The following is a 56,881-nucleotide window of genomic DNA, read 5'->3' as shown; positions in this document are numbered from 1 at the left end:
TCGCGACCTTGCCCGACATCATGACGTCGGTGCCGCGGCGGATGCCGTCGACCAGCGATTCACGGCAGCCATAGAGGTTGTCGAACTTCGACTTGGTGACCGAATCGTTGACGTTGATAGCCGGCCACAGCAGCGTGCCGGCCTTCTGCATGTCGTACAGGCGATGCACACCCGTGGTGGTCTCTTCCGAGACGCCGCGGATCGAGTCGGCGATCGCCTTGAAGTAACCCTTCGGCTTTTCCTTCAGCTGCTTCTTGAGCAGCGCGAAGAACACTTCCTCTTCTTCCGAACCCGGCTTGTCGAGAAACGCGGTGTCGCCCTGCTCGGCACGCAGGCCGAGATGGACGTACATGGTGGCGTCGCCGCCGTCATCGAGGATCAGATTGGGGTGACCGCCGCCGTGCCAGTCGAACAGCTTGGCGGTGTAGTCCCAGTAATCCTTCAGCGTCTCGCCCTTGATCGCGAACACCGGAATGCCGGCGGCGGCGATGGCGGCCGCGGCGTGGTCCTGCGTCGAATAGATGTTGCACGAGACCCAGCGGATGTCGGCGCCGAGCGCCTTCAGCGTCTCAATGAGCACGCCGGTCTGAATGGTCATGTGCAGCGAGCCAGCGATGCGCGCGCCCTTCAAGGGCTGCTTCGGGCCGTATTCCTCGCGCGTCGCCATCAGGCCGGGCATTTCGGTCTCGGCCAGCGAGAGTTCCTTACGGCCGAAGCCGGCAAGGCCGATGTCGGCGACGATGTAGTCGGTGAAGCCTGCGGGGGCTTTCGCGGTGGCGGTGGTCATGTTCAACAATCCTGGTGCATGAGGGGCGTGGTTGCGCGGAGCTGCACGCAAATTCGTGGCTGCTTCTTCTCCCTCCCCCTTGTGGGGAGGGTGGCGCATCGAGAGCGAAGCGAACCGATGCGTCGGGTGAGGGTGTCGGTCTTAGTGATCATAGGCGAAAGACCCCCACCCCGGCCTCCGCTTCGCTTGGCCGACCCTCCCCACAAGGGGGAGGGATTATTCCGGCCTGGGTCTTGAACTCATTACACCGCGCGCTTGAGCGCGTCGGCGAGGTCGGTCTTTTCCCACGAGAAGCCGCCGTCGGCGTCCGGGGTGCGGCCGAAGTGGCCGTAGGCGGACGTGCGCGCGTAGATCGGCTTGTTGAGATCGAGGTGCTTGCGGATGCCGCGCGGGGTGAGGTCCATCGCCTCCGACACGATCCGCTCCAGCGTATCTTCCGGAGCCTTGCCGGTGCCGTGGGTGTCGACATAGATCGACAGCGGGCGCGCCACACCGATGGCGTAAGCGAGCTGCAAGGTGCAGCGATCCGCCAGACCCGCCGCGACAATGTTCTTGGCGACGTAGCGCGCGGCATAGGCCGCCGAGCGGTCGACCTTGGTGGAGTCCTTGCCGGAGAATGCGCCGCCGCCGTGCGGAGCCGCGCCACCGTAGGTGTCGACGATGATCTTGCGGCCGGTGAGGCCCGCGTCGCCGTCGGGACCGCCGATGAAGAACTTGCCGGTCGGGTTGATGTGCCAGATGGTCTTGCCGTTGATCCAGCCTTCCGGCAGCGCCTTGCGCACGTAAGGCTCGACGCGCTCACGCACCTGGTTCGAGGTCATGTCCTCGACCAGATGCTGATGCGACACCACGATCTCGCGCACGCCGACCGGCTTGCCGTTTTCATACTGCACGGTGACCTGGCTCTTGGAGTCGGGACCGAGCACCTTTTCGGTGCCGTTGTGACGCGCTTCCGAAATCAGGCGCAGGATCTTGTGCGCGTAGAAAATCGGCGCCGGCATCAGCTCGGGCGTCTCGTTGGTGGCGTAACCGAACATGATGCCCTGGTCGCCCGCGCCCTCTTCCTTGTTGGTGCCGGGCTGAAGCGCGTCGACGCCCTGCGCGATGTCGGCCGACTGCGGATGCAGGAGGATTTCGATGTCGGCATTCTTCCAGTGGAAGCCGTCCTGCTCGTAGCCGATGTCCTTGATCGCGGCGCGCACGGTCGCCTCGATCTGATCGTTGGTGACGGTAGCCGGGCCGCGGGTTTCGCCCGCGATCACGACCTTGTTGGTGGTGGCGAGCGTTTCGCACGCGGCGCGGATCGCCCACGGATCGATGCCGGCCTTGGGGCCTTCACGGAAAAACAGATCGACGATCTCGTCCGAAATCCGGTCGCAAACCTTGTCCGGATGACCCTCAGAAACCGATTCACTCGTGAACAGATAAGACGCGCGCATCAACCAATCCCTTCCAGATGGGCCGCGGTCGGCCCGTTTGAATTTTCAGAACCATGGCTCAGAACCAGGGCTCCATCTTCACTTGACGTATTTTCATGACGCGAACGATCGCCGCTCCGCTTGAAAACACCATGAACTCTTTCAATCGCGACGCCGGGAGATGACGTAGGATTCGTCGTAGAACCAGAGACCGTTATGCTTGCGCAGCACGTCCCTGGTGGCGTCGAGATAACGGCCGCTTTGCGTGACTTCGTCCAGGCGGTCGTCTTCGACCTGAGCGACATACACCGCCGCATTCCATGCTGCAAAGGCCGTCGATGTCCCGATCGGCCCTGTGACTTCGTTGGGCAGCGCTTCCATGTCGTAACGGAAAATCGAGCGGTTATCCGCATAGGCATTGAAGTTCAGATCGCGCCCGGCCGATCCCAGCTCGTATTTCACGGCGCGCAGTAACTCATGGCGGCTGACCGCGAAAGGGTTTTCTCCGGGCCAGACCGACTGCACAATTTCCATCCCGGGATCGTGACCGTAGGAGTGAATCCCGATCAGCCGGCCGCCGGCGCGCAGCGCACGGGCCAATGGCGCAACAATCTTCTTGGCGCGGAAATTCAGCGACGATCGCGCCCGGTACGGCTGCGAGGCGATCACCAGATCGAAATTGGCCTCGACCCGCCCTGCCCGCGGGATCATGGCATCGAGCAGGAACCGGTGGTCCTCGCGGTAGATCACCAGTGCGATCGGCCGCTCATAGACCGGCATGCCGGAGCGCGTGCTGACAGCGGCGCGCCAGTTTTCTTCCAGAAACGGCTGCAAATCGGCGATTTGCGTCTCGAATTCGCCGGACGACGAGCCGCGCAGCGCGACCTCGCGCCAGATCATGGCCGCGGCGGCGGTCGGCGATTTCGGCGCCAGCCATGGGGCTTCTGCGTAGTTCATGTTGGTCAGAACGAACACGGTGGCCGGATGCTCGAACAGCCGATCCGGCACCTTTTGCAGGGTCAGCCGCACGTCCTCGAGGCTGATCTCCTTGCCGGCGATATAGAACGGCATGTTCGGAAAGCGGCTGTGCATCGCGCGCATCACCCGCGCCAGCACGGTCCCGTCGCCCACCCCTGCGTCGAAAACACGCAAGGCGGGCGGACGCGGATGGATGCTCCCCAACTCCAGCGTCACCCGGTCGGCGATCACCCGCTTTTCCGAGCAGGTGTGGACGAACAGCAGATACTTCTGCCGGTTCTCGAAAAACCGGAAATTGCCGGTGGGATCGCGCTTCTCGATCGGCGGTTCCGGCACGCTGACGACCGGCACGCCATCCCCAAGAAAAGCTCTAATCCGTTCCAGCGTGTCGACGGTAATGCGCTTGCCCTCGCGCAGCCGATGCACCAGCTTGCCGTCGTTCACCGCGCGGCGGCCAAACGTCGATTCCGCCATGCCCGCCTGACGGCAGTATTCGGAGATCTGAGCCAGTAGCTGGTCGTTTTTCATCAGACCGGTGGGCAGGGTTTGGGTGGGCCGGAATTTGTGGGCAGAATGAATTATGTGAAGTCTTCTACCATCTTCTGCCCACGATTGAAACCGACATTCCGGAAAATCACAGCCTTTAAATCAGCCCTATCCGCGCCCACCCGAACGAGGATACGTGTCCTCGCGGGATATGAGTCCCATCACTCCAGGGTCGGCATCCATGTTCGTGAAACTCGCTGCGTCCGCGCTTCTTTTCTGTGTGCTGGCCTTCGGCGTGGCGACCGCCGATCCCGCGACACCGACGGGCAAATGGCTTGCGGAAGACATCGACGGCGGCGGCGTCATCGACCGGCTGCAAACGACACTGGAGATTCGCGACGACGGCATCGTCAACGGCATAGGCGGCTGCAACCGCTATGCGGGCTCGGCAACGGTCAGCGGCAACACGATCAGGTTTCTGCCGATGGCGAGTACACGCATGGCGTGCTCAGCCGCCGTGATGAGGCAGGAAGCGAAATTCCACAGCACGCTGGAAAAAGTCAGGACGTGGCGCATCGATCAGGCGCAGCGGAAACTCCTGCTGCTCGACGGCCAGGGTTTCGAAATGATGCGCTTCAGCAGGATGGATTGAGTCTGGCGGCAGTCACCGTTGCTCCAGCCTCGCTTGCTCCAGCCTCGCTTACCAGAAGAGCGATCTCACTTTGGCCAGTGAATATCCGGTGCGCGATCCAGTCGCGACAGGCGGCGACGGCCAAGTTGCCTGCCAGCAGCGCGCAAACCTTGCCATCTGGCGGAACGGAAAACAAATCGCCCCAGCCATTAATGACACAAAGCTGTTTCGTGCCGCACGCCGAAGCCGGTTCGCATCCTTTTTATAGAAATCGTAGTCGATCAAGCCGCCCGGTGTTTTGCGAAATTGCGACATCTTGCTTCTCCATCTCTCTGGTCCGTCGTAGGATGACGCGCCTTACGGAATTGCGCTTTGAGACGGCATTGATTTTTCCTTGAGATTGGCTGTGCGAGCCGCCCCCAGTGAACCCCGCTATGCAGTTCAGATTTGGCAATTGTTCGCTCGATCCGGCGCGCCGCGAGTTGCGCCTCGGCGGCGCGGTCGTCACCGTCGAGCCGCAGGTCTTCGATCTGATCGAGTTTTTGGTGCGGCAGCGCGATCGCGTGGTCTCGCGCGACGCGCTTATCGAGAATGTCTGGAACGGACGGATCGTATCGGAATCGACGCTGGCGACCCGCATCAACGCCGCGCGCAGAGCCATCGGCGACGACGGCACGCGGCAGGCGCTCATCAAGACCATTCCCCGCAAGGGCGTCCGCTTTGTCGGCGATGTAGAGGAACAACAAACCGGCCGTCAGCCGGCGACAGGCACCCCTCAAAATCCGCCACCGCAGGACATCCGCTTTTGCCGGACATCGGACGGCATCAACCTGCCCGTCGCCAGCGTCGGCAGCGGGCCGGTGCTGGTGAAGCCGTCGAACTGGATCAATCATATCGAGTACGACTGGATCAGTCCTATTTTCTCGCCGCTTTTCACGCGGCTCGCAGCGCGCTTTCAGCTCACCCGTTACGACGGGCGTGGCACCGGTCTCGCCGACCGCGACGTGGCCGACATTTCCTTCGATGCATTTGTGCATGACCTAGAAACAGTCACCGCGACAATTGCCGGTCCCCCCTTTGCCTTGTTCGGCCTTTCTCAAGGCTGCGCGACGGCAATCTCTTATGCCGTCGCTCATCCAGAACGCGTCTCCCACCTCGTGCTCTACGGAGGATACGCGCAGGGCCGCAACCGGCGTGGCGATCCCGATGACGACAAGAAGGCGCAAGCCTTTGTCGCCATGATGCGGCAAGGCTGGGGCGAGGACGGCTCCGCCTTCATGCGGGCTTTCAGTTCGATCTATCTTCCCAGCGGCACGCCCGAACAGATCAAATGGTTTGCGGACATGCAGCGCGTCGCCTCCTCAGGAGAAAACGCGGTGCGCCTGCGGCAGGCTTGCGACGATATCGACGTAACCGACCTCCTGCCGAAGGTCACCGTCCCCACACTCGTCATTCATGCCCAGCACGACAATGTCGTACCGTTTGCGCAAGGGCGGCGGCTGGCGTCTTCGATTCCCGGCGCGCGGCTGGTGACGCTTGGTTCCGAGAACCACGTTCCGCTCTACGGCGAGCCGTCCTGGGAGATTATGGTCTCGGCGATCGAGGAATTTCTTCACACGAAGATCCCTGAAATCGCACCATCAGGCAAAACTGATACCTAAACCTCACAGGCGCAGCGGAAACTCCTGCTGCTCGACGGCCAGGGTTTCGAAATGATGCGCCTGAGCAAGATGGACTAGCGCAACAGATAGCGTTGCGCCGCCTCAACCAAAAGCTTCAGCTAAAATGCACGTCGCTGATGTCGATGGAGACCATCAGCGGATCGAGCGCGGCGCGGTGATCGGGACCGCGCGTATAAGCCCGCCGCTTTGACGGCAGCTTGAGCCCGTCGGCCTCGATATAATTGAAGACATGCTGGGCCGCGTCGAATCCGCCCGCGACATCGACATTGTAGTCGTGCCGCCGCAGCAGGAAATCCTCGCCGAAGAAGAAGTCCTGAATGTCGCTGTGGGTGGCGATCGATTTGGGAAAGCGCGCACGGACCGCGCGCCAGGTCTCCTTGCCTTCGCGCCATGGCTCAAGCTCCGAGACTTCGACGCCCTTCATTGCGAGGTGAAACGGCGTGGTCAGATAGGTCCACAGCGCGTAGCCGTTGAAGTAGGCGCGATGCAGCGGTCCCCATGGTGTCAGCTTCTCGTGTCCGTCGAACAGCGCCCGCGGATCGCGACGCTCGGCCACCACCCTTCCGTCGAGCTTTTCGATGGCAATGCGATCCGGCGTGAAGTGGGTGCGCTGGTCAGCGGCTCCGAACGGCGTGACCGACGCGAATTCCTGATGCAGCGAGACCGTCATGCGGCGCGGATTGGCGTCCTGCACCAGTCCCTTCATGCCCCAAAGTTCGCCGCCGGACACGATCGTCGCTTCGACCTTCTGAAATGAGTTCCAGCGGTCGATGCCGCCATGGGCGTCGATGATGTTGGTCAGCAGGTCTTTCATGGCTCGCTCCATCGTCAAAAAGGCAGGACCAAGGCATACGCGACAGGGAAGCCGGCCAAAATGACGTATTGGCCTCGAATTAGGCCATCGGAACCGGCGAAAACCTCCATCGCCCGCCTGTCTCGGCCCCGGCAAAAAATCTTTCGGGCGATGTCACATCCCGCCCTGGCTGCCTCGTCTTGATGGCGAAGGTGCGGAGAGTTCGAGGATAACGGCCGCGAACCCGCCGAAAGCCAAAGACTTCCATGCAGTTCCGTCATCGACCGCCGCAAGTCGCGGCCCAAACAGGAGGCCATCATGAAAATCGTCGTTATCGGAGGTTCCGGCCTGATCGGATCGCGAGTCGTCACCCAGCTGCGCCAGCGCGGCCACGAGGTTCTGGCCGCTTCGCCATCAACCGGCGTCAACACCGTCACCGGCGAGGGGCTGAAGGAAGCATTCGCCGGTACGGATGTCGTGGTCGACGTGGCGAACTCGCCCTCGTTCGAAGGCGCAGCAGCGCTGGCCTTCTTCGAAGCGGCGGGCCGCAATATCTTCGCGGCGGAGAAAGCCGCTGGCGTGAAACTTCACATTGCGCTGTCAGTCGTCGGCACCGAGCGTCTGCTCGAGTTCGGCTACTTCGGCGCCAAGCTGGCGCAGGAACGCGCCATCGAGAATTCAGGTGTGCCATACACCATCGTGCGCGCCACGCAGTTTTTCGAGTTCGTCGGCGGCATCGCACAGGAAGCGACGCAGGGACAGACCGTCCGTGTCTCACCCGCGAAGTTCCAGCCGATGGCGGCCGACGATGTCGCCGCCGCGGTTGCGGACGCGGCGCTCGCTCCGGCGAAGGGCATGGTCGAGGTCGCCGGACCGGAATCCTTCGCAATGGATCAGTTGATCCGGAAGTATCTGACCGCGAAGAACGACCGGAAGGAAGTAATCACCGATCCCGCCGCGCGCTATTTCGGAATCAAGCTCAACGATCGCTCGCTGACGCCGGACGCCGGCGCCCGTCTCGGTGCCATCACGTTCGACGAATGGCTGCGCCGCGATCAGACCACCGCGGCCGCGTAAGCCATACAGATTAAAAATGGAGACAATCATGATCCCGAGAATTGCAGCCCCGTTCAAGCTCGCCCCCGATGCCTACAAGGCGATGACAGCGCTGGAGACAGCCATTGTAGAAAGCGGCCTCGAACACAGCCTGATCGAACTGGTCAAGATGCGCGCCTCGCAGATCAACGGCTGCGCCTTCTGCATCCACATGCACGCAACCGATGCCCGGAAGGCTGGCGAAACCGAAATGCGCCTCTACATGTTGAACGCCTGGCGCGAATCCTCTCTCTACACGCCGCGCGAGCGTGCGGCGCTGGCCTGGACCGAAAGCCTGACACTGATTGCGGCAACCGGCGCGCCGGACAGGGATTATGAACTTGTGAAAGCTGAATTCAGCGATGCCGAACAGGTCAACCTCACCATGCTGATCGGCACGATCAATACGTGGAACCGGCTGGCCGTCGGCTTCCGGCTCGCGCATCCGAAGGAAAGTGGCCGTGTCGCTGCCTGACGACAGCACGCAGATTTTCGAGACGCACCGGCCCCGGCTGGTGCGTCTTGCCTATCGCATGCTCGGCTCGGTCGCGGAGGCCGAGGACGTGGTACAGGACGCGTGGCTGCGCTGGCAGCAGGCCGATCGCACGACGGTGGAAACGCCGGCGGCGTTCCTGTCGCGCATTGTGACGCGGCTGTGTCTCGACGTCATGAAATCCGCCCGCTCCCGCCGCGAAACCTATGTCGGTTCGTGGCTCCCGGAACCGATGATCGAGGAGCCGGATGAAATGGATCAGGACGATCTGACGCTGACGCTGATGCTCGCGCTGGAACGGCTGTCGCCGCTGGAGCGCGCGGCCTTCCTGCTGCACGATGTGTTCGGTGTCCCGCTGGATGAAGTCGCCGTGACTGTCGAGCGCGAGCCCGCCGCCGTTCGCCAGCTCGCCGCGCGGGCACGCAAGCATGTGCAGGAATCGCGCCCGCGTTATACCGTCGCGCGCGACGAAGGCAGCCGCATCGCCGAAGCGTTCTTCACCGCCTCGCGCAGCGGCGACACCAACGCCCTGCGCGCGATCCTTGCGCAGAACGTGGTGATCCGCTCCGACGGCGGCGGCAAGGTCCACGCATTTATCAATCCGATTCTGGGACTGGAGCGCGTGCTCCGCGCCTATCGGGGCCTTTCCCGCAAGCTCGCCAGCCGCCCCTCGCGCGATCTGTTCCGCCCGATGCAAATCAACGGCCTGCCGGGCTATGTCAGCTTTGAGCGCGACGACATATTCCAGACCACGGCATTCGCCATCGAGGATGGCAAGATCACCGAGATCTACATCACCCGCAATCCCGAAAAGCTGCGCCATATCGTGGAGGCGCTCGCCATACCGGCGGTGCGGCCTCACTAGCTTGCGCTATACTGGAGCCGTGGACCGACGGGCTTTTTTGAGGATCGCGTCATAGGCACGCTGCGTGATCCGGCCAGCAACGGCAACGATCGGCAGGCACACCATGACGAGATACCCGAGCTGGCCGGCGCCGCTGGCGGGAAACCACTCCTGTACGAGAATTTTCAGGATCGGCCGGTGCAGCAGATACATCCAGAAGCTCGCGACACCGAGATAATTGACGATGGCAACGGTCGTGAATGCGCCGCCGTATCGCTTCACAATCATGAATATCGCAACCGAGCCGAAGAGCGCCCAGGGCGCTGACATCAAATCGCGCTCGATGGCCGCAGCAGGACGCCCGATCGTCGGGATCAGCGACATCGCCGCAAGAATCACCAGACCCGCAAGCGCCAATGGCGATGTGATCAACGAGCGGCCACCAAGAAATATCCCGGCGGCAAAACAGGGGAAGTAGAGGATGATTCGCGGATCGATATGGCCTGTCAAAGCTTGATACAGCATCATGGCCAGGATCAACGACAGGCACAGCGCAAGAAAGCCGGCGACATTTGTTCGCAAGCGCACGAGCAGTGGCGCGATCACGTAAAACACGACGATCATGCTCACGAACCATAAGGTCGGCGGCGCCGGCGCCGCGAACATCGCAACCAGCGTAATGCCTTTGTAGAGATCGTAGGAACTGCCGATGTGCAACAGCAGGAACAGCGACGTCGCGATGAGGAACGGCGGATAGATCCGCCAGAAGCGGGCCTTGTAATACGCCACAGTGTCGAGCTGTCCGGACGGCGCGGGGTCTTTCCGAGCCGTGAGATAGCCCGATATGAAAACAAAAAGTCCGAGCGCCAAAACCGTCAGACGAAATGTCGTTTCGTCGTGATGATCGAAGCTCTTGTTCCGCGCGTAATCGAACAGATGCCAGAATCCGACGATATAGAGCATGCTGACGGCGCGCATCGCGTCGATAGGACCGTCGCGGAGAGGTTTGGGAAGCACCGTTCGATCAGTCAGCGCATCCGATAACTGACCGCGATTCATGAAACACTCCTGCCCAGACTCTTTAGCCGATTTATAGGATGATTCTGTTCCATGGACAGCACGGCACGGCGTCATCCCAGCTGTAGCTCGGACGAGCGGCGGCCTTCGGAAAATATCGCCCTGCCGACTGGCCCGGGCTTGCCAAGTTTCCGCTATGTGTAAGGATAGCGTTCGATACTGACCGATTATATTTTGTTCGTTGCACAATTGCCTGAAACGGAGACCTGTCTTGAGCGAGTCGCTTCATCCAAGCGCGCCCCACCATTTGCCACCTTTCATCACCGCGCCCGGTGACACCGACATCCTGATGGTGATTGTCGGGATCATTCTGCTCGCCTCCATTCTGTTCGTCGGCAACATCTACCTGCAAATCCATTCGCTGCCCGAGCGGATGGCGCATAAATCGCAGAAGCTGCAATTCGAGATCGTGGCCGTACTCTGCCTGCTCGCGCTGTTTACGCACAATCACCTGTTCTGGGTGATCGCGCTGCTTCTTGCCCTGGTCGATCTGCCCGATTTCAGTACGCCGCTGCGCAGCATCGCAGGCTCCGTCCAGAAAATGGCGGGCATTCCACCGGACCCCGATCCATCCGAACCTACCGAAATGACGACTCACACCGCTCCCGCCGATGCATCCAGCGCGGCGAAAGCCACCAGCAAGAGCGAGGAGCCGCGTCATGCTTGAACTGATCCTCTGCTCGCTTCTGACAGTCTTTCCCGATTATCTCTATCGCCGCTATGCGCAAGGCAAGCAGCTTGGCAAAGAGATCACGCTGTTCTCGGTCTGGTATGAGCTGCGATGGGGCATCACCGCGTGCGTGATGCTGACGGTCTCCCTGATCACCGTCATCTTCTATTTCCATCCATCGACCACCAGCGCGACGCTGTACTACCGCACCGTGCCGATCATTCCCGAGGCTGTCGGGCGCGTTGCGGAGGTTCATTTTGATCTCAGCGCTCCCGTCAAGAAGGGAGATGTCATCTTCAAGCTGGATAGCGCGAAGCAGGAGGCGGCGGTGAAGACCGCCCAGCGAAAAATCGCGGAAGTCGATGCCGCGCTGGTCGCCGCCCAGACGGATATCGTCAAGGCCGACGCCCAGATTCAGGAAGCGAAAAGTTCGCTTCAACAGGCCTCCGACGAACTCGACGTCAAACGCGAGTTGCAGAAGCGCAATCCGGGTATCGTCCCGCAGCGCGATATCGAAAAGCTCGAAGTGGTCATGGCGGGGCGACAGGGCACACTCGATGCTGTGACGGCCTCGAAGCAATCCGCGGTGATCCGCACGACAACGCTGTTGCCGGCGGAGCGGGCCAGCGCGGAAGCCGCGCTGGCCGAAGCACAGGTGGATATGGACAAAACCAGCATTCGCGCCGGCGTGAACGGGCGCGTCGAGCAATTTCTGTTGCGGCCGGGCGATGTCGTCAATCCGATGATCCGGTCAGCCGGCATCCTGATTCCCGAAGGCGCAGGACAGCGCGCGTTGTCGGCGGGGTTCGGACAGATCGAAGCACAGGTCATGAAGGCGGGCATGGTCGCCGAGGCCACCTGCATTTCAAAACCATGGACCATCATTCCGATGGTGATCACGAGCGTGCAGAATTACATCGCCGCCGGCCAGTTCCGCGGCGGGGAGCAATTGCTCGATGCACAACAGACACAGCGCCCGGGGACGATTCTCGTGTTCATGGAGCCGATCTACAAGGACGGCCTTGATGGTGTGACGCCCGGCAGCAGTTGCATCGCCAATGCCTACACCAGCAACCACGATGTGATCGCTGACAAGAGCACCAGCACGGGCAAGCGCATCTGGCTGCACGCGGTCGATACCGTCGGCATCGTGCATGCGATGCTGCTGCGGATTCAGGCGCTGCTGCTTCCGGTCAAGACGCTGGTGCTAAGCGGGCATTAGAACGCTTCACGATGTGCCCCCTCTCCCCACGGGAGAGGCGAAGTTAAACGATGCGCCGGTTGATTCAGTCTCGAACTGAAACGCGCTACCTGCCCCACACCTCGTTCGCGACATCGGCGACAAGGCGCAGCTTCGCCCATTGCTCATCCTCGGTCAGGACGTTGCCCTCTTCCTCGGAGGCGAAGCCGCATTGCGGCGAAAGCGCAAGCTGATCGAGCGGGACAAGTTTCGCCGCTTCCATCACGCGCCGCGTGATGTCACCTTTCGTCTCAAGCGCGCCGGTCTTCGATGTGACAAGGCCGAGTACGACGATCTTGCTGCCCTTCGGCAGGAAGCGCAGCGGCTCGAACCCGCCCGCACGCTCGGAATCGTATTCAAGGAAATAGCCGTCGTAATTGACGCGCGACAACAGCGTCTCCGCCACCGGCTCATAGCCGCCGGATGAAATCCAGGTCGAGCGGAAATTGCCGCGGCAAACATGCGTGGTGATCGTCATGTCGGCCGGGCGCTCGGCAATCGCGTAGTTGATGACGCGCGCATAGGCCGCCGGAAGCGCATCGGGGTCCTCGCCGCGCCCGCGCAGCTTCGCCCGCTGGTCCTCGGAACAGAGATAGCCCCATACCGTGTCGTCGAATTGCAGATAGCGGCAGCCCGCATCGTAGAACGCCTGCACCGCCTTGCGATATGTTTTGGCGAGATCGACGAAAAAGTCATCGATCTCCGGATAGGCTTCCTGCGAGATGGCGCCGCGGCCGCCGCGATAGTGCAGCAGCGACGGCGACGGGATCGTCATCTTCGGCACGACCCCGGCGAGATCGCACTTGTCCTTGAGCAGCTTGAAATGCCCGATCATCGGATGGCTGGCGGGAAAATCCAGCTTGCCGGTGACGCGGATGCTTTCGCCGCGCGTCGTCATCCCGTTGAACTGGATGCCGTCCGTCTTGTGAAGCTCGCAGCCGGCAAGGTTTCTCAGGAAATCGAAATGCCACCACGAGCGGCGAAACTCGCCGTCGGTGGCGAGCCGCAGGCCGCTCTGCTTCTGTTTCTGGACGATCTTGCCGATTTCGAGCGATTCAACGCGCTGCAATTCGGCGGCCGCAATCTCGCCCTTGGCGAAACGCGCGCGCGCATCCTTGACCCGTTGCGGCCGCAGCAGGCTGCCGACATGGTCAGCGCGAAACGGCGGTTTCGGCCTTTGCATCATGTTCTCCGGATCGACTCATGCGCTCACTTTTGCAGCGCTGACTACCACAATCGGGTTAGCGGGACCGAGCAACTTTTCCGCATTGCGGCCGGCGGCTTGCAGTCCAATAATACCGCGGGACCGCCGGCAGGAACGAAATCCGGGGGGAACGGTTGGTTTCGGAGGCATGGGAGGCGTCCGCATGACCAAAAACGACTTTTTCCGCATTCCTCACAACGCCTACGTCATTGTCGGCGACGGCCGCAAGGCGCTCTTTCTGCGTAACGATGGCGGCGGCGGCGCAATTCGCCTGAAAACCGAGCAGGTGCTTCTGAACGACAATCCGCCCACGCGCGACCAGGGCGCCGGTCAGCCGGGGCGCAGCTTTCAGAGCGTCGGAAACAACCGCAGTTCCGTCGAGCAGACCGACTGGCACGAGATCGGAGAGCAACGGTTTGCGCGAACCATTGCAGACGCACTGGAGGGTCTGGCGCGCGATCGCGATATCCCGGGCTTCGTGATCGCCGCGCCCCCGCGCACGCTGGCTGAACTGCGCCGCATGCTCGACGCCAACGTCAAAGCCCGCATCATAGCCGAAATCGACAAGGACCTTACCGGCCATCCGGTCGAGGACATCGAGCGGCGCCTCACGGCGGCGTAACGCGTGCTCCTCATCCTGAGGTGCGAGCGTCCGCGTCAGTCCGTGAACACCACGGTCTTGAGGCCATTGAGGATCACGCGGTCCTCGAGGTGATAGCGGATCGCGCGGGCGAGTACGCGGCGCTCGATGTCCGCGCCCTTGCGGACGAGATCTTCCGGCGCGTCGCGATGGCTGATGCGCTCGATGTCCTGCTCGATGATCGGGCCTTCATCCAGCGCGCTGGTGACGTAGTGCGCGGTCGCGCCGATCAGCTTGACGCCGCGTTCATGCGCCTGATGGTAGGGCTTGGCGCCCTTGAACCCCGGCAGGAACGAGTGATGGATGTTGATGCAGCGGCCGGACAGCTTGCCTGCGAAATCCTCCGACAGCACCTGCATGTAGCGCGCAAGCACCACGAGATCGGTCTTTGTGTCCTGGATGATTTTCCAGACCGCGCCTTCCTGCTCGTCCTTGGTCGCGCGCGTCACCGGCAGATGGTGAAACGGGATGCCTGAGAAATCGAGCCCGGCATAGGTTTCCAGCGGATGGTTGGAGACGATCGCGGTCGGGGTCATCGGCAGTTCGCCGCGCCGCCAGCGATAGAGAATGTCGGCAAGGCAGTGATCGAATTTCGACACCATCAGCAGCACCCGCTGCTGCACGGCGCGGTCGCGCAACTGCCAGACCATGTCGAACGGCTTCGCCATTACGCCAAACCCGGCCTGAAGCGTCGGCAGGTCCGCTTTCGCCGCCGGAGAATCGAAGCTCACCCGCATGAAAAACCTGCCGGTCTCGATGTCGCTGTATTGCTGCGCGTCGAGAATGTTCTGCCCGTTGGCGAACAGAAAGGTGGAGACCGCCGACACGATGCCGGGACGATCCGGGCAGGACAGGGTCAGAACGAATTGCTGTGCGGACATGGGGGATTTTTCAGACTGGACAAAAAAGGAGCGGATGGAACCGTCCTGTAACACCGTCATAGCCGTTCGCCAATTGCATCTCTCGCGGGTCGTCCCCGCGCAGGCGGGGACCCAGCCGCCGAGTTTGAGAACAGATCGCCGTCATCCTGAGGTGCGAGCGTTTGCGAGCCTCGAAGGATGATGGCGCGATCCGCATTTGTTCCACACATCCTTCGAGGCTCGCCGCAAACGATGCGGCTCGCACCTCAGGATGACGCGATATCAATCGGTCATGGGTCCCCGCCTGCGCGGGGACGACGATCATATATCGCGGCAAAACTGACTGGCACATGACGCCATGTGGCCGTAAATTCGAACCGTCCCATTCGCCACCCGATGAAAGGTCCATATGGCTGGCAGGCTTGAAGGTTATCGCATTCTCATTCTGGAAACGCGCGAGGAAGCGCAGTTTTCGCGGCTGCTTCAGGAACAGGGCGCCGACGTGCTGCAATGCCCGATGTTCACCATCCATGATGCGCCGGACCCTGCCCCGGTCGAGGCCTGGATCAGGCTGTTCATCGCCAGGCCGTTCGACGATCTGGTCCTGATGACCGGCGAAGGCCTGCGCCGCATGATGAAGGTCGCGCGGCGCATCGGCGTCGATCAGGATTTCATCGCGGCCATTGCGAAGGCGAAGAGATATGCGCGCGGCCCGAAGCCGGTACGTGCGCTGCGCGAGATCGGCCTGGAGGCGAATCTGCAAACCGAGACGCCGACATCGGAAGGCGTCGCAGCGATGCTTGCGCAGCAGGATCTGAAAGGCCACCGCGTCGGGCTTCAGCTTTATCCCGACAAGGACCACAGCAGGCTGATCGGCGCGATCGCCTCATGTGGCGCGAGCGTCGAAACCGTGCTGCCTTATGTTTATGACGGCGAGGCAGCGGACGGCAATATCGTCGCAGCCATTGGCGAGATGGTGGCGCGCCGCGTCGACGCCATCGCGCTGACGAGTTCGGGTCAGGTGCGGCGCCTGATCGACGTTGCGCGCGCGCATAACTGTGAAGACAAGCTGCGCGCCGGGTTGGCGCAGACGCCGGTGGCGTCGGTCGGTCCCGTGGTGTCGGATGAGCTGAAAGCGTATGGTCTGCACACCGACATCTATCCCGCCAACGACTCCTTTTTCATGAAGCCGCTGATCAGCGCGATGGCGCTTGAACTGAACAAGACACCGCCGCGGATGGCGAAGATTTGAGGCGGGCTTTCACGCATGAAGCCCCACCCATTCGATGTCGTCCCCGCGCAGGCGGGGACCCATAATCACCAGCTTTGAGAGTAAAGCCGTCATCCTGAGGTGCGAGTACTTGCGAGCCTCGAAGGAGGGCGGCGTAGTCCGTATTTCGCTCCACGCATCCTTCGAGGCTCACCGCAAGATGCGGTTCGCGCCTCAGGATGACGCGACATTAGCGGGCGATGCCTATGGGTCCCCGCTTTCGCGGGGACGACGCGGTGGCGATTGCACGATGGGACCAGATCAGGCACCCTGCAAAAAACAAAGCCAATAAAAGACAGGGATCAAATGTCCGCACTTCCCCTTTCCAATCTCCGCATCATTGAACTCGGATCGGGCGACACGCTCGGCTATTGCGGCAAGCTGTTTGCCGATTTCGGCGCGGAGGTCATCAAGATCGAACCGCGGGGCGGCGATCCCGGGCGCCGCATTCCGCCGTTGGCCGACGCGGGCGATGGCAAGCGCGAGAGCCTCGCCTTCGCGTGGCTCAACACCAACAAGACAAGCATCATCGCCGATCCTGAGAACACAGCGGACGCGAACACGATTCTCGAACTGCTCGCCAGCGCCGATCTGCTGCTCGACGCGCGGCATCCCGACGAGATCAAGGCGTCGCAGATCTCGCACGACCGTCTGCGCAAGGCCGATCCCGGCCTTGCGATCACCGCGATCTCGTGGTTCGGCGAACACGGCCCCTATCGCAACTATCTCGCCACCGACTCGGTGTGCCGCAGCCTCGCAGGCCTCGTGAAACTTGTCGGCCCCATTGAAGGCCCGCCGGTGCTGCCGCGCGACGGACAGATCGGCGTGGTCGGCGGGCTGACCGCGTTCATTCCAAGCCTCGCCGGTCTTTATGGACACGAGCACGGCGCGCGCCGCTTTGCCGTCAATAATCTTGAGGCAATGCTGCACATCAGCGAGTTCGACACCGGGCTTGCGCTGGAAGCCGGCTTCACCCGTCCGCGCCCCGGCATCAACCGGTTCGGCCGCGGCTATCCAAGCGGCAATTTCCAGACCAAACACGGCTGGCTCGGCGTTACCGTGGTCACCCCCGCACAGTGGGGCGCATTCTGCACCATGCTCGACATGCCCGAGCTTGGCGCCGATCCGAAGTATTCGGCGACCATCGGCCGTTTCATGCATGCGGATGAGCTGAAAGCGATCATCACACCGGCGCTTTTGAAGAAAACCGCGCTGGAATGGTTCGAGATGGGCATCGAGCTTCGGCTTCCGCTCGCCGTCGTGCCCGATATGAAGGAATTGCTCGAACAGGATGTGTATCGCGTGCGCGGCGCGTTCGGGCCGGTGGAGATCGGCACGGCTTCGTTCGAAGGGCCGGTGCTGCCGCAATATCTGACGCGCTCAAAGCCGAAACCGAACGGACGCGCGCCGCTGGCCGGTGCGGACGATGCGAAGGCTCTGCCCGCGCGCAAACGCAAGGTAACGCGCGCGGCAACCGCGACCGATGCGCTGCCGCTGAAAGGCCTGCGCATCATCGATCTCACCATGGGCTGGGCCGGACCGACCGCGACACGCCAGATGGGCGATCTCGGCGCGGACATCATTAAAGTGGAGTCCTGCCAGTATCCCGACTGGTTCCGCGGCACCGACACGCGGCCGCCGTATCATGAAGAACGGACCTACGAGAAGACCTACTGGTTCCAGATGAACAACCGCAACAAGCGCGGCATCACGCTGGATCTCACCACCGAAGCAGGTCTCACGTTGCTCAAGCGTCTGATGAAGGACGCCGATGCGGTGATCGACAACTACGCCGCCGACGTGATGCCGCGCCTCGGCCTTGGTGTCGAAGACGTTCTCAAGATCAATCCGCGCCTCGTGGTCGTGACGATGCCCGCCTTCGGCATGACCGGGAAATGGAGCGGCGTGCGCGCCTATGGCTCGACACTCGAACAGGCGTCGGGACTTCCATCGGTCACCGGCGGCCCGGACGATCCGCCGGTGATGCTGCATGCGGCGATCGGCGATCCGATCGGCGGCCTGAACGCCGCCGCCGCGCTGCTGCTCGGCTTCATGCACCAGCGCAATACCGGCCAGGGTCAGCATATCGACCTCAGCCAGGTGGAATGCATGCTGCCGATGGTGGCGCCTTCGATCCTCGAACAATCAGCCACCGGCAACACAAGCCCGCGGATCGGCAACCGCCATCCACAATATGTCCCGAACGGATGTTTTCCCACCCTCGGCATCGACCAGTGGATCACGATCGCGGTGCGCAGCGATGACGAGTGGCGCGCGCTGTGCAGCGTGATGCGGCGCGCGGATCTCGCGGCCAATTCCGAACTCGCCACCGCCGACGGACGGCGTCAGCATGAGGATTCCATCGAGGTCGCGATCCGGCACTGGCTCGCCGATGTGCGCCCCGACATCGCGATGGTGACATTGCAGAAGGCAGGCATTCCCGCAGGCATCGCCAAGCTGCCGCAGGACCTCGCCAACGATCCTCATCTGCTCAAGACCGGACACTGGCAGCCGAGCGACCGGCCCTTCATGGGGCCGCATCTGTTGCCGTCGGTCGCCTATCGCGAGGGCGACAGCGAACTGCCCTATGCGATCACACATCTCGCGCCGACGCTCGGGCAGCACAACGAGGAGGTGCTGCGCGAGGTGCTTGGATTGAGCGATGCCGAGATCGCCGAACTTGCACGCAACGAGATCATAGGCACCGAAGCGACGTTGCCGAAACCGAGGAAGAAAAAGACCGACGGCAAGACCGCGAGCGCGGCGAGCTAGGTCAAGATCATACGAGCAAGGCGCTCTACTCTCTATCGTCCTGCCCGGCCCTGTGCCGGGCATCCACGTCTTCCTTTATCGTAAACACCAAGGCGTGGATGGCCGGGACAAGCCCGGCCATGACGGAACATTCCGTTCGGCAATCCTTGCAAGCGAAGCGAAGCAATCCATCCTCAATAAAATGGATTGCTTCGTCGCTTACGCTCCTCGCAACGACGAACGGATCCGTTCAACTCCCCATGAACTGCATCACCACTTCGCGGCTGTGCGGCCGAGCGCGGTGTTCGATCAGATAGATCGCCTGCCAGGTGCCGAGCGCCAGCGCGCCGTCGAGAACCGGGATTTGCAGGCTGCTGCACGTCAACATGGTTCGGATATGCGCCGGCATGTCGTCCGGTCCTTCAACGGTGTGACGCCAGCCGCCATCGGTGGGCGCGAGCCGCCGCAGCGATGTAAGCAGATCCGCCAGCACATCGGGATCGGCATTCTCCTGAATGGTCAGAGATGCGGACGTATGCCGGATGAACAGAGTGACGGCTCCCGTCCTGCCGCCGGTCTGCTTCAGAAACCGCGCAACTTCGTTCGTGATGTCGATGAAGCCCTCGCCCCTGGTCGGCACGGTGAGGACCGCGCTGGCGATGGTCTCGACGCCGGTTGAAAGAACGGGTGTCTGCTTCATGTCTGTTTTCTTCGCTTCATAGATGTTCAAAGCCGCGCAAGTGTCGCCCCGTCGAAGTCGCCTCCGTAATATTTCCGGAGCGCGGCAACGAAGTCTGCATTGTCGGCAGCGGCCTTGGCGAACAGCGTCATCGACGACTTGAATTTCATGTCGTCGGGCGCTCCCAAAATCGTGTGAATGTCCTTGCCTGCGACTGCATTCACCAGCCGCACGCACTCAAGAAGCCGCGCACCGAGCACCGGGTGCTCCAGATACGCCACCGCCTCAGCGCGCGAACCGATGGCGTATCGCTGCGCCATCGCGCTGTGCCCGAGGCCTTCGATCTGCGGAAAAATGAACCATATCCAATGGCTCTGTTTTCGCCCCGCGCGTAGCTCCGACACCACGCGCGGATAGACCGGCTGCTGGGCCTCGACAAATCGCTGAAGATCGTAGGTGTTACTCATCGCCGGCCATGCAGGACAGATAAGCAGCCAGCGAGCGATGTCATCGGCCGCCCCGTTTCGCTCTGCGAAAGAAGGCCGTCCCGGTCTGAGCGGACTATGGAGACCGCTCGTTCAAGTAGGCCCGGTAGGCGAGTTTCATGCCGTCCTCGAGCGAGGTCGAGGCCTGCCATCCGAGCCTGGCGAGCTTGCCAACATCGAGCAGCTTGCGCGGTGTCCCGTCCGGTTTTGACGTGTCGAACACGATCTCACCGGTGTAGCCAACGGTCCGGGCAACGACGCGCGCAAAGTCGGCAATGGAAATATCCTCGCCGGAGCCGACATTGATAAGACCGCCGTCGGAATAGTTTTTCATCAGGTGGATCGACGCATCGGCCATGTCATCGACATAGAGAAACTCGCGCCGCGGGGTGCCCGTGCCCCACACCACGACTTCAGGCGCACCAGATTCCCTGGCTTCGTGAAAGCGGCGAATCAGCGCGGCGACAACGTGGCTGTATTCGGGATGATAGTTATCGCCGGGACCGTAAAGATTGGTGGGCATGATACTGATGAAGTCGCTGCCGTACTGATCGCGGTAGGCCTCCGCCATCTTGACGCCGGCGATCTTGGCGATCGCGTAGGGTTCGTTGGTCGGCTCGAGCGTACCCGTCAGCAGCGAATCCTCGCGGAGCGGCTGCGGCGCCAGTTTCGGATAGATACAGGAAGATCCGAGAAACAGCAGCTTTTCGACACCCTGCACATGAGCGGCATGGATGACGTTGGTCGCGATCAACAGATTCTCGTAGATGAATTCCGCGCGCAGGGTGTTATTTGCGACAATACCGCCGACCTTCGCCGCGGCATGAAATACAACCTGTGGACGCATCGCCGCAAACCAGCGGTTGGTCGCCGTCTGATCCAGCAGATCGAGTTCGCTGCGGGAAACGGTGAGGATCTCGACGTTTTCGCGTGCAAGCCGGCGCACCAGGGCGCCGCCGACCATCCCCCGATGGCCTGCCACAAAAACGCGCTTGCCTTTCAGATCAAACGGCAGGGCAGCCATCGGCAACCCCAAACCGCGACCCGGCGGGCCGCAACTCTTTCATCAACACTGGCATACAAAATCCCCGTCCCCGAAAATCACCAAAGAGCAGTTCGGTGAAAAATACAACTCTCACCGAGCGCAATCGTGCGCATGTTGGCCGTGGCCGCCGGACGAACGGTTCGAGGGCCCTATCACGTTCGCGCCGGGATCGGCAAATTAAGCATTCTCCATCCTGCCCAAGACCGGGGCTTGCGGCCTGCGGGCCCTTGGACCACAATCCGCCGCACGAAATGGCCGCGGACGGCACAAGATCAAAATCTCGAGATCAAGATCTTTAGATTAATCTTGGCCGCCCAATCAAAACAGGCCGTTCTCAAAGAGAATTTAGGGAGATGAAAATGCGTAAATTAATCATGGCTGCGGCCGTCATGCTTCCCATGCTGGGCGGCGCGGCAATGGCGCAGGACACTTTGAAGATTGCCTATATCGATCCGCTGTCCGGCGGCGGCGCCAGCGTCGGCGAAATCGGCCTGAAGACCTTCCAGTTCCTCGCCGACGAAGTGAACGCCAAGGGCGGCATCGGCGGCAAGAAGGTCGAGATCGTCCCGTTCGATAACAAGGTCAACCCGCAGGAAAGCCTGATCCAGGCGCAGAAGGCGATCGATTCCGGCATTCGCTACCTCACCCAGGGTAACGGTTCGTCGGTGGCGGGCGCGCTGATCGACTTCGTCAACAAGTACAACGAACGCAACCCCGGCAAGGAAGTGCTGTACTTCAACTATGCCGCGGTCGATCCGAGCTTCACGAACGACAAGTGCAGCTACTGGCACTTCCGCTGGGATGCGAACTCCGACATCAAGATGGAAGCGCTGACCAACTACATGAAGACCCAGCCGTCGGTGAAGAAGATCTACCTGATCAATCAGGACTACTCGTTCGGCGAATCGGTCCGCACCGCGGCCCTCGCGATGCTCAAGGCCAAGCGTCCCGACATCCAGATCGTCGGTGACGAAAAGCATCCGCTGCTGAAGATCCAGGACTTCTCGCCCTACATCGCGAAGATCAAGGCATCGGGAGCGGACAGCGTCATCACCGGCAACTGGGGCCAGGACTTCGCCTTGCTGCTGAAGGCGGCGGCAGACTCCGGCCTGAAGGTGAACTGGTACACTTACTATGCGGGCGGCACGGGCGGCCCGACCGCGATCAAGCAGGGCAACCTGAACGACCAGGTGTTCCAGATCGCGGAAGGCTACGCCAACATCGACCACAAATCGTCGATGGCGTTCGAAAAGGCGCTGCGCGACAAGTACGGCTTCAGCCTGTTCTATCCGCGCGCCGTCAACCAGATGCGGATGTTCGCGCTCGCGGCTGAAAAGGCCAAGTCGGTTGACCCCGTCAAGGTCGCCGCAGCCCTCGAAGGCATGAAGTTTGATGTCTTCAACGGCGGCGACGGCACCATGCGCAAGGACGATCACCAGTTCTTCCAGCCGATGTACATCGCGCAGTTCGGCGAACTGAAGAACAAGGAGCCGTTCGACGAGGAAAAGACCGGCTGGGGCTGGAAGGGTGCCGCCAAGATCGACACCCCGCAGACCATGCTGCCCACCACCTGCAAGATGACCCGTCCGTAAGCGGTCGCTGCAAACTGGCTTCTTTCGCCAACCAACTGTGTTCGCCCCGGCCCGCGCCGGGGTGAACACGAGACCTTCACGTATCCGGGGGGAGTGCTGGGGTCGTGCTAGAACTTATTGTTATTTCCACGCTGAACGGCGTCCTGTTCGGGATGCTGCTGTTTCTGATGGCGAGCGGTCTCACCGTCATATTCAGCATGCTCGGCGTGTTGAACTTCGCGCATGCGAGCTTCTATATGCTTGGCGCTTTCTTCGGATTCCAGATCAGCCGGTGGTTCGGGTTCTGGCCTGCGCTGCTGATCGCGCCGATACTTGCGGGAATCATCGGCGCCGGCGTTGAGCGCTACGGCCTGCGGCAGGTTCACCGCAATGGCCACGTCGCCGAGCTGCTGTTCACGTTCGGGCTGGCCTTCGCCATCGAAGAGGTCGTGCAGATCATCTGGGGCAAGAGCCCGGTCGATTTTCGCGTGCCCGAGGCCTTGAACTTTCCAGCGTTCACGATTTTTTCGACCAACTATCCCGCCTACAAGATGTTCATGCTGCTGGTTTCGGTCGCCATCTTCATCGGCCTCCTGATCGCGCTGAAGAAGACGCGCGTTGGCATGATTGTGCAGGCGGCGCTGACCCATCCGCATATGGTCGGTCACCTCGGGCATAATGTCGGACGCATCTTCATGCTGGTGTTCGGCGTCGGCACCGCGCTCGCCGCCGTCGCAGGGGTCATTGCCGGCCCCGCGCTGGTGACCCAGTCGAGCATGGCGGGACTTCTTGGGCCAATCCTGTTCGTGGTCGTGGTGGTCGGCGGACTCGGCTCCCTGCCGGGCGCGTTCCTCGCCTCGCTGCTGATCGGCCTCGTGCAGACCTTCGCGGTCTCGATGAACGGCTCACTCTCCGAAGTGTTCGGTCCGCTGAGCCCCGCCTGGTCCTCGACCTGGCTGGCTGACATCTGGAACGTCACCGTGGCGCAGATCGCGCCGATCATGCCCTATGTGCTGCTGGTGCTGATCCTGGCGTTCCGTCCGATGGGTCTTTTAGGGACGCGTGAAACATGAGCGATATCACCGCACGCGTCGCGCCGCCGCCGCCGACCGCCGCCGACAATCTCAAGTTCTACGGACTCTGGGCCGCTGTCGCGATCTTTTTGCTGCTGCTGCCGAAGGTCTTCGGCTCCGGCGGCGCCCTGACAACGTTCAGCCTGATCGGCATTTCGATCATCTTTGCGTTGTCCTACAATATCCTGCTCGGCCAGACCGGCATGCTGTCATTCGGCCACGCGGTCTATTACGGCCTCGGCGGCTTCCTTGTCATTCACGCCATCAACATCATCGGCGCCAACAAGTGGGCGATCCCGCTGCCGCTGGTGCCGCTGGTGGGCGGAATGACCGGCCTCCTGTTTGCGATCCTGCTCGGCTGGGTCTCGACGCAACGCTCAGGTACCGCGTTCGCCATGATCTCGCTCGGCGTCGCCGAACTGGTCGCCTCCTCCGCGCTAATCCTGCGGACGTTCTTCGGCGGCGAGGCCGGCATTTCCGCCAACCGCACCAAGCTGCTGAGCTTCTTCGGCTGGAGCTTCGGCCCGCAAATCCAGATCTACTATCTTGTGGCGGCCTGGACGCTGATCTGCATGATCGCGATGTATGCCCTCACCCGCACACCGCTCGGCCGCATGTGTAACGCGGTGCGCGACAACCCGGAGCGCGTGCAGTTCGTCGGCTACGATCCGCATATGGTCCGCTATATCGCGTTCTGCTTCTCGGGCTTCTTTGCCGGCATCGCAGGCGCGCTCGCCGCCATCAACTTCGAGATTGCGAACTCCGCCTATCTCGGCGCGGTGCAGTCTGGCACGGTGCTGTTCGCCGCTTATATCGGCGGCATCGGGTTCTTCATCGGACCGATCGTCGGCGCGATCTTCGTTACGATCCTGTCGCTCGGTCTGAGCGACCTGACGACGGTGTGGCAGCTCTACTTTGGCCTGTTCTTTATCGCGGTGGTGATGTTCGCGCCCGGCGGCATCACCGGCCTTCTGATGATGCACCGTCCTCTCGTCAGGGGCGGTACGCTCGGCAAGGTTCTGCCGTCCTATGCCATCGCCCTGGTGCCGACGCTGGCGATGGTGGTCGGGCTGATGCTCGCCATCGAGTCCGTCGTTCACTACACGATGAACCCGACGGAAGATCCGAACATCAAGGCGTTCGGCATTCCTTTCAATGCCGCAAGCCCGGTAACGTGGATTCTCGCACTGGTCCTGCTTGTCGGCGGCTTCATCGTCGCGCGCGTGACGTGGAAGCGGGTCGCCGTGGCCTGGGATGAGGCGCTGACCACAGCGCGTGCGAAGGAGGCGTGATCCGGTTCTGACATTCGTATAGCATCTTTCGTAGGCACTTTTACGAATGTCTGAACCAAAGGATCACGCGAAACTATTATTTGTTAGTGTCCTTTCGTATCCGACGTTCGCTCGGAAGGCGCTGCAAGGTGAGGCGAACGTCGGATACGAGACACTAACCGCATGATGGCAGACATGAAACCCGACGCGATCGAAATCCGCGACGTTCAGAAGAGCTTCGGCGTCACCAAGGTGATCCGCGACCTCAATCTGAAGGTCGCGCAGGGCGAACGCCACGCCCTGATCGGCCCGAACGGCGCCGGCAAATCAACCACGTTCAATCTCATCAGCGGCTATATGGCACCGACCAGCGGCGACGTGCTGATGCGCGGCGAGACCATTTCCGGCCTCGCGCCCTACGAGATCAACCGCCGGGGCCTGTCGCGCAGCTTCCAGGTCACCAACGTCTTCGCCAACATGACGGTGTGGGAAAACCTGCGCTGCGCGGTATTGTGGGCGACAGGGCACAAGTACGCATTCTGGAAAAGCATCGACAAGCTGCCGGAAGTGCGCGAGCGCACCGCACGGATTCTGGAAGACATCAGCCTCACCTCGCGGCGGGACGTCCCGGCGGGCCTTCTGACCTATGCCGAACAGCGCGCGCTGGAGATCGGCATCACCATCGCGGGCGGCGCCGACGTCATCCTGCTCGATGAGCCGACCGCTGGCATGAGTCACGCCGAGACCGAGCGCGCGGTGGATTTGATCCGGCGTCTTACCGTGGGCAAGACGCTGCTGATCGTCGAGCACGACATGAGCGTGGTGTTCGGCCTCGCCGACCGCATCTCGGTGCTGGTCTACGGCCATATCATCGCGTCCGGAACGCCTGAGGAAATCCGTAACAGTCCGAAGGTCAAGGAAGCCTATCTGGGCGAGGAAGCTGCCTGATGCTGGAAGTCCACGACCTGCACGCCTATTACGGCAAAAGCCACATCCTTCAGGGCGTCGATATGCATATCGGCGCCGGCGAAGTCGTCAGCCTGCTCGGGCGCAACGGCGTCGGACGCTCGACCACGGTCAAGGCGATCATGGGCGAAGTGCCGCCGCACGGAACCATCAAGTTCAAGGGCAAGGAGATCGCCGGGCTGCCGAGCTACCGGATCGCGCATCTCGGGCTCGGTTATGTCCCCGAGCATCGCGACATCTTCCCCGGCCTCACTGTGCGGCAGAATCTGCTGCTCGGCGTGAAGGACCCCAAGCATCCAGGCAAGTGGAAGCTCGAGGACATGCTCGACATGTTCCCGAACCTGAAGGAGCGCGCCGACACAGCGGCGGGCGTGCTCTCCGGCGGCGAGAAACAGATGCTGACCATCTGCCGCACGCTGATGGGCGATCCCGAACTCATCATGATCGACGAGCCGACCGAGGGTCTCGCGCCGCTGATCGTGCATCAGGTCGGCGACCTCATCGCGGAAATCGCCAAGCGCGGCGTGGCGATCCTTCTCGTTGAGCAGAAGCTTTCCATCGCGATGCGTATCTCCCACCGCCTCTACGTCATGGGCCATGGACGAATCGTGTTCGAGGGCACCCCGGCTGATCTCAAGGCCAATCAGGCCATCCGCAAGGAATGGCTGGAGGTTTAATCGGTATATCGATTCAGACGACCTCACCTCTCCCCGATCGCGGGGAGAGGGAGTTACTCCCCGTACCCGCGCAGCCGTTCCAGATCGACCACGGTCACCCCGCCGTATTCAAGCCGCAGCAACCCTTCCTTTTCCAGCGTCTTGAGGCATTGATTGGCGTTCTGCCGCGAGATGCCGGAGATGGCTCCAAGCTCCTCCTGCGTGATATCCAGATGACGCGTGTGGTCCGGATAGAGGATCGGATTGAACAGCGAGGCGATTGAGCGCGCGAGGCGCGCTTTCGCATCCAGCATCCGGCCATATTCAACCAGACCCATGAACTGGCCGAGACGCTCGTTCAGCAGCCCCACCAGAAAACGATTGAAGGCCACGCTGTTCTCGAACAGCCAGACGAAGGTCGCGCGGTCCATCAGCGCCAGGCGCGTATCGCGCAGGGCCACCGCGTCATAACGCCTCGCCTCGTTCTTGAGAACGGTTCCCTCGCCGAACCACGCGCCGTTGGTCATGCCGGTGAAACTGACGGCCTTGCCGTCGCGCGAGCCGGTGCCAATCCGCACCAGTCCGGTCACCACACCCATCCAGTATTCGAAGTGATCCCCGCGCATGCAGATGAATTCGCTCGCGCCGAACGACCTCTCTGTGATGCCGGCGCGGGCGACATCGATCTCCCGCTCGTTCAGTTCGCGCGACCAGACCGCGATGCGCCTGAGATATTCGGAAGAAACCATGCTTGTCGATCGCCCCTCACGTCGTCCAATGTTGCGACGCGACATAATGCCCTTTGGTATACCGCGCGCACGGTGAAATTGCCCAATGAATTGTCAGGCACAAGACATTTCGGTGTCGCGGTTTGCCGTAATGACGGCTGGGTCAAAAGCGTCCAGTGATCCAGTTCTGACATTCGTCATATACTCTTCGCGGGCACTTTTACGAATGTCAGGTGGCGCAAAACATCAATAGTAGAATGGCTTGCCAGGGCCCCCCGGTATAGGATCGGGTCCATGGTATCGGACCATAGATAAAGAGCGCGCCAAGCGCCGTATCTGGGAGGAATTGAGTGACTTACGCATTGGAGGTGCGGGGGGTCTCATTGCGGTTCGGTGGCGTGCGCGCCCTGACCGACGTGAGCTTCGGCGTGAATGAAGGCGAACTGTTTTCGATCATCGGCCCCAACGGCGCCGGCAAGACCTCGATCGTCAACTGCGTCTCCGGCCGCTACACCCCGACCGAAGGACAGCTTTTCTATCAGGGCCGCGACATCACGGGGCTGAAGCCGAATGCGCGTGCCGCGCTCGGCATCGGCCGCACGTTCCAGAATTTGGCGCTGTTCCACCACATGACCGTGCTCGACAACATCATGGTCGGCCGGCACCACCTCTTGAAAAACAATTTCATCACCGGCTCGCTGTACTGGCTGACCGGCGCGCGGCGCGAGGAACTCCAGCACCGCCGCAAGGTGGAAGAGATCATCGACTTCCTCGACCTCCAGTCGGTGCGCAAGGCGACCGCGGGCACCCTCTCCTACGGCCTGCGCAAGCGCGTCGAACTCGCGCGCGCCATGGCGCTGGAGCCGAAACTGATCCTCCTCGACGAGCCGATGGCCGGCATGAATTTCGAGGAGAAGGAAGACATGGCCCGCTACATCGTCGATCTCAATGAAGAGTACGGGATGACGGTGATGATGATCGAGCACGACATGGGCGTGGTGATGGATATCTCCCATCGCGTCACGGTACTGGATTTCGGCCGCAAGATCGCGGAAGGCCTGCCCGCCGACGTGCTGGACGATCCGCATGTGAAGAAGGCCTATCTCGGCGAGGAAGACGAAGTCCTCGACGCCCTCGACGATACCATTCCTGTCGCGGAGGCCTCGGCATGATGGATTATGCAGGCCGCGTCGCCCAGGCCGACACCTATCCGAAAATGCTGCGTCTCAATGCCAGGGAACACGGCAATGAGATCGCGTTGCGCGAAAAGGATTTCGGTCTCTGGCGCGTCTTCACCTGGAACGATTATCAGAACCGCGTGCGCGATTTCACACTTGGCATAGCCGAGCTCGGCATCAAGCGCGGCGACGTGATTGGCATCATCGGCGACAACCGGCCGGACTGGGTGGCCGCCGAAATCGCGGCCCACGCCATCGGTGGCATGTCGCTCGGCATGTATCGCGAGTCGCTGCCCGAGGAAGTGCTGTATCTCTTGACCTACGGCGAGACCAAGATCGTGTTCGCCGACGACGAAGAGCAGGTCGACAAGCTGCTCGAGCTCGGCGACCGCGCGCCGCATCTCAAACACATCGTCTATTCCGATCCGCGCGGCATGCGCAAATACGAGGATTCGCGCCTGATCGACGCCGACACACTGGCGAAAATGGGCCGCGAACGCGCCGCGCGCGAGCCGCAGCTTTACGATCGACTGGTGGACACGACCAAGGGCGATGACGTCGCCATTCTCTGCACCACGTCGGGCACCACGTCGAATCCCAAGCTCGCCATGCTGGCGGCGGGCCGTGTGCTGAGCCACTGCGCGAACTACCTCGCCTTCGACCCAAAGGGCCCGGACGACGAATACGTCTCGGTGCTGCCCCTGCCCTGGATCATGGAGCAGGTCTACGCGCTCGGCAAAGGCCTGCTCTCGCGGATGAAAATCAACTTCGTCGAAGAGCCGGACACCATGATGAACGACTTCCGCGAGATCGCGCCGACCTTCGTGCTGTTCGCGCCGCGCATCTGGGAAGCCATCGCCGCCGACGTCCGCGCCCGTGTGATGGACTCTTCGCCGCTCAAGCAGCGGCTTTACGATGTCGGAATGAAATCCGGTCTTGCCGCGCTTGCCGAGGGCAGGCATTCGGCGCTGGCCGATACGCTTCTGTTCCGCGCACTGCGCGACCGTCTCGGCTTTTCGCGGCTGCGCTCCGCGGCGACCGGCGGCGCGGCGCTCGGCCCGGATACGTTCAAATTCTTCCGCGCCATGGGCGTGCCGCTGCGCACACTTTACGGCCAGACCGAAACGCTCGGCGCGTTCACGCTGCACAAGCCCGATGAGGTCGATCCCGACACCACCGGCGTTTCGATGGCGGAGAGTATCGAGATCGAAATCCGCGATCCCGACGTCAACGGCGTCGGCGAGATCGTGGTGCGCCATCCGAACATGTTCTCCGGTTACTACAAGAACGAAGCCGCGACCGCCGTCGACATGCGCGACGGCTGGATGCATTCCGGCGACGCTGGCTACTTCAACAAGGCAAAGCAGCTCGTGGTCATCGACCGCATCAAGGATCTGGCGCAAACCTCACGCGGCGACCGCTTCTCGCCGCAATACATCGAGAACAAGCTGAAGTTCTCGCCCTATGTCGCCGAAGCCGTGGTGCTGGGCGACGGGCGCGACTATCTCGCAGCCATGCTCTGCATCCGCTTCTCCATTGTCTCGAAGTGGGCGGAGAAGAACCGGCTTTCCTTCACCACCTACACCGACCTCTCCTCGCGGCCGGAAACCTACGAGTTGCTGCGCAAGGAGGTCGAAGCGGTCAACGCCACGCTGCCGCCGGCGCAACGCATCTCCAAATTCCTGCTGCTCTACAAGGAGCTCGATGCCGACGACGGCGAACTAACCCGCACCCGCAAGGTCCGCCGCACCGTCATCAACGAGAAGTACAGCGACATCATCAACGCGATCTACGGCGACAAGCCCGACATCGACATCGACACCGTGATCCGCTTCCAGGACGGCACCACCCAGCGCATCCGCTGCACCCTGCCGGTGATCGACCTTGGAACGCGAAACAGGACGGCGGAGGCGGCCGAGTGAACACCCAGCTTCTGATCCAACTTCTCATCAACGGCCTGGTGGTCGGTACGCTCTACGGCGTCGTCGCGATGTCGTTCGTGCTGATCTACAAGGCCACCCAGGTTGTGAACTTCGCGCAGGGCGAACTGCTGCTGATCGGCGCATGGGTGTGCTGGTGGCTGCTGACGAAATATCAGGTGCCGTTCTATCTCGGCATGCCGATCACGCTGGTGTTCATGTTCCTGTTCGGCATCGCGATCCAGCTCGTGATCCTGCGCCCGATGATCGGCGAGCCGATCATTTCCGTCATCATGGTGACCATTGCGCTGTCCACGGTGTTCTCGGCGCTGATGAAATGGATATTCGGTGTCAACCTGCAGCCGTTTCCGCGCATCTTCAACACCCAGTTGGTCAATGTCTTCGGGATGCAGGTGCAGACCGTCTACATCCTCAGCCTCGCGGTCTCGGTGGCGATGATGGGCGGCATGGCGTGGTTCTTCAAGGTCTCGAAGTACGGCCTTGCGATGCGCGCCACCGCGTTCAACCAGCAGGTCGCGCAGTCGCTCGGCATTTCGGTGAAAAGCGTATTCGCGATGGCCTGGGCGATTTCCGCCACGGTGTCCGCGGTGGCCGGCGTTGTCGTCGCCGTGGTCAATGGCGTATCGGCAGGCCTCTCGGCTTATGGCATCAAGGTGTTTCCGGCTGCGATCCTTGGCGGCCTCGATAGCGTCGGTGGCGCTGTGGTCGGCGGCGTCATCATCGGGCTGCTCGAGAACCTCGCGCACTTCGTCGACAGCGAATATCTGCACTGGGGCAATCTGTTCGAGATCGCACCGTTCTACGCCCTCATCATTATTCTGATGATCAAGCCTTACGGCCTGTTCGGCACCAAAGACATCGAGCGTATCTGATCATGGCAGGCCAGACCCTCCTCCCCGCAGGCGACTACCGCACGACTTACGCGGCGGACACCACCGTGTTTCCGACAACCACCAGCCGGAACATGATGATCCTCGGCATCGTGCTGATCTGTTTTGCGCCCTATGTGCTGAACGAATACAGCCTCAGCCTGCTGATCCAGATCGGCATCTTCGGCATCGCCGCGCTCGGCCTCAACATCGTGGTCGGCTTTACCGGGCAGATCTCCATCGGCCACGCCGCCTTCTTCGGCTTCGGCGCGTTCACCTCGGCCTACATCTCGAGCAAGCTCCATGTCCCGGTGTTCTTCGCCATTCCGCTCTCGGGCCTCATCACCGCGCTGGTCGGCCTGATCTTCGGCCTCCCCGCCGCGCGGCTGAAGGGACTCTATCTCGCGATCGCGACACTGGCGGCGCAGTTCATCCTGCTCGACTTCTTCTCGCGCGCCGAGTGGTTCACCGGCGGCAGCGTGCCCGCGCATGCGGAGGCGTTCTCGATCTTCGGCAAGACCCTGCGCGGCGACCGTCAATATTTCTACGTCGTGCTGGCTTACGTGATCGTCTGCTACCTACTGGTGACCAATCTGATGCGCACGCGCGACGGACGCGCGCTGGTGGCGGTGCGCGATCACTACCTGTCCGCCGAAATCATGGGCATCAACCTCACCAAATACCGCACGCTTTCGTTCGGATTGGCTGCATTTTTCGCCGGCGTCGGCGGCGCGCTCTACGCTCACTACAATCAGGTCGTTTCCAACGAAGGCTTCGGCATCGACCGCTCGATCATCTTCCTCGCCATGATCATCATCGGCGGCATCGGCTCGATCATGGGCACATTGCTCGGCACCGCTTTCATGGTGCTGCTGCCGGAATCGATGGAATGGATCAGCGCGGCGCTCAGCGGCAGCTCGATCGATCATGCCCTGGGACTCAAGAACAACATCGCTTTCTTGCGCGAGATGGCCATCGGCGTCATCATCATCATCTTTTTGATCTTCGAGCCGGATGGGCTTGCTCACCGGTGGCGGCAAATCAAGGCTTACTGGAAACTCTACCCGTTCTCGCATTGAGGTCGGAACGGGACAGACAATAAGAAGACCTCGAGAGGAAACCGGAGGATTACGCTTATGACCATGACGAAATTATTGAGTACGACATCACTCGCCCTGCTGCTTGGCTGCACCGCCGGCGCGGCTCAGGCGCAGGTTTCGCTGGCCCATCTCGCGGACTATTCGGGCCCGACATCCGACGTCGGAACACCTTACGGACAAGGCGTCGCCGACGCCTACGCCTGGATCAACAAAAACGGCGGCATCGCCGGCAAGCCGGCGAAGCTCGACACCGTCGATTACGGCTATCAGGTGCCACGCGCGATCGCTCAGTACAAAAAGTGGTCGGGCGGCGACAAGGTCGCGGCGATCATCGGCTGGGGCACGGCCGATACCGAAGCTCTCACCGGATTCCTCGCCGAGGACAAGATCCCCGACATGTCGGCGTCGTATTCGGCGGCATTGTCCGATCCGACCGGCGCAGGCGGCAAAGGCAAGGCAGCCCCTTACAACTTGTTCTACGGTCCGAGCTACTCCGATGCGCTGCGCGGCATGCTGACCTGGGCCGCGGACGACTGGAAGGCCAAGGGCAAATCCGGCAAGCCGAAATACGTTCATATGGGCGCGAACCATCCGTACCCGAACGCGCCGAAGGCCGCGGGTGAAACGCTCGCCGCCGAACTCGGCTTTGAGGTCCTGCCGGCGATCGTGTTCGCGCTGACGCCAGGCGACTACAGCGCGCAGTGCCTGACGCTGAAGAGTTCGGGCGCGAACTACGCCTATCTAGGTAACACCGCGGGCTCCAACATCTCCGTGCTGAACGCCTGCAAGGCGGCCGGCGTGGATGTTCAGTTCATGGGCAACGTCTGGGGCATGGACGAGAACGCCGCAAAGGCCGCGGGCGCGGCTGCTGACGGCGTCGTGTTCCCGCTGCGCACGGCGGTGGCCTGGGGCGGCAACGCACCCGGCATGAAGACCATGCAGGAGATATCCAAGATGTCCGATGCGGCCGGCACGACCTATCGGCCGGTCCACTATATCGCCGGCGTCTGCACCGCGCTGTACATGAAGGAAGCTGTCGAATGGGCCGCCAAGAACGGCGGCGCGACCGGCGAGAATGTTCTCAAGGCCTTCCATCAGAAGAAGGATTGGGTTCCGGCCGGAATGGAAGGCGTATGCAATCCCTCGACCTGGACCGAGAAGGACCATCGCCCGACGCTGAAGGTCGACATCTATCGGATGAAGGTCTCCGGCGCGACCGACGCTTCGGTTGCCGATCTCGTCAAGGCCGGCACCATCAAGCTCGATAAGGTGAAGACCGTGGACCTGCCGCGCAAGCCGGAATGGCTCGGCTGGTAAGCTGACGAACACGGCTGCATCCCTCCCCCTTTGTGGGGAGGGTCGGCCGAGCGAAGCGGAGGCCGGGGTGGGGGCTGGCAATTCCCCCACCCGACGTGTTGTTCGCTCCGCTCTCAACACGCCACCCTCCCCACAAGGGGGAGGGATAAAGAAGACCCACCGGAGCCAAGCCCGTGCAGCCCACGTTGCAAACAGATCCCCGACCCGCGACCGCAGCCGCGCCGCTGCTGGCCGTGCGCAACATCGAAGTCGTTTATGACAACGTCATCCTCGTGCTGCGCGGGCTAAGCCTCGACGTGCCGAAGGGCGCGATCGTCGCATTGCTTGGCGCCAACGGCGCCGGCAAGTCGACCACGCTGAAGGCGATCTCGGGCCTCCTCAAGACCGAGGACGGCGAAGTCACCCGCGGCGAAATCGTATTCGACGGTGAGCGGGTCGACGGTATCGATCCCGACAAGATCGTGCGCCGCGGAATTTTCCAGGTCATGGAAGGCCGCCGCATCATCGCGGACATGACCTCGCTCGAAAACCTGCGGCTTGGCGCCTTCACACGCAGCGACAAGAACGTCGATGACGACATCGACATGGTCTACAAGTATTTTCCGCGCCTCAAGGAGCGCACCGGACTCGCCGGCTATCTCTCCGGCGGCGAACAGCAGATGCTGGCGATCGGCCGCGCGATGATGGCGCGCCCGAAGATGATCCTGATGGACGAGCCATCGATGGGTTTGTCGCCGCTGCTGGTCAAGGAAGTGTTCGGCATCATCAAGCAGATCAATCGCGACCTCGGCGTCACCATTCTCCTCGTCGAGCAGAACGCGCGCGCAGCCCTCTCCGTCGCGAGCCACGGCTACATCATGGAGCAAGGCAAGGTGGTGCTCGACGGCACCGCCGACGAACTGCGCAATAACGAAGACGTCAAGGAATTCTACCTCGGCGGCGCGGGCGACCAGCGCAAGAGTTTCAAGAACCTGAAGAGCTTCAAGCGCCGCAAGCGCTGGCTGTGAGAATGGATCGACGGGAAACGGCGTCATCCTGAGGTGCGAGCCGCGCTGCGGCGAGCCTCGAAGGATGGGCTTCAACTAGCAGGTCACCCTTCGAGGCGCGCAAGAGCGCGCTCCTCAGGGTGACGGATCGCGATACAGGCCAATCGATGACCAACCACTACGACGCTCTCGAAACACGCTCGCCGTCCGAGCGCGAGGCCGACCTGTTCAAGCGGCTACCCGATGTGCTGCGCGCTGCGGCGAAAGCGCCGGCCTATGCGGAGCGGCTCAAGGGCGTCGATCCCGCCGCCATCACCAGCCGCGCCGCGCTTGCGACCTTGCCGGTGTTGCGGAAATCCGAACTGCCGGCCCTGCACAAGGCCGCGCCGCCGTTTGGCGGCTTCGTGTCGTCGCCCGCCGGATCGTTCGGCCGCCTGTTCACCTCGCCCGGTCCGATCTTCGAGCCGGAGTCCGCCACCACAGACCCATGGCGCGGCGCGCGTGCGGTGTTCGCCGCCGGCTTTAGGCCCGGCGACATCGTGCTCAACACCTTCAGCTATCATCTGACGCCGGGCGGCTTCATCTTCGATAGCTCCGCCCGCGCGCTCGGCTGCGCCGTCATACCCGGCGGCCCCGGCAACACCGAACAGCAGTTCGAACTGATCGAGACCTATCGGCCCGTCGGCTATTCCGGCACGCCGGACTTCCTGAAGATCCTGCTCGATGCGGCGGACAAGACCGGACGCGACGCCTCCTCGATCAGGCGCGCGGTGGTGTCCGGCGCAGCATTCCCGAAATCCTTGCAGGAGGAAATGAAGGCGCGCGGCATCGACGCCTATCAGAACTTCGGCACCGCCGATCTCGGCATCATCGCCTATGAAACCGCCGCGCGCGAAGGCCTGGTGGTGAACGAAAACATCATCGTCGAGATCGTCAAGCCCGGCACCGGCGAACCGGTCGCGGACGGCGATGTCGGCGAAATCGTCGTGACAACACTCGACCCGCATCATCCGTGGGTTCGCCTGGCGCTCGGCGATCTCAGCGCCGTGCTGGCCGGGCAAAGCCCCTGCGGGCGGACCAACATGCGGATCAAGGGCTGGATGGGCCGCGCCGACCAGACCACCAAGGTCAAGGGCATGTTCGTGCGCCCCGAGCAGATCGCCGAAATCGGCAAGCGGCATCCTGAACTCGGCCGTCTGCGGCTCATCGTGACCCGCGACAGGGAGACCGACGCGATGACGCTTTCGGCGGAAACTGCAACCCCCGCGGATGCATTGCGGGATGCGGTTGCATCGACCCTGCGTGCCGTGACAAAGCTGTCCGGCAATGTCACTTTGGTCGCCCCCGGTTCGCTGCCGAACGACGGCAAGGCGATCTCGGACGAACGCAAGAACGATTAGCGGACCACCAGCCCACGGCGGTCCCGGCAAGAAACAAGGGAAATCGCCGAAATGGGAATTTTCGAAGGTCTCAAGGTCATCGACTGCGCGAGTTTCATCGCGGCACCGTCCTCCGCCACCGCGCTGTCCGACTTCGGGGCTGACGTCATCAAGATCGAGCCGCCGGGCGCCGGCGATCCTGTCCGCAACCTGCCCCATCTGCCGGGATATCCGATCAGCCCTCACAACTATGCCTGGATGCTGGAAGGCCGCAACAAGAAGAGCCTCGCGCTCGATCTGAGCAAGCCCGAGGGGCAGGCGGTGTTGCGCAAGCTCGCAGCCGAATGCGACGTGTTCATCACCAATTTTCCGCCTCCGGTGCGCAAGAAGCTCGGCGTCACCTACAAGGATCTCGCCCCGCTCAACGATCGCCTGATCTATGCGTCGTTCACGGGCTATGGCGAGACCGGCGCGGAAGCCGACAAGCCGGGCTTCGACAGCAATGCGTGGTGGGCGCGCTCCGGCCTGATGGATCTGGTGCGCGAAACCGACGAGTCGACACCGGCCCGCTCGATGCCCGGCATGGGCGATCATCCCTGCGCGATGTCGCTGTTCGCCGGAATCGTTACCGCGCTCTATCAGCGCGAGAAGACCGGCAAGGGGACGCAGGTGATGTCCAACCTGATGGTCAACGGCATCTGGTCGAACGGCATCTACGCGCAGGCAGCCCTCTGCGGCGCGACGTTCCAGAAGCGTCCGCCGCGCGACCGCGCGCTGAACGCCGTCACCTGCCACTACAAGTGCGCCGACGATCGCTGGATCATCCTCTCGCTGCTGAACGAAGAGAAGCAGTTTCCGGTGTTCGCCAAGGTGATCGAGCGCGAAGACCTGCTCGCCGATCCGCGTTTCGAGACCAAAACCGCACGCCACAAGCATGCGGCTGAACTGATTGCGATCCTCGACAAGGTGTTCGCGACCAAGCCGCTGGCGCACTGGCGCAAGGCGCTTGACGGCAATGGCCTGATCTTCGGTGTTGTCGGCATTCCGGCGGATATTCCGGACGACGAACAGATGCGCGTGACCGAAGCTGTCGTTCCGTTCGCCGACAGCGACCTGCGCACCATCAACACGCCAATCTTCATCGAAGGGGCGAAGAAGGTGCCGCCGCGTATGGCGCCCAATGTCGGCCAGCACAGTGATGAAGTGCTGGCGGCTGCGGGCTTCAATGCCGCGGAAATCGCCAAGATGCGCGCCGCGGGGGTTGTAGCGTAAGTTTTTCTTCCCCTCTCCCCTTGTGGGAGAGGGTGGCGAAGTTGAGCGAAGCGACACTGAGCGGGTGAGGGGTCGCGATCTCGCGGTGACATCTATACCCCTCACCCGCCCTCGCTATGCTCGGGCACCCTCTCCCGCAAGGGGAGAGGGAAAGAGCCGCGCTATCCGTCATTATTTCGGAAAACAAAACCCCGCACGGGAATCCCTCGCGCCGGCTGGCTGACACGTCAGCCCCTGCGCACAGGTCCAGGGCGTAAAACTTTTGTCGGGCGCATTCGCGTCTATCGCGTAACACAGCGCACCCCAGCCATTCACATAGGTCGTGCCGGCCAATTCATTGGACCGGCGCGTCTGTGGCCGCGCAGAGAAGCCGCGCGAGAAATCGGGCGCGCGGCCATCGCGAAATGCAGCGACAATATCGCGGCGGCGCTCCTGGTCGCCGAAGAAGTGCGGCGATGCGGCCGCCACCACCGCGCCCGCGGCCCATTCGGGCCGCCCTTTACCCGGAAAGTGAAAGCCGCCGATCGCGCGGGTCTGGTGACAGCCGCTGCACGTCATGTCGTCGAGGCGGCGCGCGAAGCCCGCCGGAGACAGCAGATTTTGCAGTGGCGCATTGGCTGATGCGTTGGCAAGCGCGGCTACGACGTCGCTGTCGGTGAAAAGTTCACGCGCTTTGTCTTCAAGATTCCCATGCGCAGGCGTCACGTTGATGGCGCTTGTTGCCAGAAAGCGGTCCGGCAATACGATTGCCCCGCGATCGAGGTTCGCAATTTGAGCGGGATCGAGTAGCCATTGCTTGAAATCGGCCGCAAGTTTGGCGTCGGCTTTGATCCGCTCGACATCGATCTGGTTTTCCATCGGAGATTCCACAAACCTGATGCCGTCATAGCGGAACACCTTCATCAGATAGTCCGCCCTGCCCTCGAAGTGATTCACGTCCGCCGAGGCGCGCGCGATCTGCACATTGATCTCGATCCGGTCGATAGCCTCGCGCGTGATCCATTCGAGTGCGCCACCTTTGGCAATGAGCGTCGACGCCGTGGGCGGCTGATCGGCCAGCGCAAGCCAGCGCCGGGCGAGTTCAGCGCATGTGGTATCCGCCCCCGCAGGCTTCGCCTTCATGACGAGATTGAGCGTCATCGGCAGCCGTAACGGCGGAGAGTCCGTGCTCGTCGAGTCGACGTTAGCGATGGGCCGGTAGATCAGCCGGATTTCGCCGCATTCATTCGGGGAGACAAAAGCGCGATCCATCCTGTTGACGATTCCGGCCAGATCGAAGCGCGTGCCCGGCGCATTCAGCGCATCGCGGTCGAACAGATGCAGCGTGTCGGGATCGTCCCTGCGCCGGACGACATAGCTGTTGAAGTCGCGATCTGTCGCGGCTTGCAGCGCGACCATCGACGGCAGTGCGAACAGATCGGCACCGGAGCTGCTGGCCTCCGCGCCGAAAAGCCTGCCGAGGCTCAGTCCCGCGTCTTCCAGCCGTTGCAGGGTGACAGGATCGGTGATCGCAACGCCGCGTTCCATCGCAGCCGCATGCACCACCGTAACCGGCAGCAACATCGGCCATACGAGACAGAGCGTCTGAAGAACCGCACGCATTCGCATGACCATCGTTTTGCGATGCCATCGGTCCTTTGCCAAGTCAAAGATTGGCGAGCCTCCGATGCTTCGCAAACAAATATACAAAGCGCCTTCGGGAATAAACCGGCGATCGCTAGACCGGCACATCGGCGGGGTTCGCGCTGTCCCGCCATCTGCGCAGCCGCGCCGCCGCAATGAACAGCAACGCTGCGCCTGCCAGCGCCCAGCACAGGATCGGCGTCCATTGCAGCAGCGCCTGGTAGGCGGCGTTCTTCGTCAGGCCACCGCTCACGGCGGCGATGCGCGCGAATGTCGCTAATGCCAGGGCCGAGAACATCAGGCCCAGCACCTTGCCCTCAGCGCCGCCGCTGACCGCGATGGCGGCTGCGACCGCGCTCATCAGGATACAGCCCCATGCCGCGCCGGCGAGGAATTGCATGGCGATCATGGTGTTCAGCCCGGTCGCATTCTCCATGCCGAACACCGCGCCCGCGCCCAACAGTCCCGCACAGCCGATCACCAGCAACCCGCCGAGCCGCCGTGTGATGAAACTCGCCGGGAACATCGCGATATTGAAGCCGATCCAGTACACCGGCATCAGCCATTGCAGGTCGGGCTGCTTGGCAAAGCGCAGGAACAGTTGCGAGCTGTTGACGCTGAAATGCAGTTGATAGCCGAGCGCGAGAACGAGCATTGCGGCGATGAAGATCAGCGCGAGTGCGCCCCATGATTTCGGGACCGCGAGCGGCGCGCGTTCCGGCACGCCCAACTTGCCCTCGCGCAGCCGCCGTTCGATCCACGACATCGACAGTGCGGTCAGCAGCAGCACCACCGTCGAGACCACAAAGGGAATACGCGGATCGTGATTGCGCAGCGCTACGCCGAGATACGGCGAGACCGCGCCTGCGATGCCGTAGCCCAGCATCACGAGGCAGGACAGCATCGGGATCGACGGCTTCGCCGCGAATTTGCCGAGCAGCGCGAGCGGCGGCGCGCGCAGCGCCGACGATGTGACAACCCAAGTCATCGTGAGCGCGATCAGCGCAATTTTCGCATTCGGCCCGAGATCGGCGACGAACGGCAGCGCGATGAAGGCCGCGCATGAGACCACCGTCAGCCAGATCACAACGCGGCTGAGCCGCCCGACAATCGGGGTCATGCGGTCGGCCGCGATGCCCATCAGCGTATCGGTGATGGTGAAGATCGCCTGATCGACCAGAAGAATGACAACGACCGCGCCGGGCGGAAGTCCGACCTTGGCGGCCAGCTGCGGCAGATAGACGACATAGACCGTCCAGCCCAGCGTGAAGAACAGTTGAAGCAGCGCGAGATAGACGCCGACCTTGCCGTTGCCGCCGGCTGACATCGTCACGGGCGCATCTTCCGGCTTGCTCTGATCCGCCGTCCTTGCCTGGCTCATGTCCCCCGCTCCGTCCCCTTGTGAAGAATAGGGTTACCGCGTCCGCGCCGGCAAGCAATCAGCCCGCCTTACTTTTGTTGGACGGCTTCGCACCCGGCGCGGTTCAAAGAGAAATTCCCTCAAGCGGCCAAAGTGTTGCCGCCCGAATCAGGTTTTGGTGGAAAGTTTGACCGTTCGGCGGGACTCGCGCTGAACGATTCGCTAACATTGGCGTTGGTGACTGCCGGGCAGGCGCAGACACTATAAAAGCAGACACTAAAAAACAGACTTGGGAGCCGCACCATGACGACGGCCAAAGCAGCGACAGAGGCTGTCTCGTTCGACGAGCAAATCAGGCATGCCCGTGAACTCGTCGTCGAAGGACACCGCCTGCTCTACGTCGCCAATCGCGATCTCAAGGCTGGACGAAGCGTGGTCAGGCGCACGCAGCAACTTCTCGCGGACACCGAGAGCGTTTTCCACACGAAGCGGCGCCTTCAGATAACCACGGGATCGACCGGACTTGCGGGTACGCCGCCCGCCTCGATTGCCTCGCCTGCCAGCAGACAAAGATCCTCCCTGTAACGTCCCGCGACGATCTGGACACCGACAGGCACACGGCCGACCAGCCCGGTCGAGACCGTCAGCCCCGGCATGCCGATAAACGGCCATGCGATCTGCGGCATCTGTGCCCGCCACACCCGCCTGAACGACGCCTCGTCCTTCAGATCCAGTTGCCACGGGAACGGCAGCTCGCCGCAGGGCGGCATCACGATCACCGGATATGTTTCGAAGAACGTCTCCCAGTCTCGAACGAGCGTCGCACGCCGCGTCAGCGTCTTCGAGAACGCAGCAAGATCAACCGAGCGGGCGGTCTTCTCGTGGCCGCGCAGCACTGCCAGCGCGCCGGGATCGCCTTCGCGCTCGGCGGCATCACGCATCGCGTCATAACCGTCCGCAAGCCACATCTTGATCTGCAAGTCGGCCGCCTCCTCGAACGGCGGAATCCCGGTGATCTCCTCAACGGTCCAGCCTGCTCGCTCCAGCCGCTTGCCGGCGTCCACGACCGCGTCGCTGACCTCCTTGACTGTCTCAAGCCCGCCGGGACGCAGGCATATCGCCGCGCGCTTTGGCCGCTCCGGCCCCTCAAGCGGCGCCGGCACCCACCACGGATCGCGCACATCGCGCTGCGACATGGCATGTAGCGCCAGCCGAACGTCCGCGATGGTGCGTGCAATTGGCCCTGAGACAGCCGTGATCTGAGCGCCGATGGGCCGTTCCGGGAGCGCAGCATTGAACGCCGGGATACGGCCCAGCGACGGGCGGAGGCCGTGAACGCCGCAGGCATAGGCTGGGTAACGGATCGAACCGGCGATATCGGTGCCGTGAGCGATATGGCCGATGCCTGCGGTGACCGCCGCCGCCGCGCCGCCCGACGATCCGCCCGGCGTGATCGAAGGGTCGCGCGGATTTTTCGTATCGCCATGCAGCAAATTTGTCGTGAACCAGCGGTAGGAAAATGCCGGTGCGTTCGTTCGTCCCACGATGACGGCACCCGCCTTGCGCAGATTGTCCACCACCGGACTGTTGGTCTGCGCCACCAGGTCACGCTGTAACTTCACGCCGTTCGTGGTAGCGAATCCGGCCTGATCGACGTTGACCTTGATCGTGATCGGAACGCCGCAAAGCGCCCCGGGAGGCTCGTCCTTCGCAAGTGCGGTGTCCACGGCATCGGCCTGCGCCAGGGTTTCTTCAGGCCGGTGATCGACGACGGCATTGATCGCGGGATTGACCGCGTTCAACCGGTCGAGGGCGGCCTGCGCGGCTTCCCGTGCCGAGAGCTTCCTGGACCGGATCTGCGACACAAGTTCGGTAGCCGAGAGACGCCAGATGTCGTTCATTGCAATTCCTGTCCAACCGCCGTTGCTGCTTGAATATCGTGGCGGTTATAGTAGCGGCGAAACGCTCCCGCTCAATGGCCGCTCGTTTATTTCCGGATTTTGAGGCCATCCCGCCCGGGCATCGTGGCCGTATTGAATGCAACCAGGATTTCGAACATGAAGACAATCGTCATGACAGCCATCGCCGCGGTTTTTCTGAGTACAACCGGCATCGCCAGCGCCGCCGAACCCGGCGACAAGGTCAAGGTTTCGATCGAGAAATGGCGCAAGCCCGGATCCAATAACATCGGGACGGCGGATGTCACCGTCACCAACGACAACGACTTCGCCGTCAAGGACATTCGCGTGAAATGCGATTACATGTCGAAGACCGGCGGCCGGAAGATCGAAACCGACCAGCGGCTCGCTTTGACCATCAAGGCGAAGACCACGAAGCTGTTCAAGAAGACGAAATTCCCGTTCATCGACCAGGAAGCCGCTGAGGGCTCCTGCAAGGTCACCGGCGCGGTGCAGGGTTAGTTGAGAGTAAGCTCGTCATCCTGAGGTGCGAGCTCTTGCGAGCCTCGAAGGGGGACGAGCGATGGGTGCGCACGTCTACATACTCTTGTGCGCGGACAAATCATTATACGTCGGTTGTGCGACTGGTAATGATCTCACCGCCAGGATCAATCAGCACAATCAGGGCCATTATCCGGGTTACACCCATTCGAGACGACCGGTTGAACTGGCTTGGTCTCAATACTTTGATCGGATCACCGACGCGATTGCGGCTGAACGGCAGATCTAAGGCTGGGGCCGCGCGAAGAAGCAGGCTCTCATACGATCCGACTGGGAGACAGTCCAAAATCTAGCGCGACGACGTGGCGGGCAGACCAAGCAGGTTTAGTGCTTCCGTCATCCTTCGAGGCTCACCGCGAAGAGCGCGGCTCGCACCTCAGGATGACGTTCCTTTTCCAAATCACACCAACGCGACCAAGCCGTCATCCTGAGGTGCGAGCTCTTGCGAGCCTTGAAGGAGGACGAGCGATGGGGCGAGGGAGAAGAGTCACGCCCGCGCCGGGCTCTGCTTCCGTCCGAAACTTGCGAACACCCTGTCGATCACCGGCCAGAACAGCAGCACGATCGCAAGCGTCGTGATCGAACCAACGAGGCCGTTCGACCAGAACACCTTCACGTCCCCGCCCGACCCGATCATGGCAAGCCGGAACGCGTCTTCCGCACGGCTGCCAAGCACCAGTGCGAGCGTGAACGGCGCCAGCGGAATGCCGATCTTCTTGAACACGTAGCCGACCACGCCGAACAGCAGCATCAGCCAGATGTCGAACATCGCGTTCTGGATCGCGTAGGCGCCGATCGCGCAAGACACCACGATCATCGGCGCGATGGCCGCGAACGGCACGCGCAGGATCGAGGCGAAGATCGGAACGGTGGTCAGCACCAGCACCAGACCGACGACGTTGCCGAGATACATCGAGGCGATCAGGCCCCAGACGAAATCCTTGTGCTCCACGAACAGCAGCGGCCCGGGATTGAGACCCCAGACCATCAGGCCGCCGAGCAGGATTGCCGCGGTGCCCGAGCCGGGAATGCCGAGCGCCAGCATCGGCAGCAGCGCGGCGGTGCCCGACGCATGCGCCGCGGTTTCCGGCGCGAACACGCCCTCGATGCGCCCCTTGCCGAACGACTCCTTGTCCTTGGAAAATCGCTTGGCGAGATTATAGCCCATGAACGATGCAGCGATCGCACCGCCGGGCGTGATGCCGAGCCAGCAGCCGATGAACGAGGAACGAATGAGTGTGGCCCAGTATTTCGGCAGATCCATCCATACGCCGAGCACCGTGCGCAGGCTGATGCGGGCCGCATGGCCGCGCAGCGCAAGCCGCTCCTCCATGGTCAGCAGGATTTCGCTGATGCCGAACAGACCGATCACGGCGACGAGGAAGTTCACGCCGCGCAGCAGATCGTTCGAGCCGAAGGTCATGCGCAACTGGCCCGACACCGTGTCGAGGCCGACGCCCGCAAGCAGCAAGCCCAGCGCCATGGAGATGACCGTCTTGTGCTTGGCCTCGCGGCCGAGGCCGACGAACGAACAGAAAGTCAGAAGATAGACCGCGAAGAATTCGGGCGGGCCGAACTTGAGTGCAAAGCCTGCAATGCTCGGCGCCAGGAATGTGATCAGCATCACCGCCACCAGCGAACCAATGAAGGATGAGGTGAACGCCGCGGTCAGCGCTTCCGCGGCCTTGCCCTGCTGGGCCATCGGATAACCGTCGAAGGTGGTGGCGACCGACCAGGCCTCGCCCGGAATGTTGAACAGGATCGAGGTGATCGCGCCGCCGAACAGCGCGCCCCAGTAGATGCACGACAGCATCACGATGGCCGATGTCGGGTCCATCGAGAACGTGAGCGGCAGCAGGATCGCGACGCCATTGGGTCCGCCGAGTCCCGGCAGCACGCCGACAAAGATGCCGAGCACCAGCCCGACCATCATCAGCGCGAGAATCTTCCAGGTGAAGAGAACCGCAAAACCGTGAAACAACAGACCCAGTGCTTCCATGATCCTGTCCCCGGTTCTGGCTTAACGTCCGAAGGCCGCTTCGAGCGGACCCTTCGGCATGATGACGTCGAAGGCGATATCGAACGTCACGAACATGATCGCGACGAAGACGAAGGCGGTGAGCAGCGATTTCCACCAGGCGATCTTGCCGATGATCGCCATGAAGCCCGAGATCAGCAGGAAGCTCGCGACATAAAGGCCGAGCCATTGCATCGCAAGGCAGAACAGCAGCGTCGGCACGAAAACCTGCAACACGCGGCGAAACTGCGCGCGGGTGACGAATGTTTCCAATCCTTCGGTGCGCTTGATCGCGACGGTGGCAAGCCCATAGAGCGCCGCGCCGCCGAGGATAACCGAGAGATAGAACGGGAAATAGCCAGCCTGCGGACCCGTATCATCCCACGATGCGCCAGTGCGCCAGTTGTCGAATCCGAGCAGCACGGCGAGCCCAAGCAGCAGAGCCATGACCACCATCTCGACCGTGCGATCGTTGGTGATCGCGGGCGAGTTCTCGTCCGGCGCGGTCGGATCTTCAACGACGATTTCGATGTCTTGAGCCATGAGTCACGCATTCGCTGTCTTGAACCTCTCCCCGCACGCGGGGAGAGGTCGAACCGCAAGGCGGTTCGGGTGAAGGGCAAAACCGGGCTCGAAGGATACAAGGTCCCCCTCACCCCGGCCCTCTCCCCGCATAAGAGCGTTTACGCTCGTCTTCGACGAGCTATGCGGGGCGAGGGAGCAAAAGGAGACTATTTTGCGACGAAGCCTGCTTCGGTCATGAGTGACTTGTTCAGCGCATCGTCCTCTTCAAGGAATTTGAGCATGTCCTTGCCGTTGAGATAAACCGGCTTCAGGGCCTGCTTCTCCATGTATTCCTTGTATTCCGCGGTCTGCGTCACCTTCTTGAACAGATCGTCGTAGAAGGCGGTCTGCTCCGGCGTCACCTTGCCGGGAAGGAACATCGCGCGCAGCATCAGGTACTGCATGTCGAGGCCTTCTTCCTTGCAGGTCGGGATATCGTTCCACGACTGCGTCTCGGTGACCTTGGCCTTGTAGGCGATGCGCTCCTTGTCGAACACGCACAGCGCGCGCACCTGTCCGGCGCGCCAGACTTCGAGATTTTCCGACGGGTTGTTGACATTCGCTTCGGTGTGATTGCCGACGAGCTGGGTCGCCGCCTCGCCACCCGACTTGTAGGGCAGATAGGAGAACTTCGCGCCGGTCTTCTTTTCCATGAAGACGGTGAGTACGTGGTCCTCGCGTTTCGAGCCGGTACCGCCCATCTTGAACGGTGAACTCGACGCCTTGGCAGCGGCGATGAAGTCCTTCACGGTCTTCGGGCCGGAGGCGTTGTCCCACAGCACGAACTGGTCCATCGCGATCACCGACACCGGCGTCAGGTCGCGCCAGTTGAACGGAATCTTCGCCGACAGCGGCAGCATGTAGATCAGCGAATAGGCGATCAGCACCTTGTTGGGATCGCCGTCGCTGCCCTTCATGTACATCAGGGCTTCGGCACCCGACGCACCGCCCTTCAGCGACACGATGATCGGCTGCTTCATCAGGCTATTTTTCTGGATCGCAGCCTGCATCATGCGAGCCATCTGGTCGGAGGCGCCGCCGGCACCTGCCGCGACCACGATTTCGACCGGCTTGGCCGGCTCCCATGCGAGCGCCGGCGTCGCCGCCAGCAGCGCAAGTACACTTGTCGCCTTGATGAGCTTCTTCATACGGCCTCTCCCTGTCGCTTTTGTGAAGCCCGACGTGCCGCCGGGCCTTGCTTGTGTTTCCGCTATCCTGCGGATTCTGAATTCAAATCGCCGGCGCCGCCCACGCGGCGTTACGCCACTGCCGTCTTGGCATGCGATGCCTTCGCATCGCGGCCGGTCAGAACGCTCATCGCGGACATCACGCCGCCTGCGCGATGCGGCACCTTCGCAAGATCGAGCGCCATCTCGACGCCGGCCAGCGTGCCCATCAGCATCAGGTCGTTGAAATGTCCGAGGTGGCCGATGCGGAACACCTTGCCCTTGATCTTGCTGAGACCCGCGCCGAGCGACATGTCGAAATTGTCCAGCGTGACCTTGCGGAACTGGTCGGCGTCGTGCCCCTCGGGCATCACCACCGCGGTCAGGATCGGCGAGTATTCGCGCGGATCGAGGCAGAGATTTTCAAGGCCCCAGGTCTCGACTGCCGCACGCGTCGCCGCCGAGTAGCGCTTATGGCGGGCGAAGACATTATCCAGCCCCTCTTCCATCAGCATCGCGATGGCTTCCTTGAGGCCGTAAAGCATGTTGGTCGCAGGGGTGTAGGACCACGAACCGCCCTTGTTGGCGGCAATGATCTCGTGCCAGTCCCAATAGGACCGCAACGAGGTGTTTTTCTTCGAGGCCTCCAGCGCCTTGTCCGACACAGCATTGAAACCGAGGCCGGGCGGCAGCATCAGGCCCTTCTGCGAGCAGGACACGGTGACATCAACGCCCCACTTGTCGTGCTCGAAGTCGATCGAGCCGAGCGATGAAATCGTATCGACCATCAGCAGCGCCGGATGTTTCGCGGCGTCGATGGCCTTGCGGATCTCGTGAATGCGGCTGGTGACCCCGGTGGAGGTCTCGTTGTGGACCACCATCACGGCCTTGAAGCCGTGGGCCTTGTCCTTCGACAGCCGGGCCTCGATGTCTTCAGGCGATGCACCGTGGCGCCAGTCGCCCGGCACGAACTCGACATCGAGTTTCAGCCTGTCGGCCATTGCGCGCCACAGCGTCGCGAAATGTCCAGTCTCCACCATCAGCACCTTATCGCCGGGTGACAGCGTATTGACGATGGCAGCTTCCCACGCGCCGGTGCCGGACGACGGATAGATGATGACGGGGTTCTTGGTCTTGAAGACCTTCTTCGAGCCTTCGATGACCTCGAGGCCGAGTTGGGCGAATTCAGGTCCGCGATGATCGATGGTCGGCATGTCCATCGCACGCAGCACGCGATCGGGGACATTGGTCGGCCCGGGAATCTGGAGAAAGTGCCTCCCGGTGTGGACTGAGGCGTTGGACATCGGATCGCCGCTCCCTAAAGACCTTAGTTTACAATTTTGCATGCAATAAATTGTGCATCGCAAGATTTTGTTGGTTTGAATTGTATTCATAATTTCCTTTCTGACAACAGAAAAATCGAGTACCAATACATTTATGGACACATAACGTGTCGCGTTGACTGATTTGGAATAAAATCCAACGCGTCGCTCCTCCGGAGGCTCTGGATTTTGAATAATCTTTTGCGAACCAAGTCGCTGGAAATCGTCGAGACCTCATCGGCCTCGCTGCACGACGACCTGCTGGGCCAGATCCGCGACTTTATTGTCGAGGGGCACCTGGAGCCTGGCAGCCGTATCCCCGAGCGTGAACTGTGCGAGCGATTCAACGTGTCGCGCACGCCGCTGCGCGAGGCGCTGAAGGTGCTGGCATCGGAGGGCCTGATCGAGCTGCTGCCCAACCGCGGCGCGCGGGTCCGCCAGTTCTCCGAACAGGATATCCGGCATCTGTTCGAACTCATCGCCGGTCTCGATGCCCTCGCGGGCCGCATGGCCTGCGAGCGGATATCGGACGAAGATATCGCCGCCATCGAGCGCACGCATCTGGAAATGTACTCGCACTATATTCGCCAGGAACTGGCGGACTATTTCCGCCTGAACCAGAAGATCCATCAGGCCATCGTCGACGCCGCAGCAAACCCGTTCCTGAGTTCGAACTATGCAACCGCGAACGCCATGGTCCGCCGCCTGCGCTATTCGGCCAATCTTCTGCGGCGCGACCGGCTCAGCGACGCAATGCGCGAGCATGAAGCCATGGTCGATGCCCTGCGCCGCCGCAACGGCGAAGAACTCGGCAAGCTGATGTTCGACCACATGCGCGGCAAGTGCGAGGCCGTGTGCGAGTATATGCGCGAGCATCAGCCGAGCGGGCGCACGGCGGATGTCTCCGCGTTGCGCGACGGCGCGAGCTGAAAGGCCGAAGCGAAGCCACGCGATCGGATTTATCCCCTCTCCTCGTCGGGGAGAGGTTAAAGGAACGCAGGCAACATCTGACAGTCGAATATCGAGAACACCAAATGGCTCAGCAGAAAGCCGCGACCGGAAATGCCACCGCGCAGGACAGCGCTCTCGCCGCGCGGCTCAGGCGCGAAGTCAGCGGCGACGTGCTGTTTAATCCGTTCGATCTCGGCCGCTATGCCACCGACGCGTCGTTCTACCAGATCAAGCCGCTCGGCGTGGTCGTGCCCCGCACCATGGACGACGCCTTACGCGCGATAGCGATTGCGCGCGACGACGGACGCATCGTCACGCCGCGCGGCGGCGGTACATCGCAATGCGGCCAGACCGTCAACAGCGGCATCGTCGTCGATGTCTCGAAGCACCTGAACAAAATCATCTCGCTCGATGTCGAGAAGCGCACCTGCGTGGTCGAGCCCGGCATCGTGTTGGACGACCTCAACCGGCAACTCAAAAAGCACGGCCTGTGGTTTCCGGTTGACGTCTCGACCGCATCCCGCGCCACCATCGGCGGTATGGCCGGCAACAATTCCTGCGGCGGGCGTTCGCTGCGCTACGGCACCATGCGCGACAACACGATTTCGATGGATGCGGCACTGGCCGACGGCACGCTGCTGCACTTCGGCGAAGTGCCGCGCGACATGGCATGGCAGAACAGCGAAATGCCGGGCCGCGACCTGTTCCGCGATATGCTGGCGCTCGGCGAACGCGAAGCCGGCGAGATCGCGGCGCGCTTTCCGCATGTGCAGCGCCGGGTCGGCGGCTACAATCTCGATGCGCTGACGCCGCAGCCCGTCAACAACATGGCGCACCTGCTGGTCGGCTCCGAAGGCACGCTTGCTTTCACCACACGCGTCGAGCTCAAGCTGTGGCCACTGATCGGCGCGAAAGTGTTTGGCGTCTGCCACTTCGGCAGTTTCTACGAAGCGATGGACGCGACGCAGCATCTGGTGAAGCTGAAACCGATCGCGGCCGAACTGGTGGACAGCACCATGGTCGCGCTTGGCCGCGACATCGCGATGTTCCGCCCGACCATCGAAGCCGTGGTCAAAGGCGAACCGGAAGCGCTGCTTGTGGTGGAATTTGCGGAGGCGGATCAGGCTGCAAATCTCGCCAAGCTCAAACAGCTCGGCGACTTGATGGGCGATCTCGGTTTCGGCTGGGACCAGCCGAAACGTAATTGGGGCGGCGTGGTCGACGTGGTCGAGCCCGCGATGCAGGCGGCGATCACGGATTTCCGCACCTCCGGCCTCAACATCATGATGTCGATGAAACAGGAGGGAAAACCGGTCTCCTTTGTCGAGGATTGCGCGGTGCCGCTGCCGCACCTCGCCGACTACACCGATCGCCTCAACAAAGTGTTCGAGAAGCACGGCACGCGCGGCACCATGTATGCCCATGCATCCGAAGGCTGCCTGCATGTGCGCCCGGTGCTCAATCTCAAGCTCGACAAGGATGTCAAGGCGATGCGCGCCATTGCCGAGGAAGCCTTCGCGATGGTGCGTGAATATAAAGGCTCGCATTCCGGCGAACACGGCGACGGAATTGTGCGCTCCGAATTCCATGCACAGATGTTCGGCGAGCGGATCGTTCACGCCTTCGAGGAGGTGAAAGAGCGATTCGACCCGAATAACACCCTCAACCCCGGCAAGATCGTGCATCCACCGAAGATGGATGACCGTTCGTTGTTCCGCTATGCGCCTGGCTACAAGATCGAGAACATCACAACGGTGATGGACTGGTCGGCCTGGCCCGGCGCGGCGGGCGGTTTCCAGGGCGCGGTCGAGATGTGCAACAACAACGGCGCCTGCCGCAAGCTCGAGGGCGGCGTGATGTGCCCGTCCTATCGCGCCACCCGCAACGAGAAGGATGTGACGCGCGGCCGCGCCAACACGCTGCGCCTTGCGATCTCCGGGCAACTTGGTCCCGATGCGCTGTCGTCTGACGCGATGATGGAGACGATGAAGCTTTGCGTCTCCTGCAAGGCCTGCCGCCACGAATGCCCGACCGGCGTTGACATGGCTAAAATGAAAATCGAGGTACTGGCCGCGCGCGCCGCGACACACGGCCTGACGTTGCGCGACCGGCTGGTCGGTTATCTGCCGCATTACGCCGCCCTAGCCTCGCGATTTTCGTGGCTCGCCAACCTGCGCAACCGCAGCAGTGTTCTCCGCACGGCGTTCGAGAAGATCGCGGGCATCAGCGCCAAGCGCGATCTGCCGGAATTCCGCAGCGACGTGTTTGCGCCAGCTGAAATCGCCTTTGGCCCGGAAAATGGCCGCGAGGTGGTGCTGTTCGCCGACACCTTCAACCGCGCCTATGAGCGCGAGAACCTCGACGCCGCATTGCGCGTGCTGGTCGACGGCGGCTATCGCGTCCACCTGCCCCGTGCAGCCGATGGCGGCAGGCAGCTCTGCTGCGGCCGCACATTCTTGTCAGCGGGACTGGTCGAAAACGCAAAGGCCGAGCTCAATCGCGTGGTCGAAACATTGATCCCGTTCGCGGAGCGCGGCGTGCCGATCGTCGGGCTGGAGCCGAGTTGCCTTCTGACACTGCGCGATGAGCTGCTGTCGTTGCGTTCCGACGATGCCGCGAAGACAGTCAGCGCCCACGCCCTGCTGTTCGAGGAATTCCTGGTGCAGGAGGCCGAGACTGGCCAGCTCAAGCTGCCGCTCGGCGCCGTCGAGAAAAGCGCGCATGTGCATGGCCATTGCCACCAGAAATCGTTCGGGGCCTTCGCGCCGGTCGAAAAGATCCTGCGGCTGGTCCCCGGCCTGAAGGTCGAGAAGATCGAGTCGAGCTGCTGCGGCATGGCCGGCGCATTCGGCTATGGCGCAGATACCTATGACGTGTCGATCGAGATGGCAGAAGCATCCCTGCTGCCCGCTGTGCGCAAGGCTGCCGATGATGCGCTGATCGTGGCCGACGGCACCTCCTGCCGCCATCAAATCAAGGACGGCTCTGGCCGCGGCGCATTGCACGTCGCCCGCGTCCTTGCCATAAGCTTGGACAACGGCGCGGCGAAAGCCCCTGCACTTTCATAAACTACCCTACAAAGGACGTATTTGATGACCGACCTGACCCTTGACGTTGCCCGCAAGATTTCCGATGCCGCCCTCGCCAAGTGCCGGGAACTGAAGCTGAAGCCGATGGCCATCGCGATCCTTGACGCGCGCGGCACACTCAAGACCTTCGTCGCGGAAGACAATACCAGCCTGCTGCGCGGCGACGTCGCCCACGGCAAGGCCTATGGCGCGCTGGCGCTGGGCATGGGATCGCGCGCGATCTTCAAACGCGCCAATGAGCAGCCATACTTCGTCGATGCCATCAACACCATGGCGCGCGGCGCGCTGGTGCCGGTGCCGGGCGGCGTTCTCATCAATGACAAGGACGGCAACCTGCTCGGCGCCATCGGCATCAGCGGCGACACCTCCGACAACGACGAAACCGCGGCACTCGCCGGTATCGCCGCCTCGGGCCTCGTCGGCAACGCCGGGTAATCTCTTCGGAGAAATCGATGACGTTTCCGCGTGCCTCGTCCGCCCTTTCGCGCTTCACGGTTCTGGATCTCACCCGGATACGCTCCGGGCCGACCGCCGTGCGCCAATTGTCGGACTGGGGCGCGAACGTCATCAAGATCGAAGCGCCGACCGATCTTGCCGACAGCGAACAGCCGGGCGGTCCGCGTCACGGTCCGGATTTCCAGAATCTGCATCGCAACAAGCGCGCGATGACGCTGAACCTGAAAGACCCGAAAGGGCTTGAGGTGTTCAAGCGGCTTGCCGCGAAAGCCGATGTCATCGTCGAGAACTTCCGTCCTGACGTGAAGGACAAACTCGGCATCGACTATGAGAGCATGCGCGCGATCAATCCGCGCCTCGTCTATGCCAGCATCTCCGGTTTCGGACAGGACGGACCTTATGCCAAGCGCCCCGGCTTCGATCAGATCGCGCAGGGCATGGGGGGCCTGATGTCGATCACCGGATTGCCGGGACAGGGCCCGGTGCGCGCCGGGATTCCGGTCGCGGACCTCACCGCTGGACTCTTCTGCGCGCTCGGCATCATGACCGCGCTGCTGGAGCGCGATGTCTCCGGCGAAGGCCAGTGGGTGCAGACCTCGCTGTTGCAGGCGCAGATCTTCATGCTCGACTTCCAGGCCGCGCGCTGGCTGGTCGATGGCGACGTGCCGCAACAGGCAGGCAACAACCACCCGACCAGCATCCCGACCGGTGTGTTCAGGACCAGCGACAGCTTCATCAATATCGCCACCACCGGCGGGCGGATCTGGGAGCGATTCGCGCAGGCCATCGAAGCCCCGGACCTGCTGACGCATCCCGACTACGCAACGATCGCGTTGCGCTCGAAAAATCGCGACGCGCTGAACGCCGCCATCGGCGTGTACATGGCGAAGCGCTCGACCGGCGAATGGGTCACCATTCTCAATGACGCCGGTGTGCCGTGCGGCCCGATTTACTCCATCGATCAGGTGTTCGATGACGCGCAGGTCAAGCATCTGCGCATCGCGCAGCAGTTGCCCGACACCGGCAGGCAACTCGTCGGACAGCCCTTCACGCTGTCGCGCACGCCGAGCCACATGGCGGCGCGTCCGCCTCTTGTGGGCGAGCAGACGCACGACGTGCTGAACGAATTCGGCTTCAGTGAACAGGAAATCGCCTCGCTCCAAGAGAGCAAGGTCGTCTGAATTTAAGGAACATACATATGGCTTCGACCGACAAGGTGATCTCCCGCAAGGACGGCAACATCGGCTATGTGATCTTCAACAATCCAGAGCGCCGTAACGCCATGTCGCTGGAGATGTGGGAAGCCTGCACGGCGCTGATGACCGAGTACGCAAAGGACGACAGCATCCGTGTGGTGGTGCTGGCGGGCGCAGGCGACAAGGCCTTTGTCGCGGGCGCGGACATCTCGAAGTTCGGCGACGAGCGCTCGAGCGAGGAAGGCGTCAGGACATACAACGATGCCGTTGAGGCCGCCTATGCCAGCGTGCATGAATTCCCGAAGCCGACCATAGCGATGATCCGCGGCTTCTGCGTCGGCGGCGGCATGGGCCTCGCGAGCTGCTGTGATCTGCGCATCTGCTCGGAGGATGCCCGCTTCGCGGTGCCCGCCGCCAAGCTCGGCCTCGGCTATGGATATCCCGGCGTGAAGCGCCTGATGGACGTGGTGGGGCCCTCCTTCACCAAGGAAATCTTCTTCACGGCGCGGCTGTTCGAAGCGATGGAAGCTGTCGAGATGGGCCTCGTGAACCGGATCGTCGAAAATCACGAGCTTGAGTTCTATGTGAAGAACTATGCCGCCACGATCGCGGCCAACGCACCGCTGACCGTCGATTCGATCAAGTTCATCGTCGGCGAAGCCTGCAAGGACGAACTCAAGCGCGACATGAAGCGCTGCGAAGACCTGGTTGACGCCTGTTTCAAGAGCGAGGATTACAAGGAAGGCCGCGCCGCGTTCATGGAAAAGCGCAAGCCGGTGTTCAAGGGACGTTAAGCGCGTTTACTTAAGTGGGCATGATCTGATCCGAAAACCGGTTCCCACTTTTCGGGATCATGCCCCTCGCGAAACATCCATCGACTTTAACTCGCGTCGGACTTCAGCCGTCGTCGCCGGTTCGCCGCCTGCGGCGCGGACACGCTTCACCGCATCCTTCACCAGAGCTTCATTGGTCTGCGGGATTCCCCAGTGGATGTCTTCCAGACCGACGCGGACATGACCACCGCGCGCGACCGTGTGTGGAATCAGCGGCGTGATGTCGACACCGAGACCCGCGATCATCCATGGCGCGCCGGGCGCAACTTCCGCCAGCAGATCGAGATGCGTATCGAGGTATTTGTCACGCGGCGGAAAGCCCCATGCAAACTCGTCCGAGAACATGAAGCGATAGATCGGCGTCGGTGATACCGGCGCAATCGCCGCCAGCGCAGCACCGAGCCGCGTGAAACCGGGCTCGTAGATCGCATAGCTCGGATGGACATAGTGGGCGCGCGCGATCCGCATGCCTTCCATGATATCTTCGTGCGGATTCATGTACACGCCGCCATGGGCGAGGTCATCAAACCGCGAAATGTGAACCGAGCCCGGATCGATCACGGCCCATTCGATCAGGCCGCGCTTTGCCAGTTCCAGCGTGTGGCCGAAGCGGTTGGTGTTCTGTTCCTGCCCGAGCCCCGGACTTGGGATGGTCGGATAGACAATGACATCGGCTTTCGCGCGGATGCCCTCGATGATGCGCGCATAAATCTCCCAGTCGTCCTTCTGGCGGCCGGTCGTTACGTCATAGGCATGGGCATGGATAATCGCCGCGCCCGCTTCCGCGCAGGCAATGCCATCCGCGACGATCTCCTCGACCGCGACGGGAATGCCCGGCTGTTTCGCGCGGGTCCATGGTCCGTTCAACGCGACTTCGATCCAGACCTTGCTCATCGTGTTACTTTCCAGTCCACACCGGCTTGCGCTTTTCGGCGAACGCCGCAAGTCCCTCCTTCGCATCCTGCGTCATCGCAAGAAGCGCGATCTGCGATTCAGTATAGGCGATGCCCTGATCGAACGACATCGAGGCCAGCGCGCGCATGGCATATTTCCCGCGGCGGATCGCCGTCGGCGACTTGTCGGTGAGGCGCCCGACCAGCCATTCGACCCTGGCGTCGAGTTCGGCAGCCGGCACGACATGGTTGAGCAACCCGGCGTCCTTCGCCTCGATGGCGCTGAACGGCTCGCCGGTGAAGCACCATTCGCGCACCAGACGCGGCGGCGCGATGGCCTGAAGGAGGCTCAGCACCTGCATCGGGAATACGCCGACCTTCACCTCTGGAAGTCCAAACACGACATTGTCCGCCGCCACCGCCATGTCGGTCATGCACAGAAGGCCGATACCGCCGGCCATGCAGACTCCATTGATACGGGCGATGGTCGGCTTGGTGGCGTTCTGCGCGGTGCGCAGCATGTCCGCATAGGCAAGATTGGGCTGCGACAGATCGAACGCGAAGCCGGCGCCCGGCTGCAAATCCGCCCCGGCGCAGAACGCCTTATCGCCTGCGCCGGTCAGCACGATCACCCGCACATCATTGTCCTCGTGCGCGCGGCGGTAGCCATCGACGATCCCTGCGATCACCGACGCGTTCAGCGCGTTGCGCTTGTCGGGACGGTTGATCGTGATCCAGAAGGCGTGCCCGCGTTTGTCGTACAGCACTGTTGCGTCAGACATCGCTTATGCTCCCTAAGCCGCGTCCTGCGCGGCCTCGATCTCCGCGACCACAAATCCGGTCGTGACCTGATCGCCCTCCGCGGCGTTCAGCGCCGCAAGCTTACCCGACACGGGGGCGGCGTGAACATGCTGCATTTTCATGGCTTCGAGCACGATGATCGGCGCGCCTGCCGCGACAACGTCTCCCTCCCTGGCCAGCACCGACACCACGCGGCCATTCATGGACGCCCGCAGCTTGCCGTCCGACCCGGCATCGCCCGCCTTCATCACGGCAACATGGGAGAGATCGCGCACATGCGAAGTGACGCCAGCGAAACTGAAATAGAGATCAGCCCCGTCGCGAACGAAGGTGGCTGAGCCGAGAACGCCGTTGCAGGTGAAATGCACCACATCGCCGTCGCGCGACCCGAGCGTCAGGGCGTGTTCGGAGGCGGCGATACCGACCTTGAAGACGTCGCCGCGCTCACGCCGCACCATCGGTTCGATGACGTGGCCATCAAGCTCGAAGCGCATCGGAATGGGGTAACTGTGTGCCAGCCCCAACCCTTGCTGCACATGAACCAGTCCAATCGACGCGACATGCACCAGCAGCGCGGCGATTGCGGCATGAAGCCCATCGCTGGACTGCGGTGGAAGCAAATCGATCGAATGCTCCGCGATGAATGCGGTGGTCGCCTGTCCCGTTGCAAAGACCGGGTGATCGAGACAGCGCGCAAGGAACGACTGGTTGGTGGTG

The 56,881-nt window shown here is 62.1% G+C and carries 52 protein-coding genes and 1 pseudogene (2 of these 53 running past the window's edge); 30 read left to right on the top strand and 23 right to left on the bottom strand.

The genetic code is table 11. The annotated features are described in order from the left end of the window. The 3 genes from ahcY to AC1Q6J_RS03345 all read right to left on the bottom strand — a co-directional run. Window positions 1-787, bottom strand: partial view of an adenosylhomocysteinase gene (gene ahcY / locus AC1Q6J_RS03355; protein ID WP_492277917.1) — the 5' portion only. 650 nt of this gene lie to the left of the window's left edge; 787 of the gene's 1,437 nt are visible here — the first part of the coding sequence; it begins with the start codon at window positions 785-787; its stop codon lies off the left edge, out of view. 242 nt (window positions 788-1,029) lie between these two features. Continuing rightward, entirely contained in the window at window positions 1,030-2,226 is a 1,197-nt protein-coding gene (gene metK, locus AC1Q6J_RS03350; protein WP_492277916.1) for a methionine adenosyltransferase, read from the bottom strand. A 141-nt stretch (window positions 2,227-2,367) separates the two neighbouring features. After that, window positions 2,368-3,711, bottom strand: coding sequence for a hypothetical protein (locus tag AC1Q6J_RS03345; RefSeq protein ID WP_492277915.1), 1,344 nt, complete (start codon window positions 3,709-3,711; stop codon window positions 2,368-2,370). A gap of 199 nt (window positions 3,712-3,910) precedes the next feature. Between AC1Q6J_RS03345 and AC1Q6J_RS03340 the strand changes: the two genes are divergently transcribed. Next, entirely contained in the window at window positions 3,911-4,321 is a 411-nt protein-coding gene (locus AC1Q6J_RS03340) for an META domain-containing protein (protein ID WP_492277914.1), read from the top strand. A gap of 48 nt (window positions 4,322-4,369) precedes the next feature. Here the strand turns inward: AC1Q6J_RS03340 and AC1Q6J_RS03335 are convergent, their stop codons facing one another. Next, complete coding sequence (locus tag AC1Q6J_RS03335) at window positions 4,370-4,615, bottom strand: hypothetical protein (RefSeq protein ID WP_492277913.1); 246 nt, start codon at window positions 4,613-4,615, stop codon at window positions 4,370-4,372. Between the two features lie 119 nt (window positions 4,616-4,734). Between AC1Q6J_RS03335 and AC1Q6J_RS03330 the strand changes: the two genes are divergently transcribed. After that, window positions 4,735-5,961: an alpha/beta hydrolase gene (locus AC1Q6J_RS03330; protein WP_492277912.1), complete on the top strand. Its 1,227-nt coding sequence runs from the start codon at window positions 4,735-4,737 to the stop codon at window positions 5,959-5,961. A gap of 115 nt (window positions 5,962-6,076) precedes the next feature. Here AC1Q6J_RS03330 and AC1Q6J_RS03325 read toward each other — a convergent pair whose 3' ends face one another. Next, window positions 6,077-6,796: a hypothetical protein gene (locus AC1Q6J_RS03325; protein ID WP_492277911.1), complete on the bottom strand. Its 720-nt coding sequence runs from the start codon at window positions 6,794-6,796 to the stop codon at window positions 6,077-6,079. 297 nt (window positions 6,797-7,093) lie between these two features. Here AC1Q6J_RS03325 and AC1Q6J_RS03320 point away from each other — a divergent pair, with 297 nt between their 5' ends. Genes AC1Q6J_RS03320 through AC1Q6J_RS03310 form a run of 3 tightly spaced genes read left to right on the top strand, consistent with a single transcriptional unit; the run spans window position 7,094 to window position 9,228 of the window. Then, window positions 7,094-7,852 (top strand): SDR family oxidoreductase, encoded by a 759-nt coding sequence (locus AC1Q6J_RS03320; protein WP_492277910.1) that lies wholly within the window; start codon window positions 7,094-7,096, stop codon window positions 7,850-7,852. Window positions 7,853-7,880: 28 nt separating this feature from the next. After that, a complete protein-coding gene (locus AC1Q6J_RS03315) occupies window positions 7,881-8,345 on the top strand; it encodes a carboxymuconolactone decarboxylase family protein (RefSeq protein WP_492277909.1) in 465 nt (154 codons plus the stop codon). Next, the gene (locus AC1Q6J_RS03310; RefSeq protein WP_492278152.1) at window positions 8,338-9,228 is read left to right on the top strand and encodes a sigma-70 family RNA polymerase sigma factor; all 891 of its coding nucleotides are present in this window, start codon (window positions 8,338-8,340) and stop codon (window positions 9,226-9,228) included. Before AC1Q6J_RS03315 ends, AC1Q6J_RS03310 begins: the two co-directional genes overlap by 8 nt. A gap of 6 nt (window positions 9,229-9,234) precedes the next feature. Here the strand turns inward: AC1Q6J_RS03310 and AC1Q6J_RS03305 are convergent, their stop codons facing one another. Beyond that, window positions 9,235-10,266 carry an acyltransferase family protein gene (locus AC1Q6J_RS03305; RefSeq protein WP_492277908.1) on the bottom strand — a complete coding sequence of 344 codons (1,032 nt, stop codon included), beginning with the start codon at window positions 10,264-10,266 and terminating at the stop codon, window positions 9,235-9,237. Window positions 10,267-10,495: 229 nt separating this feature from the next. On the opposite strand from AC1Q6J_RS03305, the gene AC1Q6J_RS03300 reads away from it, so the two are divergent. Beyond that, the gene (locus tag AC1Q6J_RS03300) at window positions 10,496-10,951 is read left to right on the top strand and encodes a hypothetical protein (protein WP_492277907.1); all 456 of its coding nucleotides are present in this window, start codon (window positions 10,496-10,498) and stop codon (window positions 10,949-10,951) included. Next, complete coding sequence (locus tag AC1Q6J_RS03295; protein ID WP_492277906.1) at window positions 10,944-12,176, top strand: HlyD family secretion protein; 1,233 nt, start codon at window positions 10,944-10,946, stop codon at window positions 12,174-12,176. Before AC1Q6J_RS03300 ends, AC1Q6J_RS03295 begins: the two co-directional genes overlap by 8 nt. An 85-nt stretch (window positions 12,177-12,261) precedes the next feature. Here the strand turns inward: AC1Q6J_RS03295 and AC1Q6J_RS03290 are convergent, their stop codons facing one another. After that, window positions 12,262-13,377: a cobalamin-independent methionine synthase II family protein gene (locus AC1Q6J_RS03290; protein ID WP_492277905.1), complete on the bottom strand. Its 1,116-nt coding sequence runs from the start codon at window positions 13,375-13,377 to the stop codon at window positions 12,262-12,264. Between the two features lie 184 nt (window positions 13,378-13,561). Between AC1Q6J_RS03290 and AC1Q6J_RS03285 the strand changes: the two genes are divergently transcribed. Beyond that, window positions 13,562-14,020: a baeRF12 domain-containing protein gene (locus AC1Q6J_RS03285; protein WP_492277904.1), complete on the top strand. Its 459-nt coding sequence runs from the start codon at window positions 13,562-13,564 to the stop codon at window positions 14,018-14,020. A 35-nt stretch (window positions 14,021-14,055) separates the two neighbouring features. Here the strand turns inward: AC1Q6J_RS03285 and purU are convergent, their stop codons facing one another. Then, window positions 14,056-14,919 carry a formyltetrahydrofolate deformylase gene (gene purU, locus AC1Q6J_RS03280; protein ID WP_492277903.1) on the bottom strand — a complete coding sequence of 288 codons (864 nt, stop codon included), beginning with the start codon at window positions 14,917-14,919 and terminating at the stop codon, window positions 14,056-14,058. A 388-nt stretch (window positions 14,920-15,307) separates the two neighbouring features. Between purU and AC1Q6J_RS03275 the strand changes: the two genes are divergently transcribed. Continuing rightward, on the top strand, window positions 15,308-16,150 hold the full coding sequence (locus AC1Q6J_RS03275) for a uroporphyrinogen-III synthase (RefSeq protein ID WP_492277902.1): 843 nt from the start codon (window positions 15,308-15,310) through the stop codon (window positions 16,148-16,150). A gap of 324 nt (window positions 16,151-16,474) precedes the next feature. Next, on the top strand, window positions 16,475-18,940 hold the full coding sequence (locus AC1Q6J_RS03270) for a CaiB/BaiF CoA-transferase family protein (RefSeq protein WP_492277901.1): 2,466 nt from the start codon (window positions 16,475-16,477) through the stop codon (window positions 18,938-18,940). Between the two features lie 229 nt (window positions 18,941-19,169). On the opposite strand, the gene AC1Q6J_RS03265 is transcribed toward AC1Q6J_RS03270, so the two are convergent. The 3 genes from AC1Q6J_RS03265 to fcl form a co-directional block, all read right to left on the bottom strand. Beyond that, window positions 19,170-19,619: a secondary thiamine-phosphate synthase enzyme YjbQ gene (locus AC1Q6J_RS03265; RefSeq protein ID WP_492277900.1), complete on the bottom strand. Its 450-nt coding sequence runs from the start codon at window positions 19,617-19,619 to the stop codon at window positions 19,170-19,172. Window positions 19,620-19,645: 26 nt separating this feature from the next. Further along, on the bottom strand, window positions 19,646-20,065 hold the full coding sequence (locus AC1Q6J_RS03260; RefSeq protein WP_492277899.1) for a DUF1810 domain-containing protein: 420 nt from the start codon (window positions 20,063-20,065) through the stop codon (window positions 19,646-19,648). Window positions 20,066-20,159: 94 nt separating this feature from the next. Next, window positions 20,160-21,107, bottom strand: coding sequence for a GDP-L-fucose synthase (gene fcl, locus AC1Q6J_RS03255; RefSeq protein WP_492277898.1), 948 nt, complete (start codon window positions 21,105-21,107; stop codon window positions 20,160-20,162). Between the two features lie 380 nt (window positions 21,108-21,487). On the opposite strand from fcl, the gene AC1Q6J_RS03250 reads away from it, so the two are divergent. The 5 genes from AC1Q6J_RS03250 to AC1Q6J_RS03230 all read left to right on the top strand — a co-directional run bounded on the left by AC1Q6J_RS03250 (window position 21,488) and on the right by AC1Q6J_RS03230 (window position 26,686). Then, on the top strand, window positions 21,488-22,720 hold the full coding sequence (locus AC1Q6J_RS03250; RefSeq protein ID WP_492277897.1) for a branched-chain amino acid ABC transporter substrate-binding protein: 1,233 nt from the start codon (window positions 21,488-21,490) through the stop codon (window positions 22,718-22,720). A 104-nt stretch (window positions 22,721-22,824) separates the two neighbouring features. After that, the gene (locus AC1Q6J_RS03245; RefSeq protein WP_492277896.1) at window positions 22,825-23,772 is read left to right on the top strand and encodes a branched-chain amino acid ABC transporter permease; all 948 of its coding nucleotides are present in this window, start codon (window positions 22,825-22,827) and stop codon (window positions 23,770-23,772) included. Continuing rightward, a complete protein-coding gene (locus AC1Q6J_RS03240; protein WP_492277895.1) occupies window positions 23,769-25,064 on the top strand; it encodes a branched-chain amino acid ABC transporter permease in 1,296 nt (431 codons plus the stop codon). Before AC1Q6J_RS03245 ends, AC1Q6J_RS03240 begins: the two co-directional genes overlap by 4 nt. 174 nt (window positions 25,065-25,238) lie before the next feature. Then, on the top strand, window positions 25,239-25,991 hold the full coding sequence (locus tag AC1Q6J_RS03235) for an ABC transporter ATP-binding protein (protein ID WP_492277894.1): 753 nt from the start codon (window positions 25,239-25,241) through the stop codon (window positions 25,989-25,991). Continuing rightward, window positions 25,991-26,686, top strand: coding sequence for an ABC transporter ATP-binding protein (locus tag AC1Q6J_RS03230; protein ID WP_492277893.1), 696 nt, complete (start codon window positions 25,991-25,993; stop codon window positions 26,684-26,686). Before AC1Q6J_RS03235 ends, AC1Q6J_RS03230 begins: the two co-directional genes overlap by 1 nt. Window positions 26,687-26,739: 53 nt before the next feature. Here AC1Q6J_RS03230 and AC1Q6J_RS03225 read toward each other — a convergent pair whose 3' ends face one another. Next, window positions 26,740-27,414, bottom strand: a complete 675-nt coding sequence (locus AC1Q6J_RS03225; RefSeq protein WP_492277892.1) for a Crp/Fnr family transcriptional regulator — start codon at window positions 27,412-27,414, stop codon at window positions 26,740-26,742. Window positions 27,415-27,743: 329 nt separating this feature from the next. Between AC1Q6J_RS03225 and AC1Q6J_RS03220 the strand changes: the two genes are divergently transcribed. From AC1Q6J_RS03220 to AC1Q6J_RS03185, 8 genes are all read left to right on the top strand, one after another. Continuing rightward, window positions 27,744-28,565: an ABC transporter ATP-binding protein gene (locus AC1Q6J_RS03220; protein WP_492277891.1), complete on the top strand. Its 822-nt coding sequence runs from the start codon at window positions 27,744-27,746 to the stop codon at window positions 28,563-28,565. Beyond that, entirely contained in the window at window positions 28,562-30,493 is a 1,932-nt protein-coding gene (locus AC1Q6J_RS03215) for a long-chain fatty acid--CoA ligase (RefSeq protein WP_492277890.1), read from the top strand. Before AC1Q6J_RS03220 ends, AC1Q6J_RS03215 begins: the two co-directional genes overlap by 4 nt. Then, on the top strand, window positions 30,490-31,383 hold the full coding sequence (locus AC1Q6J_RS03210) for a branched-chain amino acid ABC transporter permease (protein WP_492277889.1): 894 nt from the start codon (window positions 30,490-30,492) through the stop codon (window positions 31,381-31,383). The genes AC1Q6J_RS03215 and AC1Q6J_RS03210 overlap by 4 nt, the downstream gene beginning before the upstream one ends. 2 nt (window positions 31,384-31,385) lie before the next feature. Continuing rightward, a complete protein-coding gene (locus AC1Q6J_RS03205; protein ID WP_492277888.1) occupies window positions 31,386-32,459 on the top strand; it encodes a branched-chain amino acid ABC transporter permease in 1,074 nt (357 codons plus the stop codon). Window positions 32,460-32,516: 57 nt separating this feature from the next. Beyond that, entirely contained in the window at window positions 32,517-33,797 is a 1,281-nt protein-coding gene (locus AC1Q6J_RS03200) for an ABC transporter substrate-binding protein (protein ID WP_492277887.1), read from the top strand. Window positions 33,798-33,970: 173 nt separating this feature from the next. Further along, window positions 33,971-34,804 carry an ABC transporter ATP-binding protein gene (locus tag AC1Q6J_RS03195; protein ID WP_492277886.1) on the top strand — a complete coding sequence of 278 codons (834 nt, stop codon included), beginning with the start codon at window positions 33,971-33,973 and terminating at the stop codon, window positions 34,802-34,804. Between the two features lie 146 nt (window positions 34,805-34,950). Further along, window positions 34,951-36,183, top strand: a complete 1,233-nt coding sequence (locus AC1Q6J_RS03190) for a phenylacetate--CoA ligase family protein (protein WP_492277885.1) — start codon at window positions 34,951-34,953, stop codon at window positions 36,181-36,183. A gap of 51 nt (window positions 36,184-36,234) precedes the next feature. After that, window positions 36,235-37,434 carry a CaiB/BaiF CoA transferase family protein gene (locus AC1Q6J_RS03185; RefSeq protein WP_492277884.1) on the top strand — a complete coding sequence of 400 codons (1,200 nt, stop codon included), beginning with the start codon at window positions 36,235-36,237 and terminating at the stop codon, window positions 37,432-37,434. A gap of 171 nt (window positions 37,435-37,605) precedes the next feature. Here AC1Q6J_RS03185 and AC1Q6J_RS03180 read toward each other — a convergent pair whose 3' ends face one another. The 4 genes from AC1Q6J_RS03180 to AC1Q6J_RS03165 form a co-directional block, all read right to left on the bottom strand. After that, the gene (locus tag AC1Q6J_RS03180; RefSeq protein WP_492277883.1) at window positions 37,606-39,036 is read right to left on the bottom strand and encodes a hypothetical protein; all 1,431 of its coding nucleotides are present in this window, start codon (window positions 39,034-39,036) and stop codon (window positions 37,606-37,608) included. Window positions 39,037-39,151: 115 nt separating this feature from the next. Continuing rightward, a complete protein-coding gene (locus AC1Q6J_RS03175; protein WP_492277882.1) occupies window positions 39,152-40,438 on the bottom strand; it encodes an MFS transporter in 1,287 nt (428 codons plus the stop codon). A gap of 255 nt (window positions 40,439-40,693) precedes the next feature. Beyond that, window positions 40,694-40,900 carry a hypothetical protein gene (locus AC1Q6J_RS03170; RefSeq protein WP_492277881.1) on the bottom strand — a complete coding sequence of 69 codons (207 nt, stop codon included), beginning with the start codon at window positions 40,898-40,900 and terminating at the stop codon, window positions 40,694-40,696. 14 nt (window positions 40,901-40,914) lie between these two features. Beyond that, on the bottom strand, window positions 40,915-42,318 hold the full coding sequence (locus AC1Q6J_RS03165; RefSeq protein ID WP_492277880.1) for an amidase family protein: 1,404 nt from the start codon (window positions 42,316-42,318) through the stop codon (window positions 40,915-40,917). 156 nt (window positions 42,319-42,474) lie between these two features. Between AC1Q6J_RS03165 and AC1Q6J_RS03160 the strand changes: the two genes are divergently transcribed. Both AC1Q6J_RS03160 and AC1Q6J_RS03155 read left to right on the top strand, forming a co-directional pair. Next, window positions 42,475-42,837, top strand: coding sequence for a hypothetical protein (locus AC1Q6J_RS03160; protein WP_492277879.1), 363 nt, complete (start codon window positions 42,475-42,477; stop codon window positions 42,835-42,837). Window positions 42,838-42,898: 61 nt separating this feature from the next. Continuing rightward, window positions 42,899-43,204, top strand: a pseudogene (locus AC1Q6J_RS03155) (GIY-YIG nuclease family protein). A 159-nt stretch (window positions 43,205-43,363) separates the two neighbouring features. Here the strand turns inward: AC1Q6J_RS03155 and AC1Q6J_RS03150 are convergent. From AC1Q6J_RS03150 to AC1Q6J_RS03135, 4 genes are all read right to left on the bottom strand, one after another. Continuing rightward, window positions 43,364-44,875 (bottom strand): tripartite tricarboxylate transporter permease, encoded by a 1,512-nt coding sequence (locus AC1Q6J_RS03150; protein ID WP_492277878.1) that lies wholly within the window; start codon window positions 44,873-44,875, stop codon window positions 43,364-43,366. Window positions 44,876-44,896: 21 nt separating this feature from the next. Beyond that, window positions 44,897-45,436 (bottom strand): tripartite tricarboxylate transporter TctB family protein, encoded by a 540-nt coding sequence (locus tag AC1Q6J_RS03145; RefSeq protein WP_492277877.1) that lies wholly within the window; start codon window positions 45,434-45,436, stop codon window positions 44,897-44,899. A gap of 188 nt (window positions 45,437-45,624) precedes the next feature. Then, window positions 45,625-46,605, bottom strand: coding sequence for a tripartite tricarboxylate transporter substrate binding protein (locus tag AC1Q6J_RS03140; RefSeq protein WP_492277876.1), 981 nt, complete (start codon window positions 46,603-46,605; stop codon window positions 45,625-45,627). A 110-nt stretch (window positions 46,606-46,715) separates the two neighbouring features. Continuing rightward, window positions 46,716-47,927 carry a pyridoxal-phosphate-dependent aminotransferase family protein gene (locus AC1Q6J_RS03135; protein ID WP_492277875.1) on the bottom strand — a complete coding sequence of 404 codons (1,212 nt, stop codon included), beginning with the start codon at window positions 47,925-47,927 and terminating at the stop codon, window positions 46,716-46,718. 207 nt (window positions 47,928-48,134) lie between these two features. Between AC1Q6J_RS03135 and AC1Q6J_RS03130 the strand changes: the two genes are divergently transcribed. From AC1Q6J_RS03130 to AC1Q6J_RS03110, 5 genes are all read left to right on the top strand, one after another. Beyond that, window positions 48,135-48,875: a GntR family transcriptional regulator gene (locus tag AC1Q6J_RS03130; protein WP_492277874.1), complete on the top strand. Its 741-nt coding sequence runs from the start codon at window positions 48,135-48,137 to the stop codon at window positions 48,873-48,875. A 104-nt stretch (window positions 48,876-48,979) separates the two neighbouring features. Then, window positions 48,980-51,964 carry an FAD-binding and (Fe-S)-binding domain-containing protein gene (locus tag AC1Q6J_RS03125; protein ID WP_492277873.1) on the top strand — a complete coding sequence of 995 codons (2,985 nt, stop codon included), beginning with the start codon at window positions 48,980-48,982 and terminating at the stop codon, window positions 51,962-51,964. Between the two features lie 24 nt (window positions 51,965-51,988). After that, a complete protein-coding gene (locus AC1Q6J_RS03120; RefSeq protein ID WP_492277872.1) occupies window positions 51,989-52,420 on the top strand; it encodes a GlcG/HbpS family heme-binding protein in 432 nt (143 codons plus the stop codon). 17 nt (window positions 52,421-52,437) lie between these two features. Then, window positions 52,438-53,622: a CaiB/BaiF CoA transferase family protein gene (locus AC1Q6J_RS03115; protein ID WP_492277871.1), complete on the top strand. Its 1,185-nt coding sequence runs from the start codon at window positions 52,438-52,440 to the stop codon at window positions 53,620-53,622. 17 nt (window positions 53,623-53,639) lie between these two features. Continuing rightward, complete coding sequence (locus tag AC1Q6J_RS03110) at window positions 53,640-54,431, top strand: enoyl-CoA hydratase (RefSeq protein ID WP_492277870.1); 792 nt, start codon at window positions 53,640-53,642, stop codon at window positions 54,429-54,431. 57 nt (window positions 54,432-54,488) lie between these two features. Here AC1Q6J_RS03110 and AC1Q6J_RS03105 read toward each other — a convergent pair whose 3' ends face one another. The 3 genes in view from AC1Q6J_RS03105 to AC1Q6J_RS03095 are tightly spaced (at most 12 nt apart) and all read right to left on the bottom strand, a layout consistent with a single transcriptional unit that may run on beyond the window. Then, window positions 54,489-55,364, bottom strand: coding sequence for a beta-keto acid cleavage family enzyme (locus AC1Q6J_RS03105; RefSeq protein WP_492277869.1), 876 nt, complete (start codon window positions 55,362-55,364; stop codon window positions 54,489-54,491). A 4-nt stretch (window positions 55,365-55,368) separates the two neighbouring features. Then, entirely contained in the window at window positions 55,369-56,145 is a 777-nt protein-coding gene (locus tag AC1Q6J_RS03100) for an enoyl-CoA hydratase/isomerase family protein (protein WP_492277868.1), read from the bottom strand. Window positions 56,146-56,157: 12 nt separating this feature from the next. Next, window positions 56,158-56,881, bottom strand: partial view of an acetyl/propionyl/methylcrotonyl-CoA carboxylase subunit alpha gene (locus tag AC1Q6J_RS03095; protein WP_492277867.1) — the 3' portion only. 1,271 nt of this gene lie beyond the right edge of the window; the window shows 724 of its 1,995 coding nt (coding positions 1,272-1,995); its start codon lies beyond the right edge, outside the window — the gene reads right to left on this strand; its stop codon occupies window positions 56,158-56,160.

The sequence above is a fragment of the Afipia sp. MLSD5-FHT05B12 genome, from assembly GCF_058793355.1.
This window is presented reverse-complemented; position numbering and strand designations above follow the sequence as displayed.

Excerpts from the sequence above, each read along its gene's own strand:
- metK (WP_492277916.1), bottom strand. The coding sequence starts at position 2,226 with ATGCGCGCGTCTTATCTGTTCACGAGTGAATCGGTTTCTGAGGGTCAT.
- AC1Q6J_RS03345 (WP_492277915.1), bottom strand. The coding sequence starts at position 3,711 with ATGAAAAACGACCAGCTACTGGCTCAGATCTCCGAATACTGCCGTCAG.
- AC1Q6J_RS03340 (WP_492277914.1), top strand. The coding sequence starts at position 3,911 with ATGTTCGTGAAACTCGCTGCGTCCGCGCTTCTTTTCTGTGTGCTGGCC.
- AC1Q6J_RS03335 (WP_492277913.1), bottom strand. The coding sequence starts at position 4,615 with ATGTCGCAATTTCGCAAAACACCGGGCGGCTTGATCGACTACGATTTC.
- AC1Q6J_RS03330 (WP_492277912.1), top strand. The coding sequence starts at position 4,735 with ATGCAGTTCAGATTTGGCAATTGTTCGCTCGATCCGGCGCGCCGCGAG.
- AC1Q6J_RS03325 (WP_492277911.1), bottom strand. The coding sequence starts at position 6,796 with ATGAAAGACCTGCTGACCAACATCATCGACGCCCATGGCGGCATCGAC.
- AC1Q6J_RS03320 (WP_492277910.1), top strand. The coding sequence starts at position 7,094 with ATGAAAATCGTCGTTATCGGAGGTTCCGGCCTGATCGGATCGCGAGTC.
- AC1Q6J_RS03315 (WP_492277909.1), top strand. The coding sequence starts at position 7,881 with ATGATCCCGAGAATTGCAGCCCCGTTCAAGCTCGCCCCCGATGCCTAC.
- AC1Q6J_RS03305 (WP_492277908.1), bottom strand. The coding sequence starts at position 10,266 with ATGAATCGCGGTCAGTTATCGGATGCGCTGACTGATCGAACGGTGCTT.
- AC1Q6J_RS03295 (WP_492277906.1), top strand. The coding sequence starts at position 10,944 with ATGCTTGAACTGATCCTCTGCTCGCTTCTGACAGTCTTTCCCGATTAT.
- AC1Q6J_RS03290 (WP_492277905.1), bottom strand. The coding sequence starts at position 13,377 with ATGCAAAGGCCGAAACCGCCGTTTCGCGCTGACCATGTCGGCAGCCTG.
- AC1Q6J_RS03285 (WP_492277904.1), top strand. The coding sequence starts at position 13,562 with ATGACCAAAAACGACTTTTTCCGCATTCCTCACAACGCCTACGTCATT.
- purU (WP_492277903.1), bottom strand. The coding sequence starts at position 14,919 with ATGTCCGCACAGCAATTCGTTCTGACCCTGTCCTGCCCGGATCGTCCC.
- AC1Q6J_RS03275 (WP_492277902.1), top strand. The coding sequence starts at position 15,308 with ATGGCTGGCAGGCTTGAAGGTTATCGCATTCTCATTCTGGAAACGCGC.
- AC1Q6J_RS03270 (WP_492277901.1), top strand. The coding sequence starts at position 16,475 with ATGTCCGCACTTCCCCTTTCCAATCTCCGCATCATTGAACTCGGATCG.
- AC1Q6J_RS03265 (WP_492277900.1), bottom strand. The coding sequence starts at position 19,619 with ATGAAGCAGACACCCGTTCTTTCAACCGGCGTCGAGACCATCGCCAGC.
- AC1Q6J_RS03260 (WP_492277899.1), bottom strand. The coding sequence starts at position 20,065 with ATGAGTAACACCTACGATCTTCAGCGATTTGTCGAGGCCCAGCAGCCG.
- fcl (WP_492277898.1), bottom strand. The coding sequence starts at position 21,107 with ATGGCTGCCCTGCCGTTTGATCTGAAAGGCAAGCGCGTTTTTGTGGCA.
- AC1Q6J_RS03250 (WP_492277897.1), top strand. The coding sequence starts at position 21,488 with ATGCGTAAATTAATCATGGCTGCGGCCGTCATGCTTCCCATGCTGGGC.
- AC1Q6J_RS03240 (WP_492277895.1), top strand. The coding sequence starts at position 23,769 with ATGAGCGATATCACCGCACGCGTCGCGCCGCCGCCGCCGACCGCCGCC.
- AC1Q6J_RS03235 (WP_492277894.1), top strand. The coding sequence starts at position 25,239 with ATGAAACCCGACGCGATCGAAATCCGCGACGTTCAGAAGAGCTTCGGC.
- AC1Q6J_RS03230 (WP_492277893.1), top strand. The coding sequence starts at position 25,991 with ATGCTGGAAGTCCACGACCTGCACGCCTATTACGGCAAAAGCCACATC.
- AC1Q6J_RS03225 (WP_492277892.1), bottom strand. The coding sequence starts at position 27,414 with ATGGTTTCTTCCGAATATCTCAGGCGCATCGCGGTCTGGTCGCGCGAA.
- AC1Q6J_RS03215 (WP_492277890.1), top strand. The coding sequence starts at position 28,562 with ATGATGGATTATGCAGGCCGCGTCGCCCAGGCCGACACCTATCCGAAA.
- AC1Q6J_RS03205 (WP_492277888.1), top strand. The coding sequence starts at position 31,386 with ATGGCAGGCCAGACCCTCCTCCCCGCAGGCGACTACCGCACGACTTAC.
- AC1Q6J_RS03200 (WP_492277887.1), top strand. The coding sequence starts at position 32,517 with ATGACCATGACGAAATTATTGAGTACGACATCACTCGCCCTGCTGCTT.
- AC1Q6J_RS03190 (WP_492277885.1), top strand. The coding sequence starts at position 34,951 with ATGACCAACCACTACGACGCTCTCGAAACACGCTCGCCGTCCGAGCGC.
- AC1Q6J_RS03185 (WP_492277884.1), top strand. The coding sequence starts at position 36,235 with ATGGGAATTTTCGAAGGTCTCAAGGTCATCGACTGCGCGAGTTTCATC.
- AC1Q6J_RS03180 (WP_492277883.1), bottom strand. The coding sequence starts at position 39,036 with ATGCGTGCGGTTCTTCAGACGCTCTGTCTCGTATGGCCGATGTTGCTG.
- AC1Q6J_RS03175 (WP_492277882.1), bottom strand. The coding sequence starts at position 40,438 with ATGAGCCAGGCAAGGACGGCGGATCAGAGCAAGCCGGAAGATGCGCCC.
- AC1Q6J_RS03165 (WP_492277880.1), bottom strand. The coding sequence starts at position 42,318 with ATGAACGACATCTGGCGTCTCTCGGCTACCGAACTTGTGTCGCAGATC.
- AC1Q6J_RS03160 (WP_492277879.1), top strand. The coding sequence starts at position 42,475 with ATGAAGACAATCGTCATGACAGCCATCGCCGCGGTTTTTCTGAGTACA.
- AC1Q6J_RS03150 (WP_492277878.1), bottom strand. The coding sequence starts at position 44,875 with ATGGAAGCACTGGGTCTGTTGTTTCACGGTTTTGCGGTTCTCTTCACC.
- AC1Q6J_RS03145 (WP_492277877.1), bottom strand. The coding sequence starts at position 45,436 with ATGGCTCAAGACATCGAAATCGTCGTTGAAGATCCGACCGCGCCGGAC.
- AC1Q6J_RS03140 (WP_492277876.1), bottom strand. The coding sequence starts at position 46,605 with ATGAAGAAGCTCATCAAGGCGACAAGTGTACTTGCGCTGCTGGCGGCG.
- AC1Q6J_RS03135 (WP_492277875.1), bottom strand. The coding sequence starts at position 47,927 with ATGTCCAACGCCTCAGTCCACACCGGGAGGCACTTTCTCCAGATTCCC.
- AC1Q6J_RS03125 (WP_492277873.1), top strand. The coding sequence starts at position 48,980 with ATGGCTCAGCAGAAAGCCGCGACCGGAAATGCCACCGCGCAGGACAGC.
- AC1Q6J_RS03120 (WP_492277872.1), top strand. The coding sequence starts at position 51,989 with ATGACCGACCTGACCCTTGACGTTGCCCGCAAGATTTCCGATGCCGCC.
- AC1Q6J_RS03115 (WP_492277871.1), top strand. The coding sequence starts at position 52,438 with ATGACGTTTCCGCGTGCCTCGTCCGCCCTTTCGCGCTTCACGGTTCTG.
- AC1Q6J_RS03110 (WP_492277870.1), top strand. The coding sequence starts at position 53,640 with ATGGCTTCGACCGACAAGGTGATCTCCCGCAAGGACGGCAACATCGGC.
- AC1Q6J_RS03105 (WP_492277869.1), bottom strand. The coding sequence starts at position 55,364 with ATGAGCAAGGTCTGGATCGAAGTCGCGTTGAACGGACCATGGACCCGC.
- AC1Q6J_RS03100 (WP_492277868.1), bottom strand. The coding sequence starts at position 56,145 with ATGTCTGACGCAACAGTGCTGTACGACAAACGCGGGCACGCCTTCTGG.